This is a genomic window from Gemmata sp. (assembly GCF_051859125.1).
Lineage (GTDB): Bacteria > Planctomycetota > Planctomycetia > Gemmatales > Gemmataceae > Gemmata.
This window is the reverse complement of sequence record NZ_JBHYGG010000157.1, coordinates 1-57,073: the sequence shown is the minus strand read 5'-3', so window position 1 is coordinate 57,073 and position 57,073 is coordinate 1. Positions and strand designations below refer to the sequence as shown.

Below are 57,073 nucleotides of genomic sequence, written 5' to 3'. Positions count from 1 at the left end.
CTCGACGGTTCCTGTTTGCCCTCGTCGCGGGGTCGGCGTTGCTCTCCGGCGCGACCGCTGATCCCGCCCCCGTGCCCGCGGCGCGTGCCCCCGAGAAGGCCCGGCCCACCGGCACCGACGCGATCCTCGCGTTCCTCCACGAGCAGGAAGTCGTCTGGGGCGACGAAAGCGTCAACAACATCCCCCTGGTCGAGTTGCTCCAGAAGATGACCAAGTGGTCCGGGTTGAACTTCACGATCAACGACGAGGCGTTCAAGGAAAGCCAGGTCAACGACATCAAGGAGAAGAAGCCGAAGGTGGTCGCCACGCAGCTCCGCGGGATGACCGGCCACCAGTTCCTCTCGGTCGTGCTCGAGAGCGTCGACGCCACCTACCTTGTTCGCGGTGCGCGCATCGAGATCGTGCCGCACAGTTTCGCCATGCGGGTAACGCGGGCCGTGCGGAGGGGCGCACCGGAAGACGATGAGCAGATCGGCGTGGCGGAGCCACTGGTGTCCATGAACGTTAAAGAGAAGCCGTTGAACGAGGCCGTCGCGCTGATCGGCGAGCGGTACGACCTGACCGTGGTGGTCGCACCCCAGGCCGGCGACGCGCGCACCGGGTTCGTCTCTGCCCGGTTGCTGAACGTCCCGGCCGACAAGGCGCTGGACCTGCTCGCGGTACAGTGCGACCTGCGGGTCGTGCGGCAGGGCAACACGTTCCTCGTGACGAGCCGGGACCACGCCAACGAACTGACCGCCGAGCGCGTGGACAGAATCAAACGCGAGACCGAACTGGAGCAACTGAAAAACCCGCCGATGCCCTGGGGGGTTCCGGGGCCACCCAAGCCCGAGCCGAAGCCGTGACCACCGCACGTTCCGCACTGAACCACCACCGAGCGAAGGGACCGCTGATGCGCTGGGTTGTCGTGATCGCCGCTGTCGCTGCCGGGGCCGCCGCACGGGCCGCGGAGCCGCCCGACTTCAACCGCGACGTGCGGCCGATCCTGTCGGCCCGGTGCCTCAAGTGCCACGGGCCGGACGACGCCGCGCGCAAGGCGAAGCTCCGGCTCGACACCCGTGAGGGGGCCGAGCACACGCTCGGGAAGGTCGAGGACAGCGAGTTCGTTCGCCGGCTGTTCACCGACGACGAGAGCGAGGTGATGCCGCCGCCGGCCGCCAAGCGGCCCCTCACCGATAAGGAGAAGGCGACGCTGAAGGCGTGGGTCGCCGCCGGCGCGAAGTACGAGTCGCACTGGGCGTTCGCGCCCGTGAAGCGTCCGGCGGTTCCCGCCGTTGGCGCGAAGGAGGCCGCCCGCAACCCGATCGATGCGTTCGTGCTGGCGAAGTTGCGTGACAACGGGCTGTCACCGTCGCCCGCTGCCGACAAGCTCACTCTCGTCCGCCGCGTGTACCTCGACATGATCGGCGTACCGCCGACGCCCGACGAGGCCGATGCGTTCGCGAGCGACGACGCCCCCGACGCCTACGAGAAGCTCGTCGACAAGTTGCTCGCGTCGCCGCTGTACGGCGAGCGGTGGGCACGGAAGTGGCTCGACCTGGCCCGGTACGCCGACACGAACGGGTACGAGAAGGACCGCCGCCGGTCCGTCTGGCCGTACCGTGACTGGGTCATCAAGGCTCTCAACGCCGACATGCCCTTCGATCAGTTCACCGTCGAGCAACTGGCCGGCGACCTGCTCCCGAACGCGACGCAGGCCCAGAAGGTCGCGACCGGGTTCCACCGGAACACGATGCTCAACGAGGAGGGCGGCATCGACCCGCTCGAGTTCCGGTACCACGCCGTGGTGGACCGCGTCGCCACGACCGGCACCGCGTGGCTCGGCCTCACCGTCGGGTGCGCCCAGTGCCACACGCACAAGTTCGACCCGATCACGCACACCGAGTACTTCCGCCTGTTCGCGTTCCTCAACAACGCGGACGAGCCCGAGGCGCTGGTCCCGACCGAGGAGCAGGCGAAGGCGCGGGCCGACCTGGAGGGCCGCATCCGCACGCTCGAAGCCGGCCTCGCGGAGCGCATCCCGGCCGAGCAGCGCGACAAGCTGTTCGGTCAGTGGGTGGCGGCCGAGAAGAAGAGCGCCGTTCCGTGGAAGGTGCTGCGGCCCGCGAAGCTCGACGGCGGCCCGAACACGCGGCTCGAACTCCGGGCCGACGGGTCCGTTCTCGCGACCGGCGACCCGATGAAGCAGGACCGGTACGCGCTCACGCTCACCGACCTGCCAGCGGGCACCACGGCCGTTCGCATCGAGGCACTGCCCGACGACTCGCTCCCGGCCGGCGGGCCGGGCCGCGCGTACTACGAGGGGCCGAAGGGCGACTTCCTGCTTGGCGAGGTCAGCCTCACGGCCGACGGCACGCAAGCGAAGTTCGCCACCGCGACCGAGGCCCCGGCGCGACCGAACACCCCCGCGGCGAAGGCGCTCGACGGCAACACGCAGACGGGCTGGGCGTGCCAGGGGAACGAGGGCAAGCCGAGCGCCGCGGTGTTCGTGCTGGAAAAGCCGCTCACCGCAAAGTCGGCGACCCTCGAACTCGTCTTCGAGCGGCACTACGCGGCGAGCCTGGGTCGGTTCCGCGTATCGGCGACCACCGCCCCCGCACCGAAGGCCCGCGAGATTCCGGCCGAGGTCGAAGCCGCTCTCGCCGCCGGCGAGCCGGCGCCCGACCAGCGCGCCGCGCTGCTCAGGCACTGGCTGAGCGTCGCCCCGGAACTGAAGGCCGCCCGCGCCGAGATCGACGCGCTCCGCAAGCAACTCCCGGCGCCGGCGACCACGCTCGTGATGCGCGAGCGCCCGGCCGACAACCCGCGGCCCACGTTCCGCCACCACCGCGGCGAGTTCCTCCAGCCGAAGGAACCGGTCGCGGCCGGGGTGCCGGCGTGGTTGCCGCCGCTCCCCAACCGCGCGACCGCGGACCGCCTCGCGTTCGCGAGGTGGCTCGTGAGCCCCGAGAACCCGCTGACGGCGCGCGTGACAGTGAACCGTCACTGGCACGCCTTCTTCGGCCGCGGGCTCGTGCGGACGCTCGACGACTTCGGCTACCAGGGCGACGCCCCGACGCACCCCGAACTGCTCGACTGGCTGGCGAGCGAGTTCGTCGCCCGCGGCTGGTCGGTCAAGGCGCTCCACAAGCTCATCGTGACGAGCGCGACGTACCGGCAGGCGTCGCGCATGACGCCCGAGTTGCTCGCGAAGGACGGGGAGAACAAGTGGCTCGCACGCGGGCCGCGGGTGCGGCTCGAAGCAGAGCAGATCCGCGACTCGGCGCTGAGGGCGGCCGGGCTGCTGTCGGCGAAGATGTACGGGCCGAGCGTGTTCCCGCCGCAACCGGCCGGCACGACCGACACCTCGTACGGGAGCTTCCAGTGGAAGGCGAGTGACGGCGAGGACCGGTACCGCCGCGGGCTGTACACGTTCGCGAAGCGGACCGCCCCCTACGCGATGGCCGGCACGTTCGACGCGCCGAGCGGCGAGGCGTGCGTGGCCCGCCGCGAGGTCACGAACTCCGCACTCCAGGCGCTCACGATGCTCAACGACACGGTGCTGCTCGACGTGGCCCGTGCGCTCGGGCGGCGTGCGGCGGAACAGAAGGGGACGCCCGAGGACCGCGCTGCGCTCCTGTTCCGGCTGTGCCTGGTGCGGGCGCCGACGGCCGACGAGGTGGCGAGGCTCGCGAAGTTCTACGCGGCGCAGCGCGAACGGTTCGCCACCGACCCGGACCGCGCCGACGCCGTCGCGGGCGGCGGGACCGGCCCCGCGGCCGAGCGCGCCGCCTGGACCGCGACCGCACGCGCGGTCCTGAACTTCGACGAGTTCGTCACGAAGGAGTGAGCCGGACGAGCGGAATTGTGTCCGTCCGAGCCCGAGCGCCGAGCGAGGGTTAGCGTCATCCCTCGCTCGGCGCTCGGGCTCGGACAGACATCTCAAATCAACTCAACTCGACGCCCGCGTCCGCCGCGATCTTCAGCACCCGCTCGCGGGCCACCTTCGCCGCGTGGTCCGGGTTCTCGTGGCAGGTGTACAGCTCGATCGTCACCCAGTCCTGGTAACCGATCTCCTTGAGCGCCTTGAGCGTCGCGCCGAAGTCGATGGCCCCCTCGCCGGGGATCAGGTGGTGGTGGACCCGTGTCGGCGCGATGTCCTCGAGGTGGACGTGGCGGATCAGCTTGCCGAGCCGCTTCACGGTCGCGGCCGGGTCGTCGCTCACGCAGTACGAGTGGCCGATGTCGAAGTTCAGCCCGAGGTACGGCGACGAGATCTTCGACGCGAACTCGAGGTACTGGTCGGCGGTCTCGATGAGCAGGTCGGGCTCGGGCTCGACGAGGAGCATCACCTGCTCCTTCTCGGCGTGCTCGACGACCGGCTTGAGCATCTCGACGAACAGCGCGAGGCACTCGGCCCACGGCCGGCCCTCGAGCGGGCCGCCCGGCTCGGTGGTGATGCACGTCGCGCCGATCTCCTTCGCGAGCGTGAGGGCGCGCTTGGTGTGGTCGATGCGGACGCGGCGGTAGTTCGCGTCGGGCTCGATCCACGACGGGTGCCAGTACTTCTGCCGGTGGTCGTTGACCGCGTGCATCATGAACGCGTTGACGTTCGAGATGCGGAGGTTGTTCCGCGCCAGCGCGTCGCGGAGCGCCTGCTTGTGCTCGGGGAGCAGGTACGCGGGCCAGGCGTGGGGCACGTCGGCCATGACCTCGACCCCGCGGTACCCGAGCCCGGCGAGCCGGGCCGTGGTGTCGGCGAACGAGTGGTTCAGGTAGGCGTTGGTGGAGAAGGCCAGGTGCATGATTCGCGAAGAGGGTTCACCACAAAGATAGCAAAGCGCACAAAGGAAGAACAACAGCCGAGAAAGGACAGTTCTTCAAACACTCTGTTCCTTGCCTTTCTCTGTGCCCTCTGTGTCCTTTGTGGTTAATTCGTCCGTTCCGTTCTCGCGGCGTACTCCTCCAGCATAGCGAACTGCTTGCCGAAGTCGTGCTCGGGGACGCCGATCGGGCTCTTGAAGAAGCTCGCCAGGTGCGGCATCGGGCCGGCCTCGCCGCGGCGCTGGGCCAGGGCCGTCAGGCGGACGATGTCGAGCACCAGTGGGGCCGCGAGCAGCGAGTCGCACCCCTGCCAGGTGAACTGCATCGTCATCTTCGTGCCCAGGAACCCCTCGTAGTGGATGTGGTCCCACGCCGTCTTCCAGTCGTCCAGCGACTCGACGTACTCGATGCTCACGATCGACTGCGGCTTGTACCCGAGCATCTCGGCCAGCAGCGCGTCCTTGCTCTTCAGCTTTGACGCCTTGTTCTCCGGGTCGTTGAGCACCTGCCCGTCGCGGTTGCCGAGGATGTTGTGCCCGACCCAACTGAGGACCCGCAGGTTGCGGCGGGCGAACAGCGGGGCCAGCACCGACTTCACGAGCGTCTCGCCGGTCTTCAGGTCCTGCCCGGCGTGCGGGAGGCCGCGCTTGCGGGCCAGTTCGTCGAGTGCGGGGAGGGTCGCGCCGCGGCTCGGGGTCAGGTTGACGTACGGGAACCCGGCGTCGAGCGCCGCGAAGGCGTAGAGGCTGCTGGTCGGCAGCGCGGCCGAGGTCGGGCGCTCCAGGGCCGGGAGGAGCTTCTCCAGCGACTGGTGCTCGTCGCCCGCGGTGAACACCGGCTCGGTGGACGCGGCGTTCACGACGATCAACTGGTCGAGCTTCTCGGCTGCCTTGAACGCCTTGAGGTCGGCCTGGATCATGCCGACCGCTTCGCGGGGGGTGCGGGCCTGCCGGACGTCGGCCCGGTCGGCGAGGGCGGTGATCGCCGCGTTCGGCTTGAACACGACGCCGGGGCGCAGGTTGTTCGACCACGCCTCCAGGTCGGCGGCGCACATCGAGATGGTGCGCTCGTCGAACACGTTGGCCCGCGCCTTCATCTCGCACACCGCGGAGAGGAGCGTGGCCTGGCGGATGTCGTGCCCGCCGAGGACGAAGCTGGCCGGCTCGTCGAGATCGAGGTGCGCGAACGCCGGCAGCGCAGTGACGAGGCCGGTCGTCGGGGTCAGGCCGCGGGCGAGCGCCGACAGGCCGAGGGCCGCCGTGCTGGCGACGCCGCCGCACGCACCGATGAACCACAATCCGACGCGGCGCTTGGCCATGACTGAGAACGTCCGCAAGGGGGAGGGCCGAGGCGGGATACACCAATTCTACACGAATTGTCCGACGTCCGCGCCGGGGGTCAAGTTCCGCAACCGCCGGTTCACCGGAACGACGCCCGGTGCCGGCCGGACAAACCGACCGGGCAATGTTTGGCCAGCGGTGCGCCCGGGGTGACCAAGAGTGGTCCGCGAGCGGTCACAACCAGCCGCTCGTGGAGCGAGCGGACCACTCACTGCCCCTCAAGGACCCCCCGCACCAACCGCTCGTCGATGTCGCCGACGAGTTTCACCTCGCCGATCCGCGTGGGCAGGATGAACCGCAGCTTCCCGGCGGCGGCCTTCTTGTCGCGCCGCATCACCGCGACCAGAGCGTCGGTGTCCCACCCGGGCTTCGGGGCCGTCGGCAGCTCGAATGCGTCGAGCAGCTTCCCCTGCCGGCGGGTGAGGTCGCCGTCGATCATGCCGAGCTTTTCGGCGAGCCGACTCGCACACATCATCCCGGCGGCGACCGCCTCGCCGTGGAGCCACGCGCCGTACCCGCCGACCGTCTCGAAGGCGTGGGCGAACGTGTGCCCGTAGTTCAGGACCGCCCGCAGGCCGGTCTCCTCGCGCTCGTCCTTCTCCACTACGTCGGCCTTCAACTGGCACGACCGGGCGACGACCGGGAGGACCGCCTTGGGGTCGCGGGCGCGAACGGCGGCCGCGTTGTCTTCGAGCCACCTGAAGAACTGTACATCCAGGATGACGCCGTATTTCACCACTTCGGCCAGCCCGCTGCGGAACTCGCGCTCGGGGAGCGTGTCGAGGTACGCCGCGTCGATCCACACGCCGGCCGGCTGGTGGAACGCGCCGATGAGGTTCTTCCCCTTCGGGTGGTTGATGCCGGTCTTCCCGCCGACCGACGAATCGACCATCGACAGCAGTGTCGTGGGCACCATGAACAGCGGCAGGCCGCGGTTGTAGCTCGCGGCGGCGAACCCCGCGAGGTCGCCGACCACGCCGCCGCCGACCGCGACAACGGCCGTGTTGCGGTCGGCCGCGAGGTCGTAGAGCCCGTCGTACAGGCGGGACAACTCGGCCTGCGATTTCGATTCCTCACCGGCCGGCACCTTTGCAAGTGCGGTGCCGAACCCGGCGGCTTGGAGCGCATGCTCGACGGCGACCGCGTGTTGGTGCGTGTTCGCGTCGGACACCACGAGCGCGAGCTTCGCCTTCGGGAGCGCGGCGCGGGCGAACGGGCCGAGCCCGGCGGCGTTGCCGCTCGTCAGGGCGATGTCGTAGGACCGCGGGCCGAGGTTGACGCGGACGGTGTTCATCAGGGCAATCTATCCGGTGGCACGGCGCGCGGCTTGGGTCTATCCTGGCGGTGTTCGGGGGGGGGGGGGCTTTCTGGCCTGCCACCCGACGCGTGGGCGGCAAAGAAGCCCCGCCCCACCAATATCACCCTGCGATGTCGCCCCACGTTCCGCCGCCGGACCACGACGCACCCAGGCCGCAAGAACCGGCGTGGCGCGAGTTCGCACGCGCGCCGCTCGCGCCGGTCGCGCTGGCGGCGACGCTCGGGCTGATCGTCGATCGCTACGTCGGCGTGTCGTCGTTCGCTTCGCTGGCGGTCGGGGTCGGGGCGCTGGCCGCGTGGCTCGTGGGCCGCGACCGCCCGTCGGCGGCTCTGTGGCTCGCAGTGGCGGCCGGCGGCCTCGCGGCGGCGCACCACCACGACCACCGCCACCGCTTCGAGCCGAACGACATCGGGCTCGTCGCGCCCGACGTGCCGACGCCCGCACGGGTCCGCGGGGCGCTCGCCGAGGAGCCGGTGCGGTACCGGGCCGCGAAGCCCGACCCGCTCGTGACCGAGCCGAAGGGCGAGACGACTTCGACGGTGCTGTCGGTGACGGCCGTCGAGTCGCAAAGCGGCTGGGTGCCGGCGTCGGGCCGCGTGCGGCTCACCGTGGAAGGGGAACTGAGCGGCCTCCACGCGGGCGACGCGCTCGAAGTCACCGGCCGCCTCGCGAAGCCGCAAGGAGCAGCGAACCCCGGCGAGCGCGATTTTCGCGAGTACCTGCTCGACCAGCGCATCACCGCGACGCTCCGGGTCGAGAAGTCGGCGGCCGGCGTGGCGCGGCTCGGCGAGGGCTGGCGCGCGTCCCTGTTCGGCTGGGTCGGCGTGGCCCGCGGGGCCGGGACGCGGTGGTTGCAGGAGGCGCTGCCGCCCGACGAGTCCGGGCTGGCCGCGGCGCTGCTCCTGGGCGACACGGCGGCGCTCGACCGCGACGGGTGGGACGCCTACGTGCGCACCGGCGTGGTTCACGTCCTGGCGATCTCGGGGCAGCACCTCGTCGTGCTCGCCGGGTTCGTGTGGCTGGTGCTGAAGGTGTTCGCGGTGCGGCGGCGGCACGGCGCGTGGGTGCTCATCGTGGTCATGATTGGGTACACGCTGCTCACCGGCGCGCGGCCGTCGGCGGTGCGGGCCGCGGTGATGGTGTGCGCCGTGTGCCTCGCGATCGTGCTGCGGCGGCCGGTGATCGCCGCGAACATCTTCGCACTGTCGTGGCTCGTCGTGATCGCGATCAACCCGACCGACCCGTTCTCGCAGGGGTGCCAGCTCTCGTTCCTGTCGGTGTTCGTGCTGGTCTGGGGTGCGGGGGTTTGGCTGGCTCCGCGGCCGCTCACGCCGGTCGAACAGCTCCTCGACGAGAGCCGCGGGCCGGCCGAGAAACTGGTGCGGGCGGTGCTGCGGGTCGTGTGGGTCGCGTTCGCGATCAGCTTCATTCTGGGTGTCGTGAACGCGCCGCTCGTCCTCGCGTGGCAGAACCTCGCCGCCCCGATCGGCCTTCTGCTCGGCCCGCCGCTCGTGCTGCTCACGTCGGTGGCGCTGGTCGCGGGGTTCTTGCTCTTGCTCGTCGCGCCCTTCGGCGCGTGGGCCGCGTGGCCGTTCGCGAAGGTCACCGAACTGAGCCTCGCGTTATGCGAGGTGCTCGTTCACGCGGCGGAGCGCATCCCCGGCGGGTGGGTGTACGCGCCGGCCCCGCCGGTGTGGTGGCTCGTCGCCTTCTACGCCGGCGTCGCGCTGGCCGTGCTGTGTGCGGTCCCGTGGTCGCGGCGGTGCCTGCTCGGGGTCGCCGTGTGGGTGTTCGCGGGGCTCGCCCTCACCGGCCAGCCGCGAACGGGCGACGAGTGCCGGTTCACGTTCCTCGCCATCGGCCACGGGTGCTGCGTGGTGATCGAGACCCCCGACGGCCGCGTGCTGCTCTACGACGCCGGCACCACCGCCGGCCCGGACGCCGTGCGCCGCACGGTCGCGCCGTTCCTGTGGGCTCGCGGAGTGTCGCGGATCGACGAGCTGTTCGTCTCGCACGCCGACCTCGATCACTTCAACGGGATTCCCGAACTGCTCGGGCGCTTCCCGGTCGGCCGCGTGACGCTGACGCCGACGTTCTCGGACAAGTCCTCGCCCGGCGTAGAAGCGGCGCTCGCGGCGTTCGAGCGGCACAGGGTCGCGACGCGCATCGCCGTCGCCGGGGACCGCTTCGAGGCCAGCGGCGTGACGTTCGACGTGCTGCACCCGCCGGCCGAGCGGCTGGAGGGTAACGAGAACACGCGGAGCCTCGTACTGCTCGTTCGCTCCGGTCCGCACGCGGTGCTGCTCACCGGCGACCTCGAAGGGGCCGGGCAGGCACGCGCCGTCGATCGCCCGGTTCCGCCCGTGGACGTGATGCTCGCCCCGCACCACGGCGCGAAGTCGGCGCACCTCCCGCTGCCGTCGCTGATGGCGGCGTGGGCGAAGCCGAAGCTGGTGATCTCCAGCCAGCGCCCGGGGCCGACCGACCACCTGACCCGGGCCTACGCCGGCGCGACCGTGTGGGACACGCCGACCGCCGGCGCGGTGACCGTGCGGTGCCACTCCACGGGCGTGATCGCCGAAGCGTTCCGAACGGGCGAGGTGCTCGTCGTGCGGCGCGGAAGATAAACGAACCAACCCCATCACCGCGGAGTTCGAGCAATGACTGACGAGGACGCTCTCCTGGCAACGATTTGCGCGAACCCGGACGACGACATGCCCCGGCTCGCGTTCGCCGATTGGTTGGACGAACAAGGTGGCCGAGTCAACTCCGGGTGGGCGGAACTCATTCGGGCGGAGATCGTGCTCGCTCGGGGGGGCGGTGCGGACCGCACGGCGCTTGCCGAGCGAGACCGCGAGCTGACTGCCGAGTTGAAGCCGGGTTGGTCGGATCGAATGGGATTCGAGGACGGGCTGTCGTGGGAGAATTGGATTCGCGGCTTTCCGATCACGCTCGCCGGTCCCGGTGGGGCGATCGTTGCCGCCCGCCGCAACTTCGCGAACCGGATCCCGATCCGCGAGTTCAACCTCAGAGACACGTCCGACGCCGACGTGGTTGAATTCACGCGGTGGCCCGAACTGACCCTCGTTTACAAGCTCGGGGCGTGGGCCGACTATGGAGCCGTCACACAACGGAGCATCTTCGCGATGGCCGGCTGCGAGTACCTGTCGAACTTGGAGCGACTGCGGATGCAATGGGTCACTCTCTCCGACGCCGCAGCGGTTGCTTTCCTTGAATCCCCGTACATGGCGCGGATTATCGACATCCGGATGAGCGTTGCGGGGCTTGCGACTTCCCTGTCGGACGAAACCATGCAGCGGATCCGCGGGCGGTTCGGCGACTGGGGCATTCGCTGAACCTCCTCCGGGGCGGCGCTGTCTGGTAGAAAGACCGTGGCGGGACGGCGCGGGCATTTCCCGGCCGATCGCACTCGGAAGGATGAGGGTAATGGCCGCAACGACCACCTGGTTCCAGACCACCGCGATCGACTACCCGAACAGCCGCCCGCACATCGGCACGGCGTTCGAGAAGCTCGGGGCCGACGTCCAGGCCCGGTACCGCCGCATGGAGGGGTGCGACGTCTTCTTCCTCATGGGGAACGACGAGAACACGGTGAAGGTGAGCAAACGCGCCGCCGAACTCGGCCTCGACACCCAGGCGTACTGCGACGACATGGCCCGCCAGTTCCAGGAGGTCTGGAAGGCGCTGGACATCAGCTACGACACCTTCGTGCAGACCAGCTCCGAGCGGCACAAGCAGTGCTGCCGCAAGTTCATCCAGAAGGTGTACGACAACGGGTACATCTACAAGGGCGAGTACGGCGGCTGGTACTGCGACGGGTGCGAGGAGTTCAAGAGCGAGAAGGTCCACACGGAGCACGCCGGGAACTGCCCGGTTCACAAGCGCCCGCTCATTCGCCGCTCGGAGCCGTGCTGGTTCTTCAAGCTGTCTGCGTTCCAGGAGCGTTTGCTGAAGCACCTCAAGGAGAACCCCGAGTTCGTCCAGCCGGAGAGCCGCCGGAACGAGATGATCGGGTTCATCGAGGCCGAGGGGCTGCAAGACCTGAACATCTCGCGGACCGGCGAGGAGTGGGGCATCCGGCTTCCGTTCGATCTCGACTTCACGGTCTACGTGTGGTTCGACGCCCTGCTGACCTACGTCACCGGCATCGGGTACGGCGACGACGAGGCGACGTTCCGCAAGTACTGGCCGGCAGACGTCCACTTCATCGGCAAGGACATTACCCGGTTCCACACGCACATCTGGCCGGCAATGCTGTGGGCGGCGGGCGAGGAAGCGCCGAAACGGGTGTTCAGCCACGGCTTTGTGTACTTGAAACTTCCCGAGGGCAAACTCGAGGAGAAGGGAGAAGCCACCGGGCTGGTGAAGATCGGAAAGTCTACGCTCAAGGAACTGGGGCTGGAGTACCTCGCCGAGCCGATGGAGATCATCAAGAAGTTTAGCTCGGAGTCGTTCCGGTACTACTTCCTTCGCGAGTGCCCGTTCCCGTCGGACGGCGAGTTCAGCCCCGAGCGGTTCGTTGAGGTCTACAACTCGGAGCTGGCGAACAACCTCGGGAACCTGTTCTCGCGCGAGATGACGATTACGTGGAAGAACTTCGAGGGCGTGTTCGCCGGCACGGCCGGGAAGGTGCCCGAGACGGTGGTGCCGGGGCTGAACCTCGCGGAGTTCGTCGCCACGGTTCGCGGGCACGTCGAGGGGTGCCGGTACAACCAGGCGCTCCAGGCGATCGTGCAAGAGTTCCTCACGCCGACGAACCAGTACCTCGAAGCGAACGCGCCGTGGAAGCTCGTGAAGACCGACAAGGACGCGGCCAAGCGGGTGCTGTTCAACGCGGTGCAGTCGCTCCGCGTCGCGAGCATCCTGCTCAAGCCGTTCATCCCGAAGTCGGCCGAGGCGATCTACACGAGCTTCAACTTCCCGAAGCCGTGGGCCGAGGTGACGTACGCCGACGCCGCCGAACTCCTCGCCCAACCCGACGACCTGCGGGTGACCGCCGAGTTGGTCGAGGGCAAGGTGAAGCCGCTGTTCCCGCGGATCGGGTAGCACACAGCACACACGCCCACCCGTCGCGACGGGTGGGCGTGTGTCACCCCAGCGCCGCCGTGTACGCCTCGTCGTTGAAGCCGATCAGCAGCGTCCTGCCGACGCGGGCGGCCGGCGCGCGGAGGTTGCCGGTCGGCCCCATCAGGTGCTTCAGCAGTTCCTCGTCGGCCGGGCGGTCCTTCTTCAGGTCGAACCGCACCACCTTCGGCCCCTTCATCGCGACGAGCGTCTCGACGCCGTCGAGCAACTTCAGCGCCTCGGCCTCGGTGAACCGGACCTTGCGGGCGTCCACGGTTTCGGTCACCGCCACCCCGGCCCCGTCGCGGTGCGCCTCGGCCCGCTGACAGGTGACGCACGACTTCCGGTGGTACAGCCAGTCGATCTTCTTCTGCATCGGGTGCTCCTGGTCGGGCCGGCTGTGCCGGCCGTCCGTTGGTGCGTGGCGGGCGTCCCCGGCCGGCACAGCCGGCCCTACACGACAGGAGCCCACTCATTGTTAGTGAGTGGGCTCGCGTGCGGTCAACCGGACCGGGCCGGGGTCACTTCTCGACCGGCTTGTCGGGTGCCGGGGCTGGTTGCGGCGGGACCGCGGGGGCTTCGACGGCCGGGACTGCGGGGAAGACCTGCACTCCGCCGAACCCGCCGATGACGCCGCCGCCCGGGCCGATCGGGAACACCGGGTTCACCGGGGTCGAGCCGGTCGGGCCGTCGCCGTCCTCGCGGAGCACCTTGGCCTTGTCGTGGGTGGTCACGAACAGCACGTTCGCCATGCGGACGGCCCGCAGGTCGGCGACCTCGGACAGGAGCCGCACGGCCGTCTCGAGCGGCACGTCTTCGAGCTTCAGGGTCACGGCCTTCTTCGCCTTCTCGCCGAGCCGCGGGTCCACGACGACGTTCGCGCCGCTGTCGGCGGCGAGTTGCTTGATCGCGGTGCCGAAGTCGGTGCCGTCGCAGTCGACGCTCACCCGCTGCCGGAGCTGCCGGGCGGTGACGCCGTCCTCGGTCGAGATGAACACGCCGTCGCGGGTGGTGCCGAACTTCAGGTTGTACGGCTCCAGGACCTTCTTGAGCCCGTCCTTGAGCTTGACCTGCTTCAGGTTCACGGTGACGACCGGCTGGTTCACGTCGAGGCCGAAGTTGGCGAGCGTGCTGTCGAGGACGATGTTGAGCTTCGACTTCTCCTTCAGGTCGGTGACCACGTCGAGGAGGGTGCGGCCCTCGTAGTTCATGTCCCCGACCTCGTCGAGCGCCTTGCGGACGGCGGCCATCGGGTCGGCGGCCTTGGCCGGTGCGGCCGGGACCGGGGCGGCCTGGGCCGCGGCCGTCGCGGCGAACAGCACGGCGATCATCATCCAGCGGACGGTCGCTCGCATCGGAATCGCTCCGGGGTGGTGAAGGCCGCCGGGGAGTGGAGCAGCCAGAGACAGGGTAGACCTTCCATCCAGACGATTCAAACCGAAATTCGTTTGCCGCGACAACGGAATCGGTCGCCCTGCGTCCGCAAGTCATTCCGCGGGCGGGAGCTTCTCCCAGCTCGCGGCCGTCACCCCGGGTTCGATCATCACGCGGTTCACCACGTCCTGCACCCCCTTGTCGTCGCCCGGGTCGGCGGACACCTCGGCGACCAGTGAGGCCCGCTTGCGGCCCTTCTTCTTCCGGGCGGTGATCCCGGTGAGCGCCATTCCCGGGGTGCCGTTGGTGTGCCGGGCCAGGGCGGTCCTCACGACGGCGCTGTCCCGGGACTCGCACGACACCCGCACCCGGTACCGGGCCGGCTGCCCGCCGTACCGCTTCTGCCGGCGATCGATGGCGCGGGCGAGCGGGCGCAGGCCGACCACCCCGGTGAGCACCGCGACCACGCCGACCGCCGCGTGCCCGCCGAACCCGGCCCCGGCCAGGGTGCCCACGGCCGCCGAGCACCACAGCGCCGCGGCCGTCGTGATCCCGCGGACGCTCGCGCCCTCCTTCAGGATGACGCCGCCGCCCAGGAACCCGACCCCGCTGACGATGTACGACGCGATCCGGGTCGGGCTGTTGGTGTCGGCCATGAGCCGCGACAGCGACACGAACAGCGCCGCCCCGACGGCGACGAGCGCGTTGGTCCGCAGCCCGGCCGGGTGCTGCCGCCACTGCCGCTCGATGCCGATGAGCGTGCCGAGCACCAGCGCCAGCGCGACGTTTCCGGCGAATTCGATCAGGTCCATGCGGCTCCCACGGGCGCGGGTCACAGCCGGGCGGCGATGGCCTCGGTGAACTGGGTCGTGGTCGCGGTGCCGCCGATGTCGCGGGTGCGGACCTTCCCCTCGGTCAGCACCCCCTCGACCGCCTTCTGGATGCGCTCGGCCGCGGGCGTGTCGCCGATGTCCTTCAGGAGTTCGATCGCCGGGAGGATCAGCGGGAGCGGGTTGGCCGTGTCCCGCGGCACCACCTCGTGCGCCGCGCCGTACACCGCCTCGTACACCGTCACCCCGTCGCCGCGGTTGATCGCCGCCGTGCAGCTCACCCCGCCGACCAGCCCGGCCCCGAGGTCCGAGAGCAGGTCGCCGTACAGGTTCCCGGCCGCGAGCACCTCGAACTGCTGCGGGCGGCTGACGAGCTGCATGCAGGTGTTGTCGACGATCATCTCTTTTGGGGCGATGTCCGGGAAGTCGGCGGCGACGCGGCGGAAGCAGTCGAGGAACAGGCCGTCGGCCATCTTCAGGATGTTCGCCTTGTGGATGCAGTGGACCGACTTGCGTCCGTACTTGCGGGCCAGCTCGAACGCGACCCGGAAGAACCGCAGGCACGCCGGCTCGGTCACGATCTTGAAGCTCTGCACCACCCCCGGCACGATCTCGTGCTCGCTGGCGGTGTAAATGTCCTCGGTGATCTCGCGGGCGAGCAGGAAGTTCACCCCGGTGAACCGGCTCGCGATCCCGGGCATGTTGTGGACCGGGCGGATCGACGCGAACAGCCCGAGCCCGCGGCGGAACGCGACGTTGTAGTTGGTCGGCACCGACGGCCCGTGGGCGGTCGGGGTGCCGGCCCCCTTGGGCTGGAGCAGCTTCGTCTTGAGCGCGACCCCGCACGACCGGACCGCTTCGAACGTCTCCCGGGGGAGCGCGTCGCGGGCCAACTCGAGCGCCGCCCGCCCGGCCGGGCGCGTCTCGAACTCGACCTTCGCCTGGGCGACCTCGAACAGCCGCCGGACGCACGCCTCCTGGTCCAGCCCGATGCCGCCGCCCTGAACGAACACGACCTTCCGCATTCCCGGTCCCTCGCGTGCGGTGCAAAGCCAAGAGGAGTTACCCGCAGATTACGCAGACGGCGGGAGATTGGAAGACGGGGCGCTGGACGTCTTCGGCGACGGAGGGCGGGGAAGACAGTCGGGCACGGGCACGGGCACGCACGCGGGCACGGACGAAACGCATGGCGCGCCGACGGTCCCGCGTCTTCCCGCTCTTCTCCGTGCCCCTGCCCCAGCCCGTGCCCGTGCCCGACTTCTGCCCTCTGCCCTCTGTCCTCTTCCCTCTAAGCGGTCACAGACGGTGCCGGATGCCCCACAGGTCGGGGAACACCGGGGCGAACAGCGAGCGCTTCAGGAACTCCACGCCGAGCGAGCCGCCGGTGCCCTGCTTGTTGCCGATGGTCCGCTCCACCAGCTTGATGTGCCGGTACCGCCACTCCTGGAACCCCTCGTCGAAGTCGGTCATCAGCTCGAACAGGATCTCGAAGTTCGGCTCGGTCTTGTAGAGCTTGAGGATGCCCTCCTGCACCGTGTCGTCGGGTGCGGTCGGCAGTGTGCGGTCGCGGGCCAGGATCGCCTCGGGGATCGCCGCGCCGTTCTGTTGCAGGAACAGGTAGAAAGCGTCCATCACCGACGGCTCGGCAAGCCGCTGGTTGAGCCGCTCGGTCGCCGGCGCGCCGGGCGGGTGGTACTTCATCATGTCGGCCCGCTTGAACCCGAGCGCGAACTCCATCTCGCGGAACTGCGCCGACTGGAACCCGGACGACGATTCGAGCCGCGCCCGGAAGCTGTTGAACGACATCGGCGTGAGCGTCTCGACGATGTCCACCTGCTCGACGGCGACCTTCATGATGGTCCGCAGCCGCTTGAACGTGCTGATCGCCGGGTACAGCCGGTTCGCGGCGAAGTCGGCCTTCACCTTGTCGAGTTCGTGGAGCAGCAGCTTGAACCACAGCTCGTAGGCCTGGTGGACGACGATGAACAGCATCTCGTCGTGCTCCTCGGGCTCGGACCGCGGGTGCTGGAGCCCGAGGAGCTGATCGACGTGCAGGTAATCGGCGTAGGTCATGGCGTCGGGTTCCGGGTGCGGGCGCGGGGGTTGCAGAAGACCTGGGGTTGGCACCCTGGGCTACGCACTGTCGTCCCTCCGGGACTGAAGGCATTCAGCCCCCGAAGGGGGCGGCAGTCCGTAGCCCGGGGGCCCAACCCTGGGTTCCCGGGGGCCCAACCCTGGGTTCCCGGGTGCCAACTGGGGTCGAGGGTGAAAACTCCCGTCCCCGTCATTCTCGCACCTCGGCGGGAACTTTTCGCGTGCGCCGCGCCTCGGAAGGGCGTCTCATCTGCGGAGGACGTATGAGCGACCACGAGGCGGCGCTGGTGGCGGCGGCCCGCGGCGGCGACCGGCCGGCGTTCGAGGAACTCGTGCGCCGCACCTCGCGGCTCGTGTTCGCCCGCCTGTACCTCGACACCGGGTGCGTCGAGCGCGCCGAGGACCTGGTGCAGGAAACGTTCCTCTCCGCGTACCGGTCGCTGGCGACGCTGGCCGACCCCGCGGGCTTCCGCTCGTGGCTCCTCTCCATCGCCCACAACGCCCTGATCGACGACGCCCGTCGGTCCACGCGCCTCAAGCGCATGAACCCGCTCTTGATGTCGGTCCCGCTCGACGCCGTCGCGGCGGCCGGCCCGTCGCCGGTCGAGATCGTGGAGCGCGAGGAGCTGCGGCAGCGGGTGCTGGCGGCGCTGCGGTCGCTGCCCGAGGAGTACCGGCTACCGCTCACGCTCCGGTACATCACCGGGGCCGACGCCGACGACATCGGCCGCCAACTCGGACTCTCCAACGGCTCGCTGCGGGGCCTGCTCTACCGCGGGCTGAAACTCCTCCGGGACCGCCTGCCGCGAGAACTCGTGAGCTAGGCGAGCGGGGGAGAACCACCATGACCGAACACACCTGGGCCGACGAACACATCCCCGCGTACCTCGCCGGCGCGCTGACCGCTCCCGAGGCCGGGCGCCTGGAGGCGCACGCCGCGGCGTGCGGCGACTGCTCCGACGCGCTCGCTTCGACCCGTGAACTCGACCGCGAACTCTCCGGCCTGTTCGCCGACGTGCGACCCGGCCCCGACCTGGAGGACCGCACCGTGGACCGCCTGCGTACCGAGACCCCCATGCCCGCCCCGGCGAAGAAGCCGCTCCTCTCGCGCTGGTCGGCCCGCGGGGCGGCCGCAGTTGCCGCCGTGATCCTGGTCGGCTCGTTCGGCGCGCTCGCCGGCACCGTCGCCCAGAACGGCCTCCCAATGCCTGGCGGCGGCCGGGTCGCGAAGAATGCGAACCGAGCAGAAGGCATCCGTACCTACAACGTGCCGCGGGACGCTCCAACGCGCGACGCCGCGCCGGCAATCTTCGGTGACCTGGTGAACGAAGACCCCGGGCTGCAATCCGGCCTCGAAGCGGCGCTGCCCGAAATCGACCGCATCGACAAGCGGACGGTGGACGCCGCGGTCACGATGGACAACCTCGGCCAACCGAACGCCCCGGACACCGACACCACGGCCCTGGCCCTCCCGGGCCTGAAAACGAGCGACAACAGCACTCCCGGAACCAGTGGCGGGACGGGCAACTTCTACACTTCGTTCCCCGGGCGCTCGGGCAGCACCAAATCGGTGTTGCTCCGCGACCCGTACCCGAGCAAGCCTGTGGAGCGTCCCACGGGCGCGACCCCACCAGTCGTACCCGTGGTGCCGACGCCGGTCGTACCCGTCTCGGGTCCGGTCCCTCCTGGCGACCCCAAGGCTCCGCCGAACCCGACCGCCCCGAAGCCCGATCCCGCGGCCGGAGAGGGTCCGCCGAAGGCCGGGCAGCCGAAGACCGAACCGGGGTTCGCCCCGGCACCGGAGCCGACGAAGCGGGTCGTGATCCGCACGGGGAACATGGAGTTCGAGGTGCCGTCGTTCGACGCCGCGGCCGCGACCGTCACCAAGAGCGTGCTGGGGATCAAGGGCGCGTTCATCGCGACGGTCAACAGCGACAAGCTCCCGAACGGCAAGGTGCGGGGCGCGATCACCGTCCGCGTACCGCCCGAGCACCTCGACTCGCTCGTCCTCGAACTCCGCAAGGAACTCGGCAAGGACGGCGAGCTCAAGGGGGTCCGCATCACCAGCCAGGACGTGACCAAGCAGTTCACCGACACCGAGAGCCGGCTCCGCGGGGCGCGCACGATGGAGACGCGGCTCATCCAGATCATCAAGGAGGGCAAGGGCGAGATCAAGCAGCTCCTCGAAGCCGAGCGGGAACTCGGCGTGTGGCGCACGAAGATCGAGGAGTACGAGGGCGAGTTGCGGTACTATTCGAGCCTCGCGTCGCTCAGCACGCTCACCGTGTCGCTCGCCGAGAAGGAGATCCGCGCCGCCGCGGGGGTGACCGAGAACGAGCGGGTGCAGGCCGGCGTCGAGGTCGACGACGTGGACAAGACGTACCAGGAGATCCTCAAGGCGGTGACCGAGGCGAAGGGCCGGGTCACGAAGTCCGAGGTGAAGCAGCTCGCCGCCGGGCAGTTCAACGCCGCGCTGAACTTCGAGGTGCCGCCCGATGCCTCCGGGCCGATCCGCGACCGGCTCAAGCAACTCGGCCGCGTCGCCCGGCTGGAGATCGACCGCGTGCAGCGGCCCGAGGGCGGCACCCTGCCGACCGACGCGAAGCTCACCCGCGGCGACGCCGTGTTCCTCGTCTCGCTCTACAACCTCGCGAACATCGCCGCCCGCGAGACGGTCACGCTCCAGGTCGCCGTCGCGGACGTGCCGGTGGCGTTCCAGGCGCTCCGCGACGCGGTCGGCAAGGCGACGAGCCGCGTGTCAGTCGCGAAGTTCGACGAGCAGGACCGCACGAACGCAACCGCACAACTCGACTTCGAGGTCCGCCGCACCGACGAGGGGTCCGTGCGGGCCGCGCTCGTTGCCGCCGGCGAGACGGTCGCCCGGCAGCTCACCCGCGCCCCCGAGGCCGACAGCGTCACCGACACGAAGGTGCTGTACCGGGTCACGGTCATCCCGATGGCCCGGATGCGGCCGCGGGAGAGCGCGGCGCTGAACGTCGCCGTGGTGGACGTGCCGGCCGCGTACCAGGCGCTCCGCGACGCGGTGACGAAGGCGAACGCCCGCGTGCTGAACGCGCAGATCGACGAGAAGGACCGGCAGAACATCACCGCGGTGCTGGACGTCGAGATGAAGCGCGCCGACGAGGCGGCGGTGCGGGCCGCGTTCGACGCGGCCGGCGACGTGCTCGCCCGGCAGGTGACGCGGGCCGCCGAGGCCGACGGCGTCACCGACACGAAGGTGCGGTACACGGCGACGCTGGTGCCCGCGAGCCGGCTCAAGCCGCGCGAGACGACGACGCTCGGGATCGAGGTCGCGAACGTGGACGAGACCGCCACGCTGCTCGCGGCGCAGGCGGCCGAGGTGAAGGGCCGGCAGGCCGACGCGCGGTTCAGCCGCGACGCCTCGGGCAAGACGCTCGCGAAGCTCGTGTTCGAGGTGCCGCTGACCGCGGCCGCGGGGCTGGTCGAGAAGTTCAAGGCGGCCGGGACGGTGCGGGCGGCGCAGTCGGTCCGCGACCCGCAGGCGACCGACGGCCGGTTCGCGACGGCCCGCGTCGAGGTCACGCTCGGGAACCGCGAGAGCATCATCTCGGACGACGACGGGCTGTGGTCGCAGGTCCGCCGCGGGCTGTCGTACAGCGCGTCGGTGCTGCTCACGTCGGTGACGTGGGTGGTGTTCGGGCTGTGCGTCGTGCTGCCGTGGGCGCTGATCGGGTACGTCGCGTACCGCATCGTCCGCCGCACGATGACCGCGCCCGCCACCGCAGCGCCGACGCCCGCCGCCGCTCCCGCCCCGCCGGCCGCGTGAGTGCGTGAGCCGTTGACCGCCCGGCGCGCGACCGGGTAAGGTGAACGCACGGAGGACCGACGCATGACCATCACCCTGCCCGACGAGATGCGCGACCGGCTCGAACGCGACGCCCGCGCCGGCGGCTTCGCCACCGTCGATGAGTACGTGCTGTCCCTGGTGAGGGAGGACTTGGTCCGCGGCGATGAGGTGCCGGACCCCGCACCGACGCGGCTGACGCCCCGGAACCGGGCGGAACTCGAAGCGATGCTCGACGAGGGTATGTCCAGTGGCGGCGACGTGATCGCCGACGCGGCGTTCAGGGGCGAGCGGCGGCGGGTCTTGCTCGAGAAGCTCGCGAGGAAGTCGGGAGTTGCCTCGTGAGCGTCGTCATCCCCGCCCGCGCCCAGGCGGACATCGACATAGCGTCGGAAGACCTTGCCGGCGACTACGGGGCCGCGGTCGCGCTGGCGTTTCAAGACCGCCTGACCGAAACACTTCGCCGGATCGAGCGGTTCCCGCTGGCGGCCGCCCCGATCGACCCGCCCTACCCCGGCACCCGGGGATGCGGGTGCGGCCCGTCCGCAAGTTCCTCGGCCGGCTCGTCTACTACGTCCCGACGGCCGACGGGATTCGCGTCGTCCGCATTCTCCATTCCGGCCAGGACGCGTCGGCGATCTTCGGCTGACGTCACGCCCCCAGGTTCTTGATGAGCTGCTCGGTGATGGTCGCGGTGGTGCCGGTGCCGCCGAGGTCGCGGGTCAGGCCGACGCCGGCCTGGAGGGTCGCCGCCACCGCCTTCTCGATCTTCACGGCCGCGTCGCGGTGCCCGACGTACTCCAGCATCAGCGCCGCGCTGCGGACCACCGCGATCGGGTTCGCGAGCCCCTGCCCGGCGATGTCCGGGGCGCTGCCGTGGACCGCCTCGAACACCGCGAACCGGGTCCCGTAGTTCGCCCCCGGCACCAGCCCGAGCCCGCCCACCAGCCCCGCCGCCAGGTCCGAGATCACGTCCCCGAACAGGTTCTCCATCACCAGCACGTCGAACTGCGTCGGGTCGCTCGCCAGCTCCAGGCACACGTTGTCGATCGGCTTCTCCTCGAACTGGATGAACGGGTAGTCCTCGGCCACGGTGCGGGCGCACTCGAGGAACAGCCCGTCGGACAGCCGCATCACGTCGGCCTTGTGGCAGAACGTGACCAGCCGCCGGCCCCCGTGCCGGGCCAGCTCGAACGCGAACTTCACGATCCGCTCGGCCGCCGCCCGGGTCACCAGCCGCACGCTCTCCACCACCCCGGGCACCACCTGGTGCTCCATCCCCGAGTACAGCCCCTCGGTGTTCTCGCGGACCACGACGAGGTCTACCTTCTCGTAGGGCGTCTTCACCCCGGGCATGGTGCGGACCGGCCGCACGCTGGCGAACAGGTCGAGCCCCTGCCGCAGCCGCACGTTGATGGACCGGTACCCCTTGCCGACCGGCGTGGTACACGGCCCCTTGAGCGCGACCCGGTACCGGCGGATCATCTCGAGCGTTTCTTCCGGGAGCGGCTCGCCGTGCTGCTCCGCGGCGGGGATGCCGGCGGCGGCCTTGACCCAGTCGATCCGCACCCCGGCGGCCGCCACGACGCGGCACGCGGCCTGCGTCACCTCCGGCCCGATCCCGTCGCCCTCAATCAGTACGACTTGCATTCGCGGCCCCCTGGTGGGGAGCAGAGGACAGAGCGCCAGAGGACAGAAGAGCAGGCGGCGAAGTGCCCCCGCGCTCCCCTTCTGTCCTCTGCTCTTCTGAGGTGCTGGCCCCTGCTCCCAGCCGTCAGAATGCCGAACCGGGGGCGTTCCGGCAAGCGGCCGGGTTGCCCCGCGACGCTGTCCCAACTCTGCTCAGGGGTGGCCACAAAGTGCCCCCGGAGCCCGTTCGTGGGTCGCGCGCCGCGCTGAAATTCCTTGCGGATCAAAGCCGACACGGGGCACCGGATTAGTTGCAACTTCCGGGAACGGAATCTGCTAGAATCACCTCTAACCCGCAAATGCGCCTTGATCCGCCGCCGGAGGCGACTGATGGACACGACCGTTCGCGCGACCTGCCCCCAGTGCCAGACCGGGTTGCGCATCCCGAGTCAGTGGCTCGGGCAGGCCATCAAGTGCAAGAAGTGCGGGACGGTCGTTCGCACCAAGGCCCGCGGCGGGGACGGGGCCGACTCCGCGGCCCACCTCGAACACACCCAGAGCCCCAGCAGCGGGCACACCGCCGACGTTGATCCGGCCGCGTTCGACTTCAACCGGGGGGCCGACGAGGGCGACGGGATGTTCCCGGGCCAAGGCGCCGCGCCGGAGTACCCCGCTGATAACGGATTCGACCCGACCGGTGGGGCCGACGTGTCGTCGCAGCCCGCCGCCCCGCCGCAACCCGCCGCGCCCCCCCCGGGCTACCCCTACCCGATGCCCCCGGGCTACCCGCCCGGTGCCTACGGCGCGCCCCCCGGGTACCCCTACGCGCCGCCCCCGGGCTACCCCTACGGCCCGCCCCCCGGGTACCCCCCGGGCGTGCCGGGGTACCCGCCCCCCGGCGCACCGGGCTACCCACCCCCGGGCGCCTACGGCGGGCCGCCCCCGGGCTACCCGTACCCCATGCCCCCCGGCGCCGCTCCCGTGCCCCCCGGCGCTCCGGCCCCCGGCGGCTACCCGTACCCGATGCCGCACGGGGCCGGCCCGGTCCCCCCGGCCGCGCCCGCGTCGGGCGTGTACGGTGTCCCGCCGGCCGCACCCGCCTCGGGCGTCTACTACGGCGCGGCCGCAGGTGCACCGCCCGCACCGCCCGTTCCGCGGGTCTCCGGCAGCGTCCCCGTTCCGCCGGCCCCGCGGGTGCCCGCCCCGGCGTCCGGCGTGATGTCCGCCACCAACGGTGCCCCGGCCCGGCCCGGCGCGCCCGCCAAGCCGACCGGCGGCACCGGCGTCGCCCCCCGGCCCAACGGCACGGGTGCCGCGGCCAAGGCCGCGAGCGGCGTCGCCGCCCGCCCCGCCGCGCAGCCGGTCCCGAACAGCGCGTTCAAGACCGACGTGCCCGTCGTCGCCGCCCGCCGCAAGCCGAACGGCCAGAACAAGTTGGTCTACGTGGCGATCACCCTCGTTCTCACCGGCGGCCTGGTCACCGCGTCGATCATCGCCGCCAAGTCGCTCAACGACAAGCAGGCCGCCAACAAGGTGCTGGGCGTCACCGACCCGTACAAGCTCGTCGACTTCCTCGGCAGCGACGACGCCCGCGAGCGCGACGCGGCCGCGAAGGCGCTCCGCGAGATGGGCGACAAGGCCGAGGCCGCGCTCAAGGACGGCACGCGGTCCACGAACCCGGACGTCGCCAAGCGGGCCGCGGAACTGTACACCGCGGTCAAGTCGGCCCCGTCGTCCAAGGACAGCGCCCGGGCCGGCCCGTTCCCGCGGCGGATGCTGTTCATCCACATCAGCAACTACATGTACCTGAACCCGCTGACCGCCGGGCAGCCCGGCGGCGAGGACCGGAGCCGCGGCGCGGCCATCCGCCTGGCCAACGAGTGGAACGTCCCGTTCGACCCGAAGGACCACGAGCGGAACCAACTGTTCGTGCTGTCCGACACGGCCCGGCCCGACAGCACCAAGACCAACGACGTCCAGAACCCGATGCGGAACGTGGTGATGGGCGCGTACGAGCGGTTCTTCGCGACCAGCCGCGCCCAGGACCGGATCGTCGTGTACTTCGGCGGCCACGCCCTTGAAGTCGACGGCAAGCCGTTCCTCGCGCCGATCGAGGGCGACCTCGACGACCCCGAGCCGTCGCTGATCCCGCTGTCGGACTTCTACGACAAGATGAAGGCCTGCAAGGCGACCCAGAAGGTCGTCATCTGGGACGTGTGCCGGTTCAACCCGCAGCGGGGCCGCCAGCGGCCCGGCAGCGAGCCGATGACCGAGACGCTGTACAAGGCGCTCGCCGCCCCGCCCCCGGGCGTCGAGGCCGTCATCACCTGCCAGCCCGGCGAGAACGCGCTGGAGTTCTTCAACCTCCAGACCGAGACCTCGATCGGCGCGCCGAAGTACGCCGGCAGCGCGTTCCTCGAGGCCATGAAGGCCGTGGCCGCCAAGGGCGCGCGGGCCACCGCCGCCAGGCAGCCCGTGCCCGCCGACCCGATCCCGCTCGGCGAGTGGGCCGCCGCCGTCGCCAAGCGGGTCACCGACATGGCCACGTCCCCCGTCGTCGGCCTCAAGCAGGCGATGAAGGTCGAGGGCAAGGGGCCGCCCAACTGGGTCGCGTTCAACCCCGACGAGCCCCTGGCCAAGCGGTTCGAGTACCCGCCGCCGCCCAAGGGCATCAACCCGGCCGAGATCGCCGCCATCGTCAAGGAGCTGTACGTCCCGGCCATCAAGAGCGACGTGATCGACGCCGACATCGCCGGGCTCCCGTTCCGCGAGGAGGTGATGAAGGACTACAAGTCCGAGGTCACCGCCGACATGGTCCTCAAGGACAAGGAAACCTACAAGTTCCAGGCGGTCACGTTCGCGGCGTTCGACAAGGTCCGCGCCATGTGGACCACGACGGCCGGCACCGACGGCCCCAAGCTCCGCGACGAGTTCAAGGCCCCGGTCAACGACGCCCTCAAGAACGAGATCAAGAAGGAGCAGGACTTCTGGGCCCTGGGGATCGCCGAACTGGAGCTCATGAACGCCGAGCTGGACTCGATCGCCGCGATGCGGGACGCGCAGGACAAGCGGTGGCAGGCCCAGTACGACTACGCCCGCGCCACCCTCAAGGCCCGGCTCGCGTTCATGAACGAGTACAACAAGGTGCTCGGCAACGTGCTCACCGAGACGCTCCCGGCCCTCGACATGAAGCTCGGCCAGGACTCGTACAAGCTCTCGTCGGCCGAGAAGATGAAGAGCGGCAAGGACGTCGTGGCCCTCCGGGACGAGGCGAAGGAGCTGTACAACAAGCTCGTCACCGACCACAAGGGGACGCCCTGGGCCATCCAGGCGAAGCGCGACAAGTCGTTCTCGCTCGGCCTCGCGTGGCAGCCGATCAGCTCGGGTACCACGCCCCCGTAAGGGACGTGCGCCCCCGGGGCGCGAACGGAGCCGCGCCGTGTTCGCGCGTCGATCTTCGTGCCCCGGGGGCGCGTGCGTCCGGCCACCGGGAACACCGCGGTGGGAACAAAGTATCCACTCTCGGGCAAAAAATTCCTTGACGCGCCCCACGGGTGCCTGCCTTAATAGTCGGGAATGATGTCCCTTCTGCGCGGCCGGCAGTAAAAACTGTTGAAGCGCGAATCTCGGGAACTAACCGACCCGCGGCGGCGTCCAACCGGAACACGTCGTTGCCTCGTTTATTTCCACGGAACGCCCGAACGGGCCGTCATCAGCTTTCGCCACCCCGACTCACCCAGGATTGCCGTATGTCGCTCCCCTCGCTGCGGATGATCGCTCCCTCCCGGTTCCTGTTCCTCGCGGGGCTGGCCCTCACCCTCCTGTTCGCCTCGACCGGGGTCGCCACCGCCCAGGAGGGCGGCGGGGCCGCCGCGGAGCCGGCCAAGGAGCCGCTCGTCCTGTTCATGATCAAGTCGCTCGGCTGGATCTTCGGCCCGCTGCTCCTGGCCATCTCGGTCGCCATGGTCGCCCTCGTCGTCCTCCTCATCCTCGACCTCCGCATGACCTCGGCCATCCCGCCCGGGTTCGTCGACGAGTTCACCGACACCGTGAACAAGCGGAAGTTCAAGGAAGCGTTCGACATGGCCCGCAACGACCCGTCGTTCCTCGGCCAGGTGCTCACGGCCGGCATGAGCCGCCTCCAGTACGGCCTCGAGGACGCCCGCGAGGCGAGCCTGAACACCCTGGAGAGCATCAAGAGCGACAAGGAGCAGAAGAACAACTACAACGCCGTCATCGCGACCCTCGGGCCGATGCTCGGGCTGGTCGGCACGGTGTTCGGCATGATCCAGTCGTTCTCCGTGCTCGCCACCTCCACCCAGATCAACCCGTCGAAGCTGGCCGAGGGCATCTCGCACGCCCTGAGCGTGACCCTCGTCGGGGTCGCCATCTCGGTCCCCGCCATCTTCTTCAGCGCGTTCTTCAAGAACCGGATCACCCGCGTGTGCATGGACGTCGCCCACATTGCCGACGACCTGCTCACCCAGATGTACCACAACTCGAAGAAGCCCGCGACCTCGCCGACCCCCGGCGCCGCCGGCACCCCGGCCCCGACCGGCGTGCCCGGCGCCCCGGCCCGCTGACCGCTCCCGCGGGCCGCGCCCCCGGCCCCGGGGGCGCGGCCCCGGGGCCCGCAAACCACGTCTCCGTCCGCTGTGGTCTCCGACCCCTGCCCCCTCCGTCCCCTGGCTTCTGGTGCCCTGTGAGTCACGGCAGTACCGACAAGTGCGAACCGAACATGACCCCGCTGCTCGACCTCGTGTTGCAGCTCGTCATGTTCTTCATGATCTCCGCCAACTTCGTCATGGAGCAGACCAGCGTCGAGGTGCGGCTCCCCGAGGCGATCTCGGCGAAGGCGCTCGACGCCGCGGCCAACACGATCATCTTCCTCAACATCAACGAGAAGGGGCAGGTGGTGCTCCCGCCCGTGGACCGCGAGGGCGACAACGACACCCTCGACAACCCGGCCCAGGTCAAGGGGTACATGGACCGCCGCGCGGCCGCCGAGAAGCTCAAGACCCGGGCCGAGAAGCCCGAGGCCACGCTCATCCTGCGGATCGACAAGCTGTGCCCGTTCGAGAAGTCGTACCCGATCATGAAGGCGTGCCGCTCCGCCGGGTACTCCAACGTCCAGCTCCGCGCCATCCGGTACAGCGGCCAGGAATGACCCGCCGCCGGGCACCACACACGACCACCCCCGCGAGGTTGAGAAGATGTCGCGCCGCCAACGGGTATCGAACGACTTCGTCGAGCCGGACCTGCCGATCACGCCCATGCTCGACATGTCGTTCCAGTTGCTCTCGTTCTTCATCATGACGTTCCACCCGACCCCGACCGAGGGGCAGATCGCCATGACGCTCCCCCCCGCCGAACAGGGCGGCGGGGCGAGCAACCCGGACATCACGGCCGAGCAGCCGAAGAAGTTCGTCGTCCGGGTCGCGTCCGACGACAAGGGCCAGATCGCCGCGATCACGTTCCGCGAGGAGGGCAGCCCCGACGACGGCGGCGAGAACCTCGGGGCCGACCTCGGCGTCTACATGAAGAAGGTCAAGGGGGTCTACGAGACCGAGAAGAAGCGGATCGACGCCGCCCAGGGCAAGGGCACCAAGATCCCGCCCCCGAAGCTGACCCTCGAGATCGGCGACAAGTTGCTCCAGCAGTACGTCATCGGCCTGTTCGACGCGGCCGTGCAGGCCGGGTACACCGACGTCGCGCCCGTCCCCATCGACAAGGGCAAGCGGTAGGGCGTCCTGTCGGTTGGTGATGGTTTCAAGTCGCTATCGACTCTTGAGTTGCGGTAGAATCACTCGGGGCGGTTGGGTGCCGGTCGGTGCCCCGCCCCGGTTCCGTTCGTGTCGGTGGCCTTAAACCCCACGTCTTTCGGTTTGTTTCGGCCCGATCCGGGAACTTTATCGGGCGCTGGCCATCGAAGAACTTGGAGGAAGTCCGCATGTCGCCTCAGCCGGCACCCGTAACGCCGATCGCCCGGAACTCGCAAGTTGCCAAGTTGCTTGTGGCACTCGGGTTGTGCGCCGTCGCGCTGGCGGGTTCGGCGGCCCGGGCGCAGGACCCGGACGCGCTCGACACGCAGCCGCCCCTCCCGAAGAACGACGACAAGCAGGCCCAACTCGCGGCGAAGTACGCGATCCCGGGCCGGACCGATAGTGCGATCTTCAACGGCCGCCTGAACCCGATGACCGGCCAGCGCGAGGGCGGGATCGAGCACTTTAAGCCGATCGCGACAGAGAAGGACAACTCGGACGAGTACCAGGCATGGAACACGGTCGTGTCGCACGCCAAGGCGTTCACGGCCGCCGAACTCGAACTGGCCGGGGCCCGCGACCTGACCCGCGACGACCTGCTGAACCTGCCGTCGCGGTACAACCACCGCCTCGACCTCGTCCGGCTCGACGGGAAGCTCGTGCGGGTCCGGTGGGCGAAGGCGACCAAGGTGCTGGCCGAGGCCGGGACCGCGAAGGTGTACGAGGCGCAGTTCGTGCCGGTCGACGAGCCGCCCGGTGCGGTCGTCTCGCTCGTGTTCACCGACCTGCCGCCCGAACTGGCCGCCGTCGATCAGAGGGCCGCGGGCGAGTGGATGACCGCCACCAGCGACGTCTCCGCCGCCGGGTACTTCTTCAAGGTGGTGAAGGACGCCCCCGGCCCCGAGTACCCGCAGATCCCGCTGCTGATCGGCCGGTCGGTCACCGTTCACAAGGCCGGGCCGCCGACGGCCGCCGCGCCCGAGGGGGCCGCGGCCGCCGACCCCAAGGACGCGATCCCGCTCGACAAGAACCTGCGGGTGTTCCGGTTCATCCGGGACAACGCGGCCATCGCGACCGCCGACCAGAACTGGGAAGAGGCCTCGGCCTGGAACCGGGTCCTGCTCCACGCCCGCCGGTTCCTCCCGGCCGACCTGGAGGCCGCCGCGACCCAGCGGAAGTTCGCCGACCTGTTCACCGACGGCCGCCGCGACCTGAAGCTCGACCTCGTCAAGGTCGAGGGCCGGCTCATCATGCTCAACAAGATGAAGCCGAGCGAGAAGCTCCAGGCCGCCGGCGTCGAGGCCGCCTATGAGGGGTGGATCGTTCCGAAGGACGAGCCCCGCGGCAACCCGGTGTGCGTCGTGTTCACCGACCCGGTCGAGGGGCTCGACGGGGTCACCGGCCGCGTGAACAAGTGGGTCACGTTCGCCGGGTACTCGTTCAAGCTGATGTGGTACCAGTCCGGCGAGCGGGACAAGAACGACAAGAACGTGACCAAGAAGGCCCCGCTGCTACTCGGCCGGGCCGCGCTGGCCGGCCGCGACCCCGACGGCACCGCGGCCGTGTCGTGGTCCGGGTTCGTGCCCCTTGTCACCGGCGGCATCATCGGCCTGCTCGCGCTCGCACTCGCCCTGGCCTGGTGGTTCCGCCGCGGGGACTCCCGCACCCGGCAGGAACTGGACTCGCACCGGGGCAAGAACCCGTTCGGTGATGTTGGCCCCGCTGCGTCTTGATTCGTCGGACGCTCGATTGATTCGTCGGTAGGGTTGATTGATTTCGTTCCCGGCGTCGAGTCGCACCGAACGGGAGCGGCGTGGGCCGAAAGACGGCGACGCAATTTTCCGTACCGCCCGCCCGAACTCGGGTCCGGGCCAGCCCGAAGGAGACGGACCGTGAGTGAGAAGAAACCAGACCCGGCCAACAACGGTCAACCGGCTAAGGCCGGGGCCGCGGCCGGCGGCGCGGCGGTCATCCGCCGCGTCGACGCGGCCGAGGAGACGTCGCAGGAAAGGCTGATGAAGAAGCACGTTCCCGCGTGGGTCATCAGCGGGGCCGTGCACGTCGGCCTGATCGCGATCATGATCCTGATGTTCGGCGGCCGCGGCGTGACCGCGAAGCCGCCCGAGAAGATCGTCTCGACGTCCGTCGAGAAGGAAGAGGAGCCGCCCGAGAAGGACCTGACGAACGAGGACCCGGGCCTCCAGTCGAACCTCGAGGCCGCGCTGCCCGAGATCGAGCGGGTCGACAAGCAGACCGTCGACGCCGCGGTGACGATGGACAACCTGGGCCAGCCGAACGCCCCGGAGACCGACACCACGGCGCTGGCCCTCCCGGGCCTGAACACCAGCGACAACAGCGTCCCCGGCGTCACCGGCGACACCGGCAGCGCGATGTCGGGCACCGGCGGCATGAACGGGTCGCAGTTCGCGTCGTTCCCCGGCCGCAGCGGGGCGACCAAGAGCCGGATGCTCCGCGAGGGCGGCGGCAACGACGAGAGCGAGCGGGCCGTGGCACGGGGCCTGGCGTGGCTCGCCCGCCAGCAGAAGCAGGACGGCGGGTGGGAGTACGACGCCGGCAGCAAGGACGAGCGGGTCGCCGCCACCGGGATGGCCCTGCTGCCGTTCCTGGCCGCGGGCGAGACGCACCTGAAGGGGAAGAAGTACCAGAAGACGGTCGCCAGCGGGCTCCAGTTCCTGCTCCGCAACTGCCCGCTGTCCGGGGCCAACTCCGGCCGCATGTCGGGCAACATGTACGCCCACGCGATCGGCACCCTCGCCCTGTGCGAGGCCTACGGGATGACCAAGGACAAGGGGCTGCTCCTGGGCGGGGCGCAGGCCGCGATCAACCACATCGTCAAGGCCCAGGCGGCCAACGGGAGCTGGGGCTACGCCCCCGGCAGCCCGGGCGACACGTCGATCGTCGGGTGGCAGATCCAGGCCCTCAAGGCGGCCAGCCTGGGCAAGGACATCGTCGTGCCCGCGGCGACGATGAAGAAGGCGGTGGACTTCCTGAACCTGGCCGGGGCCGGGAGCCGCAAGGCCATGTACGGGTACGCCGACAACGCCGGGGCCGCCCCGGGCACCTCGCTGACCGCGGTCGGCTTGCTGTCCCGGTACTACATCGACGGGTGGGGGCCGGACAACGCCGGCATGGCCGAGGGCGTGACCGGGCTCATGAAGAAGGCCCCGGTGAAGACCGGCGCCGTCCCGGACATGTACTTCTACTACTACGCGACGCAGGTCGTCCACTTCTTCGAGGGCGACGAGTGGAAGACGTGGAACGAGGGGCCGAAGGGGGCCGACGGCGTCCGCAAGGGCGGCATGCGGGACTGGCTCATCGGGATCCAGATCAAGAAGGAGGGCCCGAACGAGGGCAGCTTCGATCCGGACCCGCACTGGATCGGCCGCGGCTGCGGCCGGCTCGGCACCACCGCCATGTGCATCCTGACCCTCGAGGTGTACTACCGCCACCTGCCGCTGTACAAGCGGGCCAACGCCGGCGACGGTGCCCTCAAGATCGTTGACGGCGCGAAGTGAGTCGAACCCGAACCGCAACCCACGCGCGGCCGGCACCTCAGGGTGCCGGCCGCGGCCGTTTCCGGCCGCCGCGGGTCGCGAACCCCCAAGATGTGGAACCGGACCAGCGGGCAGAGGGCAGAGGGCAGAGGACAGAGAGCAGAGGCCAGAACCGGCCTCAGTGTCTTGCACTGGCCTCTGCCCTCCGAGGTTCTTTCGTCTGGTCCTAAGATGTCCCCATGCCACCCCTCGACTGGACCCTCGCGGCGCTGTGCGGCTCGGCCTTCTTCGCCGGCGCGCTCAACTCCATCGCCGGCGGCGGGACGCTGCTGACGTTCCCCGCACTCACGGCCGTCATGTCGCCGGCGCTCGCCAACGCCACCAGCACCGTCGCCCTCATGCCCGGGTCGCTTGCCGGCTCGTTCGGGTACCGCACCGAGCTGCGGGCGAGCTGGCGGTTCGTGGCCCGGATGATCGTGCCGAGCCTCGTCGGCGGGCTCGTCGGGGCGTACCTCGTCGGCCGGAACCAGCAGGCGTTCGCCGACCTCGTCCCGTGGCTCATCCTCACGGCGGCCGTGCTGTTCGTGGTGCAGGGACCGATCTCGCGGCGGCTCAAGGCGCGCGCGCCGGTCGCGCCGCCCCCGCTCCCGGGCGCCGCGCCGGCGGAGGCCGGGCCGGGCGCGCAGGCGGCCGCAATCGGGTTTCAGTTCCTGGTCGCGGTCTACGGCGGCTACTTCGGCGCGGGGATCGGCATCCTGATGCTGAGCACGCTCGGGTTCATGGGCGTGGGCGACATCCACCGGATGAACGCGGTGAAGACGTTCCTGGCGACGGGGATCAACGCGGCCGCGGTCGTGGTGTTCGTCCGCGACGGGCTGGTGGCCTGGGAGTACGCCTGGCCGATGGCGGTGACCGCGATCCTCGGCGGCTACGCCGGGGCGCGGGTGGCGCTGCGGCTCCCGGCCGCCTACGTCCGCTACGCGGTCATCGCCATCGGGTTCGGACTGTCGGCGTACTACTTCGCCCGGCGGTGACGCGGGACCCGGCCCGGTCCGGCCCGGTGTGGATCGTTATCGGTCCGAGCCCGAGCGCCGAGCGAGGGCTCACGCCCCACCCCTCGCTCGGCGCTCGGGCTCGGACCGGACCGGACCGCGGCCCCCACCCCCATTACTTCGCCCGCGGCTCGACGCCGAGCAGGTGCCGCACGAAGTGGTCCGCCCGCCGGCGGGTGCCGTAGGGGGTCTCGGCCGCGCCGTGCCCGGCCCCGGGGACGATGAGCAGGTCGAAGTCCTTGTCCGCCTTCACGAGCGCGTTCGCCACCTGCATCGTGCTCGACGGGTCCACGTTCCGGTCCAGCTCGCCGACGACCAGGAGCAGCTTCCCCTTCAGCTTGTGCGCGTGCGTGACGTTCGACTGCTCCGCGTAGTGCGGGCCGACGGGCCACGACATCCACGCCTCGTTCCACCACACCTTGTCCATGCGGTTGTCGTGGCACCCGCAGTCGCTCACGGCCACGGTGTAGAAGTCGCCGTGGGCCAGCAGCGCCCGGGTGCTGCTCTGGCCGCCGGCGCTGCCGCCGAAGATACCGACGCCCCTCGCGATGTCCATCTCGGGGCGGGTCGCGGCGGCCGCCTTGATCCACGCGATCCGGTCCGGGAGCCCGGCGTCGCCGAGGTTCTTCCAGCACACGTCGTGGAACGCCTTGCTCCGCCAGTTCGTGCCCGTGCCGTCGATCTTCACCACGATGAACCCGAGTTCCGCCATCCGCTGCTCGTACGGCGCGGCGCTGAACGCCTTGCGGACGTGCTGGTCGTGCGGGCCGGCGTAGATGTGCTCGATCACCGGGTACGTCTTCTTCGGGTCAAAGGTGCTCGGCCGCACGATGTACCCGTGGATGTCGGTCGCCCCGTCGCGGCCCTTGGCGGTGAACCGCTCGGGGAACCGCCACCCGGTCTTGAGCAGCGCCGACGCATCGGCCGCTTCGAGGTCGCACACCTTCGTGCCGTCCGACACCCGGCGCAGTTCCGTGATCGGGGGCAGGTCGGCCCGCGAGAACGTGTCGACGAGGAACCGGCGGTCCGGCGAGTACACGACGCTGTGCGTGCCGTCGCCACTGGTCAGGTGCGTCGGCCCGGTGCCGTCGAGCTTCACCCGGCAGAAGTGGACGTGGTACGGGTCCTGCGACGGGTGGACGCCGCCGGCCCGGAACCACACCTGCCGCTCCTTCTCGTCCACGCGGTCCACGCCGCGGACCACCCACTCGCCGCTGGTGATCGGCTTGGCCGCGCCGGTCTTCAGGTCGACGAGGTACAGGTGGTTCCACCCGCTCCGCTCGCTCATCCACACGGCCTCGTCGGTGCCGTCGAGGTAGTGGAGGTGGAGCTTGTAGGCGTAGTCGAAGAACGTCTTGCACTCCTCGTTGACGACCGCCGTCACCTTGCCGGTTTCGGCATCGATCGCGAGCAACCGCACGACCCGGTGGCCCCGCTGGTTGTAGACGAAGTGGAACCGCGAACCGTCTTTGCTCCAGTGCTCGTGGGTCACGTCCCACGGGTTCGCGAACAGCTCGTCGGAGACGGCGATCTCCTTCCCGGCGGCGACGTCGAACAGGTGCGGCTTCGGCTGCGGGATCGGGTCGCCGGGCTTGAGGTACGAGTACGTCGAGGTCTTCGGCTGGAGCTGGTCCCTGGGCGACGACTCGACGAGCGTGACCTTCCGGTCCCCGCCGGCCCTTGTGCGGATCGCGACCAGCCGCTTCGAGTCGGGCCCCCAGAACACGCGGCCGTAGGCGTCGTCAGGCTTGCCGTCGGTGCTGAGTTGCGTCTCCTTCTTCGTTGTGCGGTCGCGGAGCCAGACATTGTGATCCTTGACGAACACGGACCACGCGCCGTCGGGCGAGTCGGAGCCGCGCCGCTGCTGCTGTGCGGCGATCAACTCGGGTGCGCCTTCCTCACTTCGAGCGGCCGGCTTCGAAGGCTTGCCCTCCTTCGGGAGCTTGTCCTCGGTCACGACCTCGCGGGTGCCCTTCACGGCATCAACGATCACGAACTCTTTCTTCCCGCCGGGGAGGTCGTTGCGGTACCAGAACGTGTCGCCGTTGTCGAACCAGAGCAGATCGACCCGCGCCTTGAACACCTTCCCAGCGGTCCACTCGCGAACAGTGTTCGCGCGCTCGTAGTCGGCCCTGGTGCCCTGCGCGAGCGCCGGCGGCGCGAGGGAGACGAGCGCGAGGAGCGCGAGTGCAACGGTGCGGCGGGTCATGGGGTGGTTCCGGCGGGTGTTCGCCGATCGCGGGTGGGGCGGGGCGAACACGGAGGAGGGCGTGCGGGCGATTATCACCCCGTGAGGCACCCGCGTCTTGACCGGGAAGTGAGCGGGGACTTGTGTTTCGGCCGAATCCGTAGTTTCGAGTTCAACGTTCAAGGTTCGCCGAAACGTACCTGTGGAGCATGGCGAGCGGGGGACGTGAGTCCCCCGGTGGAAGTGAAAGGCGGTTCTACCGGGGGACTCACGTCCCCCGCTCGCCAAGATGCTCGAATCACGAGACGCACCCGACCCGCTTGAAACGTTGAACGTTGAACTCGAAACTACGGACGCGGCGTCAGTTCTTGCGCGGCGGGTTCGGCCCCTTCTGGCCGCCGATTCCCGCGGGCCAGCCGAAGCTACCGGGGCCGCCCATCGGGCGCTCGGCCTCCGTGCGGGCCTCCTTCGCAGCACGGTGGTCGCCGAGCCGCTCGCACACGTCGGCGAGCTGGCGGTTGGCCGCGGCGAGCGCCTCCCAGGGCGGGCGGCCGGTCATTCCGCCGGGGCCGCCGCGGCGGTCGCCGAACCGCTTCAACTCGCCCACGGCCTCTTCGAGCGTCGCGCGGGCTTCGCGGAACCGGTTCTCCTCGGCGTAGTGCGCGGCGAGGAGCGAGCGGGCCAGCGTCAGCTCGAACGCCGCGGACGGTGGCCGCGGTTCGGCCGGGTCGCGGGGCGGGGCCAGCGCGGCGAGCGCCTCGCGGTACAGGCGCTCGGCCCCGGCGCGGTCGCCGGCCCGGCCCTTCACCCACGCGAGCTTGAGCGTCAGCGAGGCGGCGAGGTGCGGCCGCACGGTGTCGTCGAGGTCCGCGGCGAGTTCGCGGGCGCGGACCAGGAGCCGCTCGTATTCCGGGAAGGCGTCGGGCGGTGCGGCGAGGTACGTGAGCACCAGCTCGGTGCGGACCCCGCGGTCCCCCGGGTACTCGCGGGCCAGCGGCTCGAGCTGCGACGCGGCGCGGCGGAACGACGCGGCGGCCTTCTCGGCGTACCCGCGGACGAACTGCACCTCGCCGACGCGGCGGTGCGCCCGGCCCGCGTCGAGCTGGAGCTTCGGGTTCGTGGCGTTCTGCTCGGCGAACTTGTCGTAGAAGTTCAGGATCGCCTCGAGGACCGCGGCGCGCTCGTCCTCCCCGGGCGGGGCCGGCGGGCGGGTGCCGGTCTGCGGGAGCGGGAGGCCGATGCCGATGCCGAGGGTGAACGGGCCGGGGCCGAACCCGCGGCCGAACGGCCCGCCCTGGGGCTGCCCGCCGGCCGCGTCGAACACCGCGTCGAACGCCTCCAGGCTCATCCGCAGGTTCGCTTCGAGTTTCTCGGACGCGCTCACGGCCCCGGCCCGGGCCGCCTCGGCCTCGCCGCGGGCCTTCTTCGACTCAGCGAGCTGGGCCGCCTCGGCCGCGAGCGCCTTGCGGGTGTTCGCGTACCCGACCCACCCGACGATCCCGGCCAGCGCCAGCGCCGCGACCATGTTCGCGGTGAGCAGCGCGACGGCCGGGTTCCGCCGGCACCACCGCCACCCGCGGCCGATCGCCGTCTGGCGGCGGGCCTTGATCGGGCGGTCGTCGAGGAACGCTTCCAGGTCGCGGGCCAGGTCGCGGGCCGTGGCGTACCGGCGGCCCGGGTCGCGGGCCATCGCCTTCATGACGATCGTTTCGAGGTCGCGGGGGATGGCCGGGTTCAGTTGCCGCGGGGCGACCGGGTCGGTGTCGGCGAGCTGCTTGAGGAGCTGCGCCGTGGAATCGGTGTGGTACGGGGCTTCGAGGGTGAGGAGTTCGTAGAGCGTCGCGCCGAGCCCGTACACGTCGCTCCGCTCGTCGGCCGCGCCGCCGAGCGACTCGGGCGGGAGGTACTGGAGCGTGCCGAGGATCTCGCCGGACGCGGTGAGCCCCTCGCTCTGGACTAGCTTCGCGAGCCCGAAGTCGGCGACCCACACGCGGCCGCTCGGGTCGAGGAGCAGGTTCGCGGGCTTCACGTCGCGGTGCAGCACCCCCTGGCGGTGGGCGTAGTGGAGCGCGTCGGCCGCCTGCTCGCCGAGTTCGGCGACGAACCGCCAGTCGCCGTACCCCCGCGCGTCCGGCGCGGCCGGACCCGGCGGGGCGACCCGCGACTTCGCGACCCGGGCGGTCTTGAACGCGACGGCGGTCGAGGCGGCCCCGGCGGGGTCGCGGTCGCGGTCGCACTCGCGCCGCCACCGGTGGACCAGCGCGTTGAGCCCCTCGCCGCGGATGAGCTGCATGACGTAGTACGGGAGCCCGTCCTGCTCGCCGACGCCGAACACGGGGACGATGTTCGAGTGGTGCAGGTTGGCGGCCGCGTGCGCCTCGCGGACGAACCGCTCCCGCTTGGTCTTCTCGAACTGCCCGTGGCTGGACAGCACCTTGAGCGCGACCGGCCGCCCGAGCGACTCCTGCACGGCCTCGAACACGACCCCCATGCCCCCGCGGCCGAGTTCGCGGACGATGCGGAAGTCGCCGAACCGGTCGGGGACGGGGGCCGCCGCGGCGGGGCTCGTGGCGCGGCGAAACCGCTTGAGGAACTCCATCTGCGCGACCGCGGGGAGCAGCTCGCGGAGCTGCTCGGCGTGCTCGGGGTGCGCGTCGGCGTACACGGTGACCGACGGGTGCTCGCCGCGGCGGAGCCGGTCGGCGAACTCCTCGGCCAGCACGTCCACCGGGTCGCGGTCGTCGGTCGGCGTCATGGGAGCGGCCTCTGATTCGGTGGCACAGGCCTCTGGCCTGTGGTGCCGGCTTCACAGGCCAGAGGCCTGTGCCACCCGGACCCGGGGCTACGCCCCGTCGGTGAACCCGGGGAGCGTTTCGAGGATCTGCTTGAGCCGGGCCAGGGCGCGGACGTACCGCTTGCTCGCGGCGGCCGGCTGGATGCCGAGGATCTCGGCCGTCTCGGTGTTGCTCAGCTCCTCGAAGTGCCGCAGGGCCAGCACCTCGCGGTCCACCGGGTCCATCTGGTTGAGCGCCTCTTCGAGCTGCGCGTAAGCCTCGTTCTTCGCGGCCGCGTGGCTCGGGCTGGTCAGCCCGCCCAGCAGGTACGCCGCGAGGCACGCCGAGTCGGTCCCCGGGGCCGGGGCGTCGATGGTCACGTCCTTGCCGGCGTTCCGCTTCTGGGCGAGGTGCTCGCGGTGGACGTCGGCGAGCCGCTGCCCGACCACGAGCCGGAGCCACCCGAAGAACGGCTGGTCCGGCTTGTCGAAGTAGTGGTCCACCCGCTTCAGCGCGTCGATGTACGCCTCCTGCAGCACGTCGGACGGCGACACGCGGCCGGCGAGCCGGTGGTCGAGGCGGAGTTGCACCATGCGGCGGAGCTTGTCGCGGTGCCGGTCGAACAGTTCGGCCAGCGCGCCGCGGTCCCCGGCCCGCAACCGGGCGATGAGTGCGGCCACCTCGGTGTCGGTCTCGGCAGGCATCGCGGGTTCCCGTCGGGCGTTCGTGCCCTACTCAAGAAACGGATTCCGCGCCGCCCCCGCGACATCACTCGTCGTCGTCGGGCGGGTCGGGCGGGTCGTCGGTCTCGTCCTTCGCGCCCGGCGGCCGCATCGCGAGGATCTTCTTGTCGGTGATGCGGAACGACTTCAGGAACCGGTGTACGCTGGGGTTCCCCGGCTCGCTGAACTGCCCGCCGGCGACCAGTACGTACACGCGGTTGCCGGCGAGCACGACCCGGCCCGAGACGGTCCCGCCGTTCTTGAACTCGTAGGAGAAGTCGCGGGCCGGGAACCCCTGGTGCGTGGCCGGCTCGTTTCGGCCGAGGGTGACGTTGCTCTCCGACGTGATCGCCTTCACCTCGGTTTCGAGGAACTTCGCGTCGGGGAACCTGGGGTTCCCCCTGGCGTCCTTCAGGTCGCGGTGCGCGACGATGTAGTTCTCGGACCGCGTCCACACGCTGGTCCCTTCGACCCCGTCGTGCTTGCGGTCCTTCTGGGGCTTCACCCGCATGGCCATGTCCGGGTCGGCGTCGCCGGGGAGATCGACGCGGAACCCGCCCTTTTCCGACTCGTGCTCGTGCCACGTCGGTTCCGGGAGCACGACCGCGGCCAGCCCGCAGCACCCGCACCCGCCGACGAACATGGCGACGAGCGTGACCGACACCCAGAACTGCTGGCCCCGGTTCGGGGGCGGTTCGGCGTCGTCGTACCGGTCGTCGGCTCGCGGGCGGTCGGGTCGGGACGGGCGGGTCGGGCGGCGCTCGGCCGGCCCCGGCGACACGGCCTCGGCGGGGTGGGCGACGGGGAGGAGTTCGGTGCGGCCCTGGGCGTCGGTCGCGTCGTCCAGGGCGTCGAGGGGCTGCGCGTCGGGCACGCGGAGCACGGCCAGGCACCCGCCGCACCGGACCAACCGCCCCGCGGGACCGTCGCCGGTCCGCAGCGTGCCGCCGCACCCCGGACAGTTGAACTCGACCGCCATTCACGCGCCCCGTTCGCACCGCACACGGTAAAAGCTCATCCTACCCGGCGGGGCCGGGCCGCGACAGGGCACCGGAAGTGGCGAGATGGGGTGGCAGATTTGGGCGAGCGGGGGACGTGAGTCCCCCGGTGAATTGCGAAGTGCGGTGCTACCGGGGGACTCACGTCCCCCGCTCGCCAAGACGGTCGGCTCACTTCTTCTCTTTGACCACCCACAGGTGCAGGGTGTACTCGTCGCCGTCCTCGCCCTTCACCTGGACCGTCTTGTCGGGGGCCCAGTCGCCGAGCTTGAACCGGTGCGACACGACCCGCGCGCCGGGCTTGAGCATCTTCTGGAGCAGCGGGCTCATGCGGGCGCCGAGGTCGTCGCCGATGTACACGAGCACCACCGACGACTCGGCCACGGCGGCCATGTCCTTCTCGTTCAGGATGTCGCCCTGGGCGATGACGACCCGGTCGGCGACGCCCTCGTCTTTCGCCTTGTCCTGCGCGACCTTGACCATCTTCGGGTCGATCTCGATGCCGAACCCCTTCTTCGCGCCGAGCTTCTTCACCGGGCGGATCAGCATGACCGCGTCGCCGCAGCCCGGGTCGAAGATCACGTCGTCCTTGGTCACCTTCGCCAACTCGGCCATCTTGTCCACGATGTCGCCCGGGGTCGGCACCCACCGGACCACGATCTTGTCGAGCTTCTTGTCCTCGACGGAGAGGTCCAAGGTGACCGCGTCGCCGGCCTTGACGGTGACCTCGCGGGGCCGGGTGATCTTCGTGTAGTTGTTCGGCTCGATCAGTGCCTCGACGGCGAACTTGTACTCCTTGCCCGGCTCCAGGGCGGGGGTCGTGAACACCCGGGTGCCGTCCTTGCCCTTCACCTCGGCCCCGTCCACCTTCACGACGGTGTCCTTGAAGCTGCTCTCGGTCACCTTCACGGTGATGGTCGCGGCCTTCTTCTCCTGGGCGGTCGCCAGCCCGAGCAGGGCGGCGAACGCGGCCCCGGCGCACAGCACTCGCATCATGGGTCGCTCTCGTGATGTGAAAGAACCCCGGGAGGGCCCGGGGTCTGGTCGTTATATGCGGTCGCGGCGGGCGGCGGTCAGATCATGTACTGGAGCCCCTCGCTCTGGGCCACGAGGTCCGCGAGGGTGGTGTTCTTGAGGACGCCCTCTTGGGCCTCGACGACCCGGTCCCAGACGGACCGGACGTTGCGGACGAAGATGGTGAGCTGCAGCTCGGCCTTCTTGCGGGCCGGGGCGGGCGCGTCCTTCCGCCGGGCGCTGGGCACGGCGCTCTTCCCGGTCCGCCGCTCGGGCGGGTCGATGACCCGGAGGATGTCGTAGAGCGAGATCTCCTCGGGCCGCCGGGCCAGGGTGTACCCGCCGGCCGCCCCGCGGGTGCTCTCGACGAGCCCGGCCCGCTTCAGGTCCAGGAGGATCTGCACGAGGAACCGGTCGGAGATGCCGTGCTTGTCGGCGACGTCGCCGAGCCGCACGGGCCGCGGGTCGGCGTGCCGCGCGGCCAGCTCCAGCATCGCGACGCAGGCGTACTCGGCTTTGGCGGAGAAGAGCATGGTGGGTAGTGGTTAGTGGGGCGTGGGCAGTGAACGCGGTGGGGACCGGTGGGTTCGACTCCCCACTCCCCACTGTCCACGACCCACTTTTCAAATCCCGCCGCCGTCTTGCTGCTCGATCACGTGCAGGCCGCACTCCTTCTTGACCTTGCCGGCCCAGCGGCCGGCGCGGTCGTCCTCGCCGGCCCCGACCGCCCGCGTACACGGCCAGCACCCGATGCTCGGGTACCCCTGGTCGTGCATCGGGTTGTACGGCACGTCGTTATCGAGGATGAACTTCCACACGTCTCCCTTGGTCCAGTTCAGCAGCGGGTTCACCTTCACGAGGTTGAACTTCGCGTCCCACTGGACGACGTCGGCCTGGCCGCGGTCGGCCGTCTGGTCCTTGCGGATCGCGCTGATCCACGCGGCCGGGTCGAGCCGCTTGAGCGCCTGCTTCAGCGGCACGATCTTGCGGTCGTGGCAGCACTGGTCGGGCCGCAGGCCGTACAGCGGCCCGCCGTGCTCGCGCTCGTACTGCTCGACCGACTTCTCGGGCCGGACGTACTCGATCGAGACGCCGTACTTCTCCCGGATCCGCTCGGCGAGGTCCAGCGTCGCGGGGAACTGGTAGCCGGTGTCCAGGTTGATGAACATCACGCCGGGCTCGATCTTCGCCAGCATGTGGATGACGCAGCAGCCTTCTGCGCCGAACGCTGTCGCCATGAGCAGACGGGGGTGGTAGCGGCGGACCGCCCACTTCAAGATGTCCTGCGGACTGGCCTTCGCCAGATCCCGGTTCGCCCGCTCAAGTTCCGACGCCAGTCGCTGGGACTCCGTCATCCCATCCCCCGCCGCCCGATTTCGACAGATACCTTATCGGTATCGTAGGGATTCGAACGCGAGAAGAAAAGTGTCCACTCAGTAGTGTGGTTCCCCACGCGACGAATGAGTTGCTCCGTCGCGTGGGGCCGCGTCCCCGGTGCGCTCAGATCCGGATCGGCACGATCACGAACGGGACCCCCTGCTGGCAGTAGACCTTCTGGAGCGCGAACACGACGTAGTTGTGCAACCAGCGGGTCCAGGGCGTTTCGCGCTCGAAGGCGAGTTGCCCCGCGAACACGACGGCGGCCGGGTGGTCCCGCAGGGCGTCCCGCACGAGCGCCTCGATCACCTCCATCACGTCCGGGCCGATGGCGGTCCGCACCTCGGCCTCCAGCCCGCACTCGCGGGCCAGGTCGGCGTACCGCCGGGCCTGGTCGTCGGTCGCGGCGCGGAGCCCCGCCACCTCCGCGGCCCCCTTGAACGACCCGGCGTCGACGGCCCCTGCGAGGACGAACACGCACCGGTCGAACGTGCCCGGGAACATGCGGAACACGTTCAGGAACGTGGTAACGCCGAGCCCGTTGTACCCGTTGCACAGGAGCACCGCGGTGCGGCCCCGGCCGGGCTCGGGCCGGCCGCCGGGCAACCGCGGGTCGCGCTCGGCCTCGGCGAGGTCGGCGTCGAGCCGCGCGAGCCGGCGGGCGACGCCGTCGTAGTGCCGCCGGACCAGGTGCGCGACCGCGACCACGGCCGACGTGACGAGGAGCGTCACCCACCCGCCCTCGAAGAACTTGATCGCGCAGAGGGCGGCGAGGATCGACGCGGTGACCGCGAGCCCGGCGCCGTTGACGAGCAGCCCCCGCCGCCACGCCCGGCCCCGCTTCCGCTCGCCCCACCAGTGGGCGCACATGCCGAGTTGGGACAGCGAGAACGTGAGGAACACGTTGATGCTGTAGAGCACGACGAGCAGGTCCACGCTCCCGCCGGCGAGCACGACCACGGCGAGGGCCGCGGCCCCCATGAGGAGCAGGCCGTTCTGCGCGACGAGCCGGTCCGAGAGGGTCGCGAACCGGCTCGGGAACCACCGGTCCAGGGCCATCGTGGCCAGCACCCGGGGGCCGTCGAGGAACCCGGCCTGGGCCGCGATGAACAGCAGCGCCGTGGCGCTGAGCATGCCGACCGTGACGAACGCGGCCCCGAGCCACGCGGGCCAGGTCGCGGTGATCGACTCGAACAGCACCGCGTTGAGCGTCTTCCCCTCGACCGGGCGGACCCCGACGAACAGGTACCCCAGGAGCAGGCCGAACACCGTGACGGCCAGCGAGACGCCCATCAGGGTCATGGTCCGCTTCCCGGTCTCGGCCTGCGGGGCGCGGAGGGCCGGCAGCCCGTTGGAGACGGCCTCGATGCCCGTGTACGTCCCGGCCCCGACGCTGAACGCCCGGAGCATCAGGACCAGCACCCCGGCGAGCCCGAGTTCGGCGTGCGCCGCCCCGATCTCGCGGGCGGTCCGCTCGGTCACCGCCCCGGCGTCGGCGAGGTGGATGCCGACGGCGACCAGGATCGCGACCGCGTGCGTGGCGATGAACGCGAAGAACACCGGCACCCACATCACGACCGACTCGCGGACCCCGCGGAGGTTCACGACGGTCATCGCGGCCACGCCGCCGCACGCGAACGGCACCTTCCACGCCCGCCACTCCGGGGGCAGGAGCGAGAACAGCGCGTCGGCCCCGGCGGCGACCGAGATCGCGACCGTCAGGACGTAGTCGACCAGCAGCGCCGACCCGGACACGACCCCGGCCCCCCGGCCGAGCAACTTGCTCGCCACGAGGTAGCCGCCGCCCCCGGTCGGGAACAGCCCGATGATCTGCCGGTAGCTCACACACAGCACCGCGATGGTGAGGACCGAGCCGAGGGCGACGAACACGGCCAGGGCCGGGAACCGGCCCAGCGCCTTGTACGTCTCCTCCGGGCCGTAGCACGACGACGAGAGCCCGTCGGCCCCGAGGCCGACCCAGGCCAGCAGCGCGACGAGCGACACCTTGTGGAACAGTGCCGCGTCTGCCAGGTCGCGCGGCGGACCGACCACGACCTCCCGGAGGCGGACCCATGCGGATCGCCGAGACATGCGAGTGACCCCGTGCCGCCGCGGCGCGAACCGCGGTCGCGCGGTGGCGCGACGGTGCCGCGGCGGCAACGCCCGAAACAAAGGTGCGAAGGGGGTCACGGTCCCGCGAGGTGCGGTGAGGTGTGGTCCGCCCTTCCAAACGCCTACGAGGTTAGCTGACGGGCTGGACCTTGGAAGTGGTCTGGTCGCGGGTTCGTCGCGACCTGCGCCCCAACCCCCGGGTGCCAGTGGCACGCCTGAGGTCATTGGTTCCCCCGCGCCGATCGGTACGCCGATCGGCTTAGGCAATGTCAAGTCTACCCTGTTCCGGGCGATTTTCAATCGCGTTGCGGCCGGCCGGCCGCAACGCCAAACACCCGACTCCTTTCGGAGCCGGGTGCGGCGGTCGCCTTCAAGCACGACGGAGGGTACGGGGCGAATGCGGAGTTCGGAACGTGGAGTGCGGAATCCCAACGAACCAAGGCGTGAGAGTCGGTTCGCGTCTGGAATTCCGCACTCCGAAATCCGCGTTCCGCAATCTCAATACTTCGTCATGTCGGCCGTGATCTGCCGCTGCACGTCCGTGTTCGGGCCGACGTACAGGTGCAGGTGGTCCTTGTCGATGTACAGCACCTGGACCCGGTTCTTCCTGGTCTGCATCGGGAACGGGTGGTCGCTCTGCACGGTCTCGGTGTAGTACACCACGCACTCCCAGTGGCAGTGGTGCAGCTGGGCCGGCCCGACGAGCGGGAAGAACCGGGGCGGGTCGATCTTGTCGACCAGGCGGTTCTTGACGATCACGATGTCGTCGCGGAACTCCTCGAAAATGTACGGGACGCCGCGGGTGACGCGGGGCATGGCCCGGAGCACCTCCTGGTCGCTCGGCGGGTCCTCGCAGATCGGCGGCGGGAACCCGTCGCGGATCGGCGGCATGACCGGCGTGCGGCCGTCGTTGCGGTTGCCGTACTTCTGGTTCATGCGCTCCGCGACCCAGGGCTGGATCGGGACCGGCGTGAACAGACCCATCGTGAACGGGTTGCAGCCGACGTTTGCGACCGTCAAGGCGGCCGCGGCCAGCAGCAGTGCGTGGCGACGAACTCGGAACATTCTCCCCCCTCCGTGCGAGCCGAACCGACCTTGGTTACCAACTGTATCGTCCCGACCGCTTCGCGGAGTTGAGAGTTTCGAGTTGGATGTTTCGGGTTTTGGGGTCGTGGCGATTTTGTCGGCCCTGCGTGCCTACGATGACAGGGGCGCGACTTTGAACTCGAAACGCGAAACGGGTCCGATGGTCTTCCTATCCCGCATCTACACGAAGTCGGGCGACACCGGCGAGACCGGCCTGGGCGACGGCACCCGCGTGCCCAAGGACCACGCCCGCGTCGCGGCCTACGGCGAGGTGGACGAACTGAACGCCGTACTCGGCCTGGTCGCCGCGAACGTCCCAACGTGCCCGGCCGCCGCGGTCCTGCGGTCGATCCAGAACGACCTGTTCGACGTGGGGGCCGACCTGTGCGTGCCGCCGTTCGCGGGAGAGGAGCCGGGGAAGTCCCTGCGCGTGACCGCGGCGCAGGCCGAGCGCCTGGAGCGCGCCATCGACCGGCTGAACGAGAAGCTGGAACCGCTGCGGAGCTTCATCCTGCCGGGCGGAACGCCGGCCGCCGCGTACCTGCACCTGGCCCGCACCGTGTGCCGCCGGGCCGAGCGCGCCGTTGTGACGCTGATGCGCACGGAGACGGTGAACCCGCAGGCGCTGATCTACCTGAACCGGCTGAGCGACTACCTGTTCGTCCTGGCCCGCGTGGCCAACGACGACGGCCGCGGCGACGTACTCTGGGTTCCCGGCGGCAACCGGTAGGGCGAGTAAGTGAGATGTAGGGCCGGCTGTGCCGGCCGAGACCGAGGCATTCGAGTTGCACCAGCCGGCCCTACGACCGGGCGTGTCCCATGAGGCTGGAATCGGTCTCACGCGGTGGTTACAGGACTCCACCGACTTTGGCGAAGCACAGCAACGCCACCGCGGTGCCGAAGACCCGCCACATCATTGCGTTCACCGCGACCGCATTTCGAGACATGCGGTCGCCCCACATGCGTGGCACCCAGGGCGGGTGCAGCTGGTACTTTGCTGCGGAATACGATGCGATCGCATCTGCCCGAAGCGCGACGGCTATCCCGATCGACGCGACCAGCACCAGAACAACGCCATCGGACATCGGGGCTTCCTCGTTGAAGGTCACCCCCGCGTCAGCGCCTCGAGTGCCGCGCGGGGCTTGCCGGCCTTGAGTGCGGCGTCGGCCATCTCGACGCCGTCGCGGAGCGTGGTCACGAACTCGGCCGCCCACAGCGCCGCGGCGGCGTTCGCCAGAACGATCCGCCGGGCCGGGCCGTCGTCGCCGTCGAGCACCCCGCGGATGATCGCGGCGCTCTCCTTCGCGTCGGCCGCCTTGATCGCGCTGATCCGCACCGCACCGAGCCCGAACTCGTCCGGGCTCCACTCCCGCACCTCGTACTCCTCGCCGCGGACCACCCGCACCATCGTCGGGGCCGAGAGGCTCACCTCGTCCAGCCCGTCGAAGCTCGTCACCAGCACCGCCTTCCGCGTGCCCAGCGCCGCGATCGCGCCGGCGAGCGGGTCGAGCAGGTCCGGCTTGCCGACGCCGAGGAGCTGGTACGGGGCGCTCGCCGGGTTCGCGAGCGGGCCGAGGAGGTTGAACACGGTCCGGATGCCGAGCTTCTTCCGCAACTCGGCGACGTGCGCCATGCCGCGGTGGAAGTGCGGGGCGTAGCAGAACGCGAACCCGACGCGGTCGAGGCACTTCTGCGCCCACTCCGGCCCGGCCTCGATCGGCACCCCGAGTTCGCGGAGCACGTCGGCACTGCCCGACTTGCTCGACACGGCCCGGTTCCCGTGCTTCACGATGGGGACGCCCGCGCCGCACGCCACCAGCGCCGCCGCGGTGCTGATGTTGAACGTGCCGCTGTCGTCGCCGCCGGTGCCGCACGTGTCGAGGACCGGCCCCGACACGGGGACGAGCCGCACCATCTGCTCGCGGAGCACCTGGGCGGCGGCGGCGATCTCGTCGGCCGTCTCGCCCTTCATGCGGAGGGCGGTGAGGAACGCGGCCCCGCGGGCGTCGTCGACGCGGCCGGCGACCAAGTCGCGGACCGCCTCGGTCACCCGGGCCGGCGGCACGTCGCGCCCGGTGAGGAGCAGCGCGAACAACTCGGGGAACCAGCTCGGTGGCTGCAGCTCCACAGACCACCCCCTTCGGGAAATGCACGGAGAACGGACCGGGCGGGAAGCACCACAGAACCCTGGGACCCGGGGTTTACACCCTTGAACCCAGGGTTTGCACCCTGGGCTACGCACTGCCGTCCCTCCGGGACTCAAGCAATTAGCCCCCGAAGGGGGCGGCAGTGCGTAGCCCAGGGTGCGAACCCTGGGACCGCATTGGGTCCGCGGGTGCTAAACCCGTCCGGGGCTTCCCCCGTCCTTCGTACTTGCGGGTCCAGTGCTTTCCAACTCAAATCGGTAAAAACTGACTTTCTTTCTGTACGCCTGTTCCTTATACTTCCATACACAGTGGACAGGTGTAGGAGGTGCGCCGGTTGGGCAGGAAGCTCCGGGCGGTCGAACTTCCTACTTCCCCACCCCACCGACCACACCTCTACCACTTATGCGCGCTGCGCCCGGGGTCCAGTCATGAGCGAGCCACAACAGCCCCTGACCGACAAGCAGCAGAAGATCTACCACTTCATCCGCAAGCACATCGAGTCGAAGGGCTACCCCCCGGCGATCCGCGACATCTGCGACGCCTTCAGCATCTCGTCGCCCAACGGCGTCATGTGCCACCTGAAGGCGCTGGAGAAAAAGGGCCACATCAACCGCGTCACCAAGAAGGACAACGAGAAGGCCCAGGCCCGCGGGATCACCATCCCCGGCGTCTCGGCCGGCGGCCTGAGCTTCCCGCTCCTGGGCGTCGTCGCCGCCGGCAAGGCCATCGAGGCCGAGGAGCAGGAGGAGCGGCTCGAGATCCGCGACCTGTTCGCGGGCGACGAGTTGTTCGTCGTGAAGGTCCGCGGGCAATCGATGATCGAGGGCCAGATCGCCGACGGCGACTACGTCGTCATCCGCAAGTGCTCGACGTGCGACAACGGCGACAAGGTCGTCGCGATGGTCGACCGGGCGATGACCCTGAAGAAGTACTACAAGAAGAAGAACGAGATCCGCCTGGAGCCGATGAACAGCACGATGGAGCCGATCATCGTCGACCCAAGCAAGCAGGACGTGCAGATCCTCGGCGTCCTCGCCGGCGTCATCCGCAAGTGCTGACCTCGGAGCGGGCGGAGTATTATCCGCAGATTACGCAGAAGACACAGATTAGAGGACAGAGGGCGGCTGTAGCCCCGGAGGGGCGGCGGATGGTAACCAGGGGTGCGGCCTGCTTCGGGCAAACCCCTGGTCCCCGGAGCATCGCGAACCACCCCGGACCAGGGGTCGCCGCACCCGCGGCTTCAAAACCCTCCGCTGATTCTTAATCTGTGTCCATCTGCGTAATCTGTGGATAACTCTCTTCTCTTTCTGCCACCCGTCACCCGTCATGGACCCGTTCAACCCGTTCGACCTGGCGTTCACCAACCCGGCGCACCCGTTCCACGTCCACCACATGGAGATGTGCCTGGCCGAGGCCGAGGTCGCCGCGGCCGAGGACGAGGTGCCCGTCGGGGCGCTGGTCGTCCACCCCGAGCGGGGCGTGATCGGCCTGGCCCACAATCAGCGCGAGCAGCTCCACGACCCGACCGCCCACGCCGAGATCGTCGCCATCACCCAGGCCGGCAACGCGCTGAAGTCGTGGCGGCTCGACCGGTGCATCCTGTACGTCACCCTGGAGCCGTGCGCCATGTGCGCCGGGGCGGTCGTGAACGGCCGCGTGTCGATGGTCGTGTACGGCGCGACCGACCCCAAGGCCGGCGCGTGCGACACGCTGTTCCGCATCCCGACCGACCCGCGGCTCAACCACCGGGCCGTCGTCCTCGGCGGGGTATTGGCCGACCGGTGCGGGGCCGTGTTGACGGATTTCTTCCGGCGGAAGCGGGAACAGGGGAAGAAGTGACCGCGCAACCCGCGCCGCCGGCACGCTCGCCCCACTTATTACCCGCCGCCCGCGGGTAAGTCGTTCCACCCGCCCGGGGCGGCGTGTTAAACTGAGGGGAATCATCGCCGCCCCGCGCCCGGAGCCTTCACCATGTGGCACCGCTCGGCAACCGTACTCTTCCTCGTCTTGGCCGCCGCAACCGCGGCCCCGGCGCAGGTCAACAACGTCTACTCGAGGGCCGTCCCGCCCGACAAGGCGGCCCTGGAGCGGCTGAACCTCAAGATCGAGTGGACCGCCAACATCCCGGTCGCGGGCCGGCGGGACTCGCTCACCCAGATCCAGCTCGTCGACGACCAGATCTTCATCCAGACGCGAACCGGGCTGCTCGTCGCCGGCGACGCGGTGACCGGACAGCTCCAGTGGTTCGCCCAGCTCGGCGACAAGGACTACGCGAACACGTACCCGGTCGCGACGAACTCGCAGTTCGTGTACGTCATGAACGTCACCAAGCTGCACTGCTTCCACCGGTACACCGGCGTGGTCGAGTACGTCCACGACGTCGGCGCGCCGGCCACGGTCGGCCCGGCGGCCGATGAAACGGGCGTGTACTGCGTGCTGGGGCTGCGGACCGGCAACACCGGCACCCACCGGATCGCGGTGTTCGACGTGCTCCGGCCCATCGCCATCAGCGCCCCGGCCGCGGACCCGAACAAGCCGGCCGCGAAGGACCCGAGGGCCGTGAACCCGGTGGACCGGCTCGTGACCCGGTACGCCCCCGAGCACATGTACCGCACGACGGTACCCGACGTGTTCGACCCGGGCCGCGCGGCGGCCCGCTCGGTGGAGGCCCCGGTCGGCGGCGCCGCCGGGAGCCGGACCCCGTCGCTGAACATCCTGTCGAAGGTCTCCCCGCCGTACACGCTGGACAGCGAGTCGCCCGCCCCCTCGATCACCATCCTGCCGTCGCTCCGCCAGCCGTACCGCCTGCGGAACGACTTCCAGCAGGACATCCAGCGGACCGCGTCCCTGGGCGTGATCCCCCCGTCGCTTGCGGCGTCGATGGCCCTCGGCGACCTGCGGCCGCGGGCCGTCGGCCCGCCGATGCGGTGGGAGTACGGGCTGACAACCCGGGTCCTGTTCCCCCCGTTCCTGACGCCGACCCGCGTGTGGGCGGTGACCGGCACTCAGTCGCTCCTGGCCCTGAACAAGCGGGACAAGAAGACGGAGGTCGTCCAGCAACTGGCCGACCCGATCAGCGCCCCGCCGGGCCGCGCCGGGCTGACGTCCTACGTCCCGCTCGGGTCCGGGTACGTCGTCGCCGTCGAGGGGGCGAGCGGCAGCATCGGCGGCGGCGCGAACGTCCTGTGGCGCGCGCCGGTCGGCGGCATCGCCAACCACCAGCCGTTCGTCACCGACAAGTTCGTGTACGCCCACGGGGACCACTCCGGGGTCGTGTGCGTGAGCCGGTCCAACGGCGACCTCGTGTGGCGGTCCGACGAGTCGGCCGACCGCCTCATCGCCGCGAACCAGGAGTTCGTCTACGTCCGCGACCGGCTCGGGAACCTGCTGGTGTTCGACGCCAAGCGGCCGACCGGTACCAAGACGCTCCGGTCCGCGCCGCTGGCCGGCATCAACCTGAGCGAGTTCAACATCAACGTCACGAACACCGCGTCGGACCGCATCTACCTTGCGGCCGACAACGGGCTGATCGTGTGCCTGCGGGACACGAGCGCGAAGTACGCCCGGCCCGTGCGGGTGTGCCCCGAGCCCACGGTGAACGCGACCCCAAGGGGCGCCGTCGAGGGCGGCCCCAAGGGCGACGGCGCGATGCCCAAGAGCGACGCCGAGCCGAAGAAGGAATGACCCGGCGGCGGGATTAGCTGCCGGTCGAGCCGACGGCGGGGTTCCGGTGAGAGGCGCGTCCGCCCGGTGCGCGGCCCAACCGGCGGCGGGCGCCGCGCCGCTCGCCGACATTTCAACACAGCAGTGGTGCGTATGAAGCCGGCGCTCCGCCTGCTGGCCGCTCTCCTGCTCGCCGCGCCCCTCGCGTTCCCGGTCGCCGAACTCGCCGCGCGCCCCGCCGGGTTCGCCGCCCTTTTCGAAGCGCCCCGCGCGACCCCCCTGGTCCTGAACACGCTCGCCCTCGCCGCGGGTGCGGTGCTCGTCGCGGTCCCGCTCGGGACCGCCGCGGCCGTCGCTGTCGAACGCGGCCGCGGCGCGGGGCGAGTGGTGCTCCGCGGCCTCGTGGTCCTCGGGCTCGTGGTCCCGCTGCCGGTGTACGCCGCCGCGTGGCAGGCCGTGTTCCGCGTCGCGGCGCTCCCCGACGCGGGCGGGTGGCGGCCGTGGGCGCTCGGCCTGCTGCCGGCCGCGTGGGTCCACGGCGTCGCGGGGATCCCGTGGGTGGCGGCGGTCGTCGGGCTCGCGCTCCGCACGACCGACCCGCGGCTCGAAGACGACGCGCGGCTCCTCGGCGGCCGCCGCGCGGTGCGGCGGTGGGTGCTGTGGCCGCGGGTCCGGGCCGCGGCGCTCGCAGGGGCGTGCTGGGTCGCGGTGCTGGCGTTCACCGAGTCGGCCGTCACGGACCTGTTCATGGTGCGGACGTTCGCCGAGGAGGTGTACTTTCAGCTCGTCGGCAACCCGGCGGGCGTGGCAGCCGCGGTCGCGGTGACGCTCCCGGCGTGGCTCGCGGCGGCGGTCGGTGCGGGCGTGGTCCTGCGGCGCGGCGCGGCGCTCCGGGCACCCGTCGCCCCGCCGGGACCGCGGGCCGACCCGGTGGGGGGCGGGCCGCTGGCGCGCGCCGCGTGGCTCGGCGCGCTGGTGCTGGTCGGGGTGCCGCTCGCGGGTCTGGTCGTGCGAACCGGCGACGCCGGGCAGTTCGCCCGCGTCGCGCGAACCCACGGCGGCACGCTCGCATCGAGTGGGGCGTGGGCCGCGGTCGCCGGGCTCGTCGCGGCCCGGCTCGCGCTCGCCGCGTGCGTGCGTTCGCGGGAGTCGCGGCCCGCGGCGCAAGTGCTCCTGGCCTTCACCGCAATCGCGTGGGTGACCCCGGCCCCGTTGATCGGCCTGGGGCTGAAGGCACTCATCGCGGCGCTCGTGGCCCTCGAAGACGCGGTCCTCGGTCCCGACGCGGCGTTCGCCCCGCTCCGGGCGCTGCTGTACGACCAACCGTCGCCGGTCGCGCCCGTGTGGGCGGCCGTCGTGAAGTTCTTCCCGGTTGCGGTGGCGATTTTGTGGCCGGCGGTGCAGGCGGTTCCGCATGAACTGGTCGAGGCCGCGCAACTCGACGGCGGACCGCTCGCCGCGCGCCGCGACGTGATCGGTCCCGCGACCCGCCGGGCGGTGCGGCTCGCGGCCGCCGCGGTCGCGCTCCTCGCGCTCGGCGAGGTGGTGGCCACGAAGCTGGTGCAGCCGCCGGGGCGGCGGACGTTCGCGGGCGACCTGTTCGACGCGATGCACTACGGGGCCGACGCGACGGTTGCGGCGATGTGTCTGTTGCAGGTCGCGGTCCTCGCGGCCGCGGCACTGCTGGTCCCCTGGAATTTCCGGGCCCAATCTGCGGCAAATCGGGAAAACCATTGAAGTTCGACACGGCCGTCCGATATCCTAAAGACGCCGCAGAACCGCTACCACCGGTCCGCCGCACGGCCCGCCCGAGGTCGGCTCCCATCGGTCCCAGGCCCTGCGTTCCGGTTGTGCGTGCTGTACGGTCGGTATCGGTCGCTTTTTCCTTCCGGTCATGAGTTCCCGTACCACCTTTATCCAGGTTATCGTTTCAGCGGTCGATACGTTCTTGCGGGCACAACCAGTGGCGGGAGTCACCCGTCGCGTGCGGCCCGAGTGGGTCAGACCGGATGGCGGGTCTGACAGGGGCAAGACGCCGACCCCGCGCGACCGACGCCGGTAACTCAGTTGACAGGATGGCTCTCATGTCGCGACTCCGCCGCTACCGCCCGGACGTGGTCCAATCGCCGCTGGAGACGTACCTCCGGGAGATCAACGAGACGGCCCTGCTGTCCGCGGACCAGGAGAAGGACCTCGCGCGGAAGATCGCGGTCGGCGACACCGAGGCCCGGGACCAGATGGTCCGCGCCAACCTGCGGCTCGTGGTGAACATCGCCCGCGGGTACACCGGCAAGGGGCTCGCCCTCCAGGACCTCATCGAGGAGGGGAACCTCGGCCTGCTCCGCGCCGTCGAGGGGTTCGACCCGGTGATGGGCACCCGGTTCAGCACCTACGCGAGCTACTGGATCAAGCAGAGCATCAAGCGGGCGCTGGTGAACACGGCGAAGACGATCCGCATCCCGGCGTACATGGTCGAGCTGCTGGCGAAGTGGCGGCGGGCGACGAACAAGCTGACCGACGAACTCGGCCGCGCCCCGACCCACGAGGAGGTCGCCAAGCTCCTCGGGCTGCCGAAGAAGAAGCTCAACATCATCAAGAAGGCGATCCGCGTGTACAACGCGGCGCCGCAGTCGGACCAGGGCGAGCAGGGGTGGAGTATCGACGAGATGCTCATGGACGGCCGGTCCAAGACGCCCGACATGGAGATGGTCGAGACCGACGACCTGAAGCAGGTGATGCACCTGCTCGACAAGATGGACAAGCGCGAGGCGACCGTCCTGCGGATGCGGTTCGGGCTCGACGACGAGGAGCCGAAGACGCTCAAGGAGATCGGCGAGTGCCTGAACCTGACCCGCGAGCGGGTCCGCCAGATCGAGAGCGAGGCCCTCGCGAAGCTGAGCGAGAGCCTGAGCTGCGACTGATTGCCCTACCGTATCGAGGAGCCGCGGGCGGAGGGGGCACCCCCTCCGGCCGCGGCTCGAGCGTTTAAGCAGAACAACCCGGCCGGCTTGCCCATCTTCGCGCGGCACGTTCCCCATCCGCCCCGTTCCCGTCACCCCGCCGAACCCGCGTAGTCGATCTACCTCGCGTAACCTGCGCGGGAGGTCGGCATGGTGCGCCGCTGGGCACTCGTTGGGGTCGTCGCGTTCGGCGGGTGTGAGTCGCTGAAGACCGCGCCCGCGCCGCCGCCGGAGCCGGGCGCTCCGCCCGCGCGGGTGCCGCTGCGGGCCGCGGCCCCGCCCCCGGGAATCGTGCCCGTGGCGGCCCGGGTTCCGGCCCCGCAGCCGCCGCAAGAGCCCGAAACGCCTCAAGACGCCCTGTCACTCGCCGCGGATTGCCTGTCTCGGGGCGACCACGCGAGCGCCGCCCCCCACCTGGAGGCGCACGTCCGCGGGCACCCCGAGCAGGTGATGTTCCGCGTACAACTCGCGGAACTGTACCTGCGGCTCGGGCGGGACGACGCGGCGCGGGTCCACTTCGAGCAGTTTGCCGCCGAAGCCCGGCGGTTGACCGGCCCCGCGAAGAAGCAGGTCGTCCACGCGCACACGCGGCTCATGGAGATCGCCCAGCGCGACGGCGACCGCTTCGGCGAGGTGCTCCACCGCGGCGTCGGCCTGCTCCTCCTCACGGCAGAGCAGGACGAGCTGCCCGAGCGGGACGCGGGGTTCTGCGAGGAGATGGCGTGCAAGGCGCTGAAGGCGCTGCGCGAGGCGCGCGAGATCGGGCCGGACGACCCCGAGGTGCGGCACTGGCTCGCCGAGGCCTACGACCGCACCGGGAACCGCCGCGCCGCCGACGCCGAGCGCACCGTGGCGCGCACGGCCGTCACGCCGACCGGGCTGGGGCCGGCGCTCACCGTGCGGGAGTGAGCCGCGTTCCCCGCCGACCGCCGTGTCACCAAGGTGGGCTACTGGCGCTCTCCGTCAGAGTCATCGGTGCCGTCATCTGGAAACCAGATGAATGACGGCTCAACGGCGAGTGGCGGCACCGGCCCGGACTCGTACTCACACAGCCCTTCGACATCCATGCGGGGCGGATCGTCCCGGGTGTTGCGGACGAGATCGCGGAGCTTTTGCGTTTGCCGAAGAAGCTGGATTGCAGCCGTCTCGGCCCCTTCCTCGTTGTCAGCTTCCACATCGACTTGGGTAAAGAAGCTGTGCGGACGCGGGTCCGATTCGCCGTCGACCGGGATGAGGAAGTTGTGACCGCGGACACGCACTGTAAACCGCATTCACGACCCTTTCTACCAAGGTACTGTCTCGTTTGTGCTAGCGCCGCGGGCCGGGCGTCGGCACGAACTCGGTCAGGTTCAACTCGCCGTTCTGGAGGTGCTGGTCGAGCGGCCGCACCCGGCCGCCGCGGGCCTCCAGCGACTCTAGCGCCTTGCTCATCTCGGCCCACCACACCACCGCGAGCGAGTCCGGGTTGTTCCTCGCGACCTCGCGGTGCGCGGCGAGTTCGTCGAGGAACGCCGCGGCCTCGGCCCGCGCCTGGCGCAGTTGCGACTCGCGGGACTCTTCGGCCTCCTGCCCGAGCTTGTAGCGCAGCGCGTCGGACTGCCGCTCCCGCAGTTCCTTCTCTTGAAGCGCCTGGAACTCGCGGGTGCGGATGCCGGCCTGCGCCTGGGTGACGGCCTCGAACGCGGCCCGGACCTCTTCCGGCGGCGCGAGGTAGCCGACGCTCACCCGCTGGAGCCGCACGCCGAGGTGGTACTCGGGGAGCCGCTCGGCGACGCGGGCCGCGACCCACGCCGGCAGCGCCGCGTTCCCGGTGATGAGGACGCGGTCCACCCCGCGGCCGGCGACCCACTCGGCGGCCGCGGCTTCGGTGATGCGCGACAGCGTGGCGTCTACGGCGTCGCGGTGGTTCACGAAGTCGTCGAGGTCCGCGTCCGTCTCGCCGATGGCGTAGTCGAGGACGAGTTGCACGTTGACGAGGTTCTGGTCGCCGGTGAGGAACTGGCCCGGCGGCGTGCCCGGGGCGTCGGAGGCGGTCTGCTGGTCGTACCCGACGGTGAGCTGGAGCGCCGTGCGAACGGGGACGCGGTCGACGCGGTCGACGCCCCACGGGAGCCCGACCCACAGCCCGGGGCCGGGCCGCGCGACCACCTTCCCGAACCGCCGCACGACGACGCGCTCCTCCGGCGACACCTGCGACACGCCGGTGAGGAGGTACGCCGCGAGGGCGACGAGCAGGAGGTAGCGGAGGCGGAACATCAAGCGGCCCGTGGTTACTTCTGCGGCGTCGGCGGCCCCGCGAGCGGGCGGAGCAGCGGGTTCTTCGTGCTCAGCAGCCACACGTCGCGGGTGTTCTCCATCATCCGCTGGAACGCGCGGAGGTTCTGGAGGAACAGGTAGAACTCGCGGTCCTGCGCCCACGCCTGCGCGAGGATGCGCTTCGCCTCGGCGTTCGCCGTCCCCTCGATCACGGTCTTCCTCGCCCGCGCGTCGGCCTCGACGGTGCGGGCCGCGCGGTCGGCGTCGGTGGTGATGTCGGCGGCGCGCCGGCGGCCCTCGCTCTCGTAGTCGGCGGCCTTCTTGTCTCGCTCGCTGCGGATCCGCTCGGCGATCTTCGCCCGCACCGCCTCGGGGTAGCTGAACCGGCGGACGCGCACGTCCACGACCTCGATGCCGTACTCGGCCCGTGCCCGCTCCCGCAGGCCGTCGGTCGCGCCGTCGCTGCCGAGGAGCCGCTGGCGGACGCGCTCGACGCGCTCGTCGATCACCCTCGCGTCGGCGGCCCGGAACACCGCGTCGCCCGGCAGCACCGCCGCGACGCCGGCGACGCCCGCGGCCGCGGTCTGCACGTCCACCACGTCGATGAGCGTCTCGATCGGAACCGTGCTGACGACCGCCGACAGTCGGCCGTTCACGAGCGGCCCGAGGATCTTCTTCGCCTGCTCGGGCGTTCGCACGGTGCGGAAGAACTGGTCGGCGGCCGCCGCGTCGGGCACCTTCCAGACGATCGTGGCGTCCACGGTCAGGGTCGAGCCGACGGTCTGCTGGGCGGCGTCGCGGGCGCGGTCGCGGGTGAGCACCTCGACGGCCGGCAGGTCGATCGACTGGATGCGGCGGTCGATCCGCTGCACCGAGTCGACGGGCCACGGGAGCTTCGCGTGCAGCCCGGCGTCGGTCGCGCCGTCGTGAACGACGACGGGGTCGCCGAACCGGGTGACGTACACGAACTCGGCCTGATCGACGGCGTAGAGCGCCGTGCGCCCCCACAGCGCGAGGAGCAGAACAACCGGGACGAGGGTGTATCGGGTCATCACGCTGTTCGGCACTCGACGAGATCCGCAGGAAGTAGGTGGCGGGCCGCCACGGAGGGCGGCCCCTACCAGATGCAGGCTCTGGGTTTGTAGGGA

Annotated in this window: 45 protein-coding genes and 1 riboswitch (1 of these 46 cut by a window edge); of the genes, 22 read left to right on the top strand and 23 right to left on the bottom strand. The window is 70.4% G+C overall.

The features are described from left to right. A protein-coding gene (locus ACTIGN_RS15125) for a hypothetical protein (RefSeq protein ID WP_439625238.1) crosses the window boundary here: on the top strand, positions 1-845 show its 3' portion. Its footprint begins 4 nt before the window's first position; only the last 845 of its 849 coding nucleotides appear in the window; its start codon lies off the left edge, out of view; the stop codon is at positions 843-845. A gap of 47 nt (positions 846-892) precedes the next feature. Beyond that, on the top strand, positions 893-3,829 hold the full coding sequence (locus tag ACTIGN_RS15120) for a DUF1553 domain-containing protein (protein WP_439625236.1): 2,937 nt from the start codon (positions 893-895) through the stop codon (positions 3,827-3,829). 97 nt (positions 3,830-3,926) lie between these two features. Here the strand turns inward: ACTIGN_RS15120 and ACTIGN_RS15115 are convergent, their stop codons facing one another. The 3 genes from ACTIGN_RS15115 to aroB all read right to left on the bottom strand — a co-directional run bounded on the left by ACTIGN_RS15115 (position 3,927) and on the right by aroB (position 7,437). Continuing rightward, positions 3,927-4,784 carry a sugar phosphate isomerase/epimerase family protein gene (locus ACTIGN_RS15115; RefSeq protein ID WP_439625234.1) on the bottom strand — a complete coding sequence of 286 codons (858 nt, stop codon included), beginning with the start codon at positions 4,782-4,784 and terminating at the stop codon, positions 3,927-3,929. 125 nt (positions 4,785-4,909) lie between these two features. After that, the gene (locus tag ACTIGN_RS15110) at positions 4,910-6,121 is read right to left on the bottom strand and encodes an inositol-3-phosphate synthase (protein WP_439625232.1); all 1,212 of its coding nucleotides are present in this window, start codon (positions 6,119-6,121) and stop codon (positions 4,910-4,912) included. 230 nt (positions 6,122-6,351) lie between these two features. Further along, on the bottom strand, positions 6,352-7,437 hold the full coding sequence (gene aroB, locus ACTIGN_RS15105; protein ID WP_439625230.1) for a 3-dehydroquinate synthase: 1,086 nt from the start codon (positions 7,435-7,437) through the stop codon (positions 6,352-6,354). Positions 7,438-7,571: 134 nt separating this feature from the next. On the opposite strand from aroB, the gene ACTIGN_RS15100 reads away from it, so the two are divergent. From ACTIGN_RS15100 to metG, 3 genes are all read left to right on the top strand, one after another. After that, positions 7,572-10,088 carry a DNA internalization-related competence protein ComEC/Rec2 gene (locus ACTIGN_RS15100; RefSeq protein ID WP_439625228.1) on the top strand — a complete coding sequence of 839 codons (2,517 nt, stop codon included), beginning with the start codon at positions 7,572-7,574 and terminating at the stop codon, positions 10,086-10,088. A gap of 33 nt (positions 10,089-10,121) precedes the next feature. Next, the gene (locus tag ACTIGN_RS15095) at positions 10,122-10,817 is read left to right on the top strand and encodes a TIGR02996 domain-containing protein (RefSeq protein WP_439625226.1); all 696 of its coding nucleotides are present in this window, start codon (positions 10,122-10,124) and stop codon (positions 10,815-10,817) included. A gap of 91 nt (positions 10,818-10,908) precedes the next feature. After that, positions 10,909-12,528, top strand: coding sequence for a methionine--tRNA ligase (metG, locus tag ACTIGN_RS15090; protein WP_439625224.1), 1,620 nt, complete (start codon positions 10,909-10,911; stop codon positions 12,526-12,528). Between the two features lie 43 nt (positions 12,529-12,571). On the opposite strand, the gene ACTIGN_RS15085 is transcribed toward metG, so the two are convergent. The 5 genes from ACTIGN_RS15085 to ACTIGN_RS15065 all read right to left on the bottom strand — a co-directional run bounded on the left by ACTIGN_RS15085 (position 12,572) and on the right by ACTIGN_RS15065 (position 16,823). After that, a complete protein-coding gene (locus tag ACTIGN_RS15085; RefSeq protein ID WP_439625222.1) occupies positions 12,572-12,922 on the bottom strand; it encodes an ArsC family (seleno)protein in 351 nt (116 codons plus the stop codon). Positions 12,923-13,067: 145 nt separating this feature from the next. Then, complete coding sequence (locus tag ACTIGN_RS15080) at positions 13,068-13,901, bottom strand: hypothetical protein (protein WP_439625220.1); 834 nt, start codon at positions 13,899-13,901, stop codon at positions 13,068-13,070. A gap of 132 nt (positions 13,902-14,033) precedes the next feature. Then, entirely contained in the window at positions 14,034-14,732 is a 699-nt protein-coding gene (locus ACTIGN_RS15075; protein ID WP_439625218.1) for an MgtC/SapB family protein, read from the bottom strand. A gap of 20 nt (positions 14,733-14,752) precedes the next feature. Next, the gene (locus ACTIGN_RS15070) at positions 14,753-15,775 is read right to left on the bottom strand and encodes an isocitrate/isopropylmalate family dehydrogenase (protein WP_439625216.1); all 1,023 of its coding nucleotides are present in this window, start codon (positions 15,773-15,775) and stop codon (positions 14,753-14,755) included. A gap of 271 nt (positions 15,776-16,046) precedes the next feature. Further along, positions 16,047-16,823, bottom strand: a complete 777-nt coding sequence (locus tag ACTIGN_RS15065) for a tryptophan 2,3-dioxygenase (protein WP_439625214.1) — start codon at positions 16,821-16,823, stop codon at positions 16,047-16,049. Between the two features lie 284 nt (positions 16,824-17,107). On the opposite strand from ACTIGN_RS15065, the gene ACTIGN_RS15060 reads away from it, so the two are divergent. The 3 genes from ACTIGN_RS15060 (at position 17,108) to ACTIGN_RS15050 (ending at position 21,015) form a co-directional block, all read left to right on the top strand. Then, positions 17,108-17,668, top strand: a complete 561-nt coding sequence (locus ACTIGN_RS15060) for an RNA polymerase sigma factor (RefSeq protein ID WP_439625212.1) — start codon at positions 17,108-17,110, stop codon at positions 17,666-17,668. Positions 17,669-17,688: 20 nt separating this feature from the next. Continuing rightward, complete coding sequence (locus tag ACTIGN_RS15055; protein ID WP_439625210.1) at positions 17,689-20,652, top strand: DUF4349 domain-containing protein; 2,964 nt, start codon at positions 17,689-17,691, stop codon at positions 20,650-20,652. A gap of 63 nt (positions 20,653-20,715) precedes the next feature. Next, positions 20,716-21,015 (top strand): ribbon-helix-helix domain-containing protein, encoded by a 300-nt coding sequence (locus ACTIGN_RS15050; protein WP_439625208.1) that lies wholly within the window; start codon positions 20,716-20,718, stop codon positions 21,013-21,015. Between the two features lie 306 nt (positions 21,016-21,321). Here ACTIGN_RS15050 and ACTIGN_RS15045 read toward each other — a convergent pair whose 3' ends face one another. Next, on the bottom strand, positions 21,322-22,320 hold the full coding sequence (locus ACTIGN_RS15045; protein WP_439625206.1) for an isocitrate/isopropylmalate dehydrogenase family protein: 999 nt from the start codon (positions 22,318-22,320) through the stop codon (positions 21,322-21,324). Between the two features lie 369 nt (positions 22,321-22,689). On the opposite strand from ACTIGN_RS15045, the gene ACTIGN_RS15040 reads away from it, so the two are divergent. The 7 genes from ACTIGN_RS15040 (at position 22,690) to ACTIGN_RS15010 (ending at position 32,610) form a co-directional block, all read left to right on the top strand. Then, positions 22,690-25,701: a hypothetical protein gene (locus tag ACTIGN_RS15040; RefSeq protein ID WP_439625204.1), complete on the top strand. Its 3,012-nt coding sequence runs from the start codon at positions 22,690-22,692 to the stop codon at positions 25,699-25,701. Positions 25,702-26,048: 347 nt separating this feature from the next. After that, a complete protein-coding gene (locus tag ACTIGN_RS15035) occupies positions 26,049-26,882 on the top strand; it encodes a MotA/TolQ/ExbB proton channel family protein (RefSeq protein WP_439625202.1) in 834 nt (277 codons plus the stop codon). Between the two features lie 119 nt (positions 26,883-27,001). After that, positions 27,002-27,466 (top strand): ExbD/TolR family protein, encoded by a 465-nt coding sequence (locus ACTIGN_RS15030; RefSeq protein WP_439625200.1) that lies wholly within the window; start codon positions 27,002-27,004, stop codon positions 27,464-27,466. Between the two features lie 46 nt (positions 27,467-27,512). Beyond that, entirely contained in the window at positions 27,513-28,043 is a 531-nt protein-coding gene (locus ACTIGN_RS15025; protein WP_439625198.1) for a biopolymer transporter ExbD, read from the top strand. A 206-nt stretch (positions 28,044-28,249) separates the two neighbouring features. Further along, positions 28,250-29,794 carry a hypothetical protein gene (locus ACTIGN_RS15020; RefSeq protein ID WP_439625196.1) on the top strand — a complete coding sequence of 515 codons (1,545 nt, stop codon included), beginning with the start codon at positions 28,250-28,252 and terminating at the stop codon, positions 29,792-29,794. Between the two features lie 159 nt (positions 29,795-29,953). Further along, a complete protein-coding gene (locus tag ACTIGN_RS15015; RefSeq protein WP_439625194.1) occupies positions 29,954-31,597 on the top strand; it encodes a prenyltransferase/squalene oxidase repeat-containing protein in 1,644 nt (547 codons plus the stop codon). Between the two features lie 218 nt (positions 31,598-31,815). Beyond that, positions 31,816-32,610, top strand: a complete 795-nt coding sequence (locus tag ACTIGN_RS15010; protein ID WP_439625192.1) for a sulfite exporter TauE/SafE family protein — start codon at positions 31,816-31,818, stop codon at positions 32,608-32,610. 133 nt (positions 32,611-32,743) lie between these two features. Here the strand turns inward: ACTIGN_RS15010 and ACTIGN_RS15005 are convergent, their stop codons facing one another. The 9 genes from ACTIGN_RS15005 to ACTIGN_RS14965 form a co-directional block, all read right to left on the bottom strand. Next, complete coding sequence (locus tag ACTIGN_RS15005) at positions 32,744-34,837, bottom strand: DPP IV N-terminal domain-containing protein (protein WP_439625190.1); 2,094 nt, start codon at positions 34,835-34,837, stop codon at positions 32,744-32,746. A gap of 340 nt (positions 34,838-35,177) precedes the next feature. After that, a complete protein-coding gene (locus ACTIGN_RS15000; RefSeq protein ID WP_439625188.1) occupies positions 35,178-37,571 on the bottom strand; it encodes a serine/threonine-protein kinase in 2,394 nt (797 codons plus the stop codon). Positions 37,572-37,658: 87 nt separating this feature from the next. Further along, a complete protein-coding gene (locus ACTIGN_RS14995) occupies positions 37,659-38,294 on the bottom strand; it encodes a sigma-70 family RNA polymerase sigma factor (RefSeq protein WP_439625186.1) in 636 nt (211 codons plus the stop codon). Positions 38,295-38,358: 64 nt separating this feature from the next. After that, positions 38,359-39,291, bottom strand: a complete 933-nt coding sequence (locus ACTIGN_RS14990) for a hypothetical protein (RefSeq protein WP_439625184.1) — start codon at positions 39,289-39,291, stop codon at positions 38,359-38,361. 190 nt (positions 39,292-39,481) lie between these two features. Next, complete coding sequence (locus tag ACTIGN_RS14985; RefSeq protein ID WP_439625182.1) at positions 39,482-40,306, bottom strand: TIGR03000 domain-containing protein; 825 nt, start codon at positions 40,304-40,306, stop codon at positions 39,482-39,484. Between the two features lie 77 nt (positions 40,307-40,383). After that, positions 40,384-40,857, bottom strand: coding sequence for an RrF2 family transcriptional regulator (locus ACTIGN_RS14980; RefSeq protein WP_439625180.1), 474 nt, complete (start codon positions 40,855-40,857; stop codon positions 40,384-40,386). 90 nt (positions 40,858-40,947) lie between these two features. Beyond that, positions 40,948-41,679, bottom strand: coding sequence for a phosphoadenylyl-sulfate reductase (locus ACTIGN_RS14975; protein ID WP_439625178.1), 732 nt, complete (start codon positions 41,677-41,679; stop codon positions 40,948-40,950). A gap of 145 nt (positions 41,680-41,824) precedes the next feature. Continuing rightward, positions 41,825-43,792, bottom strand: a complete 1,968-nt coding sequence (locus ACTIGN_RS14970) for an APC family permease (protein ID WP_439625176.1) — start codon at positions 43,790-43,792, stop codon at positions 41,825-41,827. Between the two features lie 125 nt (positions 43,793-43,917). Continuing rightward, a riboswitch (cyclic di-AMP (ydaO/yuaA leader) is annotated at positions 43,918-44,089 on the bottom strand. Positions 44,090-44,311: 222 nt separating this feature from the next. Continuing rightward, positions 44,312-44,878, bottom strand: a complete 567-nt coding sequence (locus ACTIGN_RS14965; protein ID WP_439625174.1) for a hypothetical protein — start codon at positions 44,876-44,878, stop codon at positions 44,312-44,314. 181 nt (positions 44,879-45,059) lie between these two features. On the opposite strand from ACTIGN_RS14965, the gene ACTIGN_RS14960 reads away from it, so the two are divergent. Beyond that, on the top strand, positions 45,060-45,629 hold the full coding sequence (locus tag ACTIGN_RS14960) for a cob(I)yrinic acid a,c-diamide adenosyltransferase (RefSeq protein ID WP_439625172.1): 570 nt from the start codon (positions 45,060-45,062) through the stop codon (positions 45,627-45,629). Between the two features lie 118 nt (positions 45,630-45,747). Here ACTIGN_RS14960 and ACTIGN_RS14955 read toward each other — a convergent pair whose 3' ends face one another. Continuing rightward, positions 45,748-46,008 carry a hypothetical protein gene (locus tag ACTIGN_RS14955; RefSeq protein ID WP_439625170.1) on the bottom strand — a complete coding sequence of 87 codons (261 nt, stop codon included), beginning with the start codon at positions 46,006-46,008 and terminating at the stop codon, positions 45,748-45,750. Beyond that, positions 46,005-47,027 (bottom strand): anthranilate phosphoribosyltransferase, encoded by a 1,023-nt coding sequence (trpD, locus tag ACTIGN_RS14950; protein ID WP_439625168.1) that lies wholly within the window; start codon positions 47,025-47,027, stop codon positions 46,005-46,007. Before trpD ends, ACTIGN_RS14955 begins: the two co-directional genes overlap by 4 nt. Positions 47,028-47,474: 447 nt before the next feature. On the opposite strand from trpD, the gene lexA reads away from it, so the two are divergent. From lexA to ACTIGN_RS14920, 6 genes are all read left to right on the top strand, one after another. Further along, a complete protein-coding gene (gene lexA / locus ACTIGN_RS14945; protein WP_439625166.1) occupies positions 47,475-48,104 on the top strand; it encodes a transcriptional repressor LexA in 630 nt (209 codons plus the stop codon). A 268-nt stretch (positions 48,105-48,372) separates the two neighbouring features. Further along, entirely contained in the window at positions 48,373-48,885 is a 513-nt protein-coding gene (tadA, locus tag ACTIGN_RS14940) for a tRNA adenosine(34) deaminase TadA (RefSeq protein WP_439625164.1), read from the top strand. 132 nt (positions 48,886-49,017) lie between these two features. Beyond that, a complete protein-coding gene (locus ACTIGN_RS14935) occupies positions 49,018-50,730 on the top strand; it encodes an outer membrane protein assembly factor BamB family protein (protein ID WP_439625162.1) in 1,713 nt (570 codons plus the stop codon). A 132-nt stretch (positions 50,731-50,862) separates the two neighbouring features. Beyond that, positions 50,863-52,446, top strand: coding sequence for a hypothetical protein (locus tag ACTIGN_RS14930; protein WP_439625160.1), 1,584 nt, complete (start codon positions 50,863-50,865; stop codon positions 52,444-52,446). Positions 52,447-52,793: 347 nt separating this feature from the next. Continuing rightward, positions 52,794-53,630, top strand: a complete 837-nt coding sequence (locus ACTIGN_RS14925) for a sigma-70 family RNA polymerase sigma factor (RefSeq protein WP_439625158.1) — start codon at positions 52,794-52,796, stop codon at positions 53,628-53,630. Positions 53,631-53,819: 189 nt separating this feature from the next. Further along, positions 53,820-54,578, top strand: a complete 759-nt coding sequence (locus ACTIGN_RS14920; protein ID WP_439625156.1) for a tetratricopeptide repeat protein — start codon at positions 53,820-53,822, stop codon at positions 54,576-54,578. Positions 54,579-54,616: 38 nt separating this feature from the next. Here ACTIGN_RS14920 and ACTIGN_RS14915 read toward each other — a convergent pair whose 3' ends face one another. From ACTIGN_RS14915 to ACTIGN_RS14905, 3 genes are read right to left on the bottom strand one after another with little or no spacing between them, the layout of a single operon-like run. Then, complete coding sequence (locus ACTIGN_RS14915) at positions 54,617-54,940, bottom strand: hypothetical protein (RefSeq protein ID WP_439625155.1); 324 nt, start codon at positions 54,938-54,940, stop codon at positions 54,617-54,619. Positions 54,941-54,977: 37 nt separating this feature from the next. Then, complete coding sequence (locus ACTIGN_RS14910; RefSeq protein WP_439625153.1) at positions 54,978-55,925, bottom strand: SPFH domain-containing protein; 948 nt, start codon at positions 55,923-55,925, stop codon at positions 54,978-54,980. 14 nt (positions 55,926-55,939) lie between these two features. Beyond that, a complete protein-coding gene (locus ACTIGN_RS14905) occupies positions 55,940-56,977 on the bottom strand; it encodes an SPFH domain-containing protein (protein WP_439625151.1) in 1,038 nt (345 codons plus the stop codon). Positions 56,978-57,073 lie beyond the last annotated feature (96 nt).

What these genes read in the sequence shown, in the direction of transcription:
- ACTIGN_RS15120 (WP_439625236.1), top strand. Translation starts at nt 893, where the DNA reads ATGCGCTGGGTTGTCGTGATCGCCGCTGTCGCTGCCGGGGCCGCCGCA.
- ACTIGN_RS15115 (WP_439625234.1), bottom strand. Translation starts at nt 4,784, where the DNA reads ATGCACCTGGCCTTCTCCACCAACGCCTACCTGAACCACTCGTTCGCC.
- ACTIGN_RS15110 (WP_439625232.1), bottom strand. Translation starts at nt 6,121, where the DNA reads ATGGCCAAGCGCCGCGTCGGATTGTGGTTCATCGGTGCGTGCGGCGGC.
- aroB (WP_439625230.1), bottom strand. Translation starts at nt 7,437, where the DNA reads ATGAACACCGTCCGCGTCAACCTCGGCCCGCGGTCCTACGACATCGCC.
- ACTIGN_RS15100 (WP_439625228.1), top strand. Translation starts at nt 7,572, where the DNA reads ATGTCGCCCCACGTTCCGCCGCCGGACCACGACGCACCCAGGCCGCAA.
- ACTIGN_RS15095 (WP_439625226.1), top strand. Translation starts at nt 10,122, where the DNA reads ATGACTGACGAGGACGCTCTCCTGGCAACGATTTGCGCGAACCCGGAC.
- metG (WP_439625224.1), top strand. Translation starts at nt 10,909, where the DNA reads ATGGCCGCAACGACCACCTGGTTCCAGACCACCGCGATCGACTACCCG.
- ACTIGN_RS15085 (WP_439625222.1), bottom strand. Translation starts at nt 12,922, where the DNA reads ATGCAGAAGAAGATCGACTGGCTGTACCACCGGAAGTCGTGCGTCACC.
- ACTIGN_RS15080 (WP_439625220.1), bottom strand. Translation starts at nt 13,901, where the DNA reads ATGCGAGCGACCGTCCGCTGGATGATGATCGCCGTGCTGTTCGCCGCG.
- ACTIGN_RS15075 (WP_439625218.1), bottom strand. Translation starts at nt 14,732, where the DNA reads ATGGACCTGATCGAATTCGCCGGAAACGTCGCGCTGGCGCTGGTGCTC.
- ACTIGN_RS15070 (WP_439625216.1), bottom strand. Translation starts at nt 15,775, where the DNA reads ATGCGGAAGGTCGTGTTCGTTCAGGGCGGCGGCATCGGGCTGGACCAG.
- ACTIGN_RS15065 (WP_439625214.1), bottom strand. Translation starts at nt 16,823, where the DNA reads ATGACCTACGCCGATTACCTGCACGTCGATCAGCTCCTCGGGCTCCAG.
- ACTIGN_RS15060 (WP_439625212.1), top strand. Translation starts at nt 17,108, where the DNA reads ATGAGCGACCACGAGGCGGCGCTGGTGGCGGCGGCCCGCGGCGGCGAC.
- ACTIGN_RS15055 (WP_439625210.1), top strand. Translation starts at nt 17,689, where the DNA reads ATGACCGAACACACCTGGGCCGACGAACACATCCCCGCGTACCTCGCC.
- ACTIGN_RS15050 (WP_439625208.1), top strand. Translation starts at nt 20,716, where the DNA reads ATGACCATCACCCTGCCCGACGAGATGCGCGACCGGCTCGAACGCGAC.
- ACTIGN_RS15045 (WP_439625206.1), bottom strand. Translation starts at nt 22,320, where the DNA reads ATGCAAGTCGTACTGATTGAGGGCGACGGGATCGGGCCGGAGGTGACG.
- ACTIGN_RS15040 (WP_439625204.1), top strand. Translation starts at nt 22,690, where the DNA reads ATGGACACGACCGTTCGCGCGACCTGCCCCCAGTGCCAGACCGGGTTG.
- ACTIGN_RS15035 (WP_439625202.1), top strand. Translation starts at nt 26,049, where the DNA reads ATGTCGCTCCCCTCGCTGCGGATGATCGCTCCCTCCCGGTTCCTGTTC.
- ACTIGN_RS15025 (WP_439625198.1), top strand. Translation starts at nt 27,513, where the DNA reads ATGTCGCGCCGCCAACGGGTATCGAACGACTTCGTCGAGCCGGACCTG.
- ACTIGN_RS15020 (WP_439625196.1), top strand. Translation starts at nt 28,250, where the DNA reads ATGTCGCCTCAGCCGGCACCCGTAACGCCGATCGCCCGGAACTCGCAA.
- ACTIGN_RS15010 (WP_439625192.1), top strand. Translation starts at nt 31,816, where the DNA reads ATGCCACCCCTCGACTGGACCCTCGCGGCGCTGTGCGGCTCGGCCTTC.
- ACTIGN_RS15005 (WP_439625190.1), bottom strand. Translation starts at nt 34,837, where the DNA reads ATGACCCGCCGCACCGTTGCACTCGCGCTCCTCGCGCTCGTCTCCCTC.
- ACTIGN_RS15000 (WP_439625188.1), bottom strand. Translation starts at nt 37,571, where the DNA reads ATGACGCCGACCGACGACCGCGACCCGGTGGACGTGCTGGCCGAGGAG.
- ACTIGN_RS14995 (WP_439625186.1), bottom strand. Translation starts at nt 38,294, where the DNA reads ATGCCTGCCGAGACCGACACCGAGGTGGCCGCACTCATCGCCCGGTTG.
- ACTIGN_RS14990 (WP_439625184.1), bottom strand. Translation starts at nt 39,291, where the DNA reads ATGGCGGTCGAGTTCAACTGTCCGGGGTGCGGCGGCACGCTGCGGACC.
- ACTIGN_RS14985 (WP_439625182.1), bottom strand. Translation starts at nt 40,306, where the DNA reads ATGATGCGAGTGCTGTGCGCCGGGGCCGCGTTCGCCGCCCTGCTCGGG.
- ACTIGN_RS14980 (WP_439625180.1), bottom strand. Translation starts at nt 40,857, where the DNA reads ATGCTCTTCTCCGCCAAAGCCGAGTACGCCTGCGTCGCGATGCTGGAG.
- ACTIGN_RS14975 (WP_439625178.1), bottom strand. Translation starts at nt 41,679, where the DNA reads ATGACGGAGTCCCAGCGACTGGCGTCGGAACTTGAGCGGGCGAACCGG.
- ACTIGN_RS14970 (WP_439625176.1), bottom strand. Translation starts at nt 43,792, where the DNA reads ATGTCTCGGCGATCCGCATGGGTCCGCCTCCGGGAGGTCGTGGTCGGT.
- ACTIGN_RS14965 (WP_439625174.1), bottom strand. Translation starts at nt 44,878, where the DNA reads ATGTTCCGAGTTCGTCGCCACGCACTGCTGCTGGCCGCGGCCGCCTTG.
- ACTIGN_RS14960 (WP_439625172.1), top strand. Translation starts at nt 45,060, where the DNA reads ATGGTCTTCCTATCCCGCATCTACACGAAGTCGGGCGACACCGGCGAG.
- lexA (WP_439625166.1), top strand. Translation starts at nt 47,475, where the DNA reads ATGAGCGAGCCACAACAGCCCCTGACCGACAAGCAGCAGAAGATCTAC.
- tadA (WP_439625164.1), top strand. Translation starts at nt 48,373, where the DNA reads ATGGACCCGTTCAACCCGTTCGACCTGGCGTTCACCAACCCGGCGCAC.
- ACTIGN_RS14935 (WP_439625162.1), top strand. Translation starts at nt 49,018, where the DNA reads ATGTGGCACCGCTCGGCAACCGTACTCTTCCTCGTCTTGGCCGCCGCA.
- ACTIGN_RS14930 (WP_439625160.1), top strand. Translation starts at nt 50,863, where the DNA reads ATGAAGCCGGCGCTCCGCCTGCTGGCCGCTCTCCTGCTCGCCGCGCCC.
- ACTIGN_RS14925 (WP_439625158.1), top strand. Translation starts at nt 52,794, where the DNA reads ATGTCGCGACTCCGCCGCTACCGCCCGGACGTGGTCCAATCGCCGCTG.
- ACTIGN_RS14920 (WP_439625156.1), top strand. Translation starts at nt 53,820, where the DNA reads ATGGTGCGCCGCTGGGCACTCGTTGGGGTCGTCGCGTTCGGCGGGTGT.
- ACTIGN_RS14915 (WP_439625155.1), bottom strand. Translation starts at nt 54,940, where the DNA reads ATGCGGTTTACAGTGCGTGTCCGCGGTCACAACTTCCTCATCCCGGTC.
- ACTIGN_RS14910 (WP_439625153.1), bottom strand. Translation starts at nt 55,925, where the DNA reads ATGTTCCGCCTCCGCTACCTCCTGCTCGTCGCCCTCGCGGCGTACCTC.
- ACTIGN_RS14905 (WP_439625151.1), bottom strand. Translation starts at nt 56,977, where the DNA reads ATGACCCGATACACCCTCGTCCCGGTTGTTCTGCTCCTCGCGCTGTGG.